At 70.5% G+C, this 57,671-nt stretch carries 48 protein-coding genes; 33 read left to right on the top strand and 15 right to left on the bottom strand.

Going from position 1 to position 57,671, the window contains the following annotated elements; all coding sequences use genetic code 11:
- Positions 1-71: 71 nt before the first annotated feature.
- From ispG to ACIQE0_RS17450, 4 genes are all read left to right on the top strand, one after another.
- The gene (gene ispG, locus ACIQE0_RS17465; RefSeq protein WP_366337497.1) at positions 72-1,229 is read left to right on the top strand and encodes a flavodoxin-dependent (E)-4-hydroxy-3-methylbut-2-enyl-diphosphate synthase; all 1,158 of its coding nucleotides are present in this window, start codon (positions 72-74) and stop codon (positions 1,227-1,229) included.
- 380 nt (positions 1,230-1,609) lie between these two features.
- Positions 1,610-2,455 (top strand): GNAT family N-acetyltransferase, encoded by an 846-nt coding sequence (locus tag ACIQE0_RS17460; RefSeq protein ID WP_366337495.1) that lies wholly within the window; start codon positions 1,610-1,612, stop codon positions 2,453-2,455.
- 24 nt (positions 2,456-2,479) lie between these two features.
- Positions 2,480-3,016, top strand: coding sequence for a GNAT family N-acetyltransferase (locus tag ACIQE0_RS17455; protein WP_402332894.1), 537 nt, complete (start codon positions 2,480-2,482; stop codon positions 3,014-3,016).
- A 287-nt stretch (positions 3,017-3,303) separates the two neighbouring features.
- Positions 3,304-5,007, top strand: coding sequence for a proline--tRNA ligase (locus ACIQE0_RS17450; RefSeq protein WP_402332891.1), 1,704 nt, complete (start codon positions 3,304-3,306; stop codon positions 5,005-5,007).
- A gap of 74 nt (positions 5,008-5,081) precedes the next feature.
- Here the strand turns inward: ACIQE0_RS17450 and ACIQE0_RS17445 are convergent, their stop codons facing one another.
- From ACIQE0_RS17445 to ACIQE0_RS17435, 3 genes are all read right to left on the bottom strand, one after another.
- Positions 5,082-5,990 (bottom strand): aminoglycoside phosphotransferase family protein, encoded by a 909-nt coding sequence (locus ACIQE0_RS17445; RefSeq protein WP_402332888.1) that lies wholly within the window; start codon positions 5,988-5,990, stop codon positions 5,082-5,084.
- Between the two features lie 50 nt (positions 5,991-6,040).
- Positions 6,041-6,550, bottom strand: a complete 510-nt coding sequence (locus ACIQE0_RS17440) for a DUF4439 domain-containing protein (RefSeq protein WP_366339232.1) — start codon at positions 6,548-6,550, stop codon at positions 6,041-6,043.
- Between the two features lie 260 nt (positions 6,551-6,810).
- Positions 6,811-7,329, bottom strand: coding sequence for a hypothetical protein (locus tag ACIQE0_RS17435; protein WP_366339276.1), 519 nt, complete (start codon positions 7,327-7,329; stop codon positions 6,811-6,813).
- Positions 7,330-7,489: 160 nt separating this feature from the next.
- On the opposite strand from ACIQE0_RS17435, the gene rimP reads away from it, so the two are divergent.
- The 8 genes from rimP to ACIQE0_RS17395 all read left to right on the top strand — a co-directional run bounded on the left by rimP (position 7,490) and on the right by ACIQE0_RS17395 (position 16,275).
- The gene (gene rimP / locus ACIQE0_RS17430; protein ID WP_366339234.1) at positions 7,490-8,053 is read left to right on the top strand and encodes a ribosome maturation factor RimP; all 564 of its coding nucleotides are present in this window, start codon (positions 7,490-7,492) and stop codon (positions 8,051-8,053) included.
- A gap of 2 nt (positions 8,054-8,055) precedes the next feature.
- Complete coding sequence (gene nusA / locus ACIQE0_RS17425) at positions 8,056-9,048, top strand: transcription termination factor NusA (RefSeq protein ID WP_366339236.1); 993 nt, start codon at positions 8,056-8,058, stop codon at positions 9,046-9,048.
- A 133-nt stretch (positions 9,049-9,181) separates the two neighbouring features.
- On the top strand, positions 9,182-9,460 hold the full coding sequence (locus ACIQE0_RS17420) for a YlxR family protein (protein ID WP_100599520.1): 279 nt from the start codon (positions 9,182-9,184) through the stop codon (positions 9,458-9,460).
- 179 nt (positions 9,461-9,639) lie between these two features.
- Positions 9,640-12,732: a translation initiation factor IF-2 gene (gene infB / locus ACIQE0_RS17415; RefSeq protein WP_402332882.1), complete on the top strand. Its 3,093-nt coding sequence runs from the start codon at positions 9,640-9,642 to the stop codon at positions 12,730-12,732.
- Between the two features lie 246 nt (positions 12,733-12,978).
- A complete protein-coding gene (locus tag ACIQE0_RS17410) occupies positions 12,979-13,272 on the top strand; it encodes a DUF503 domain-containing protein (RefSeq protein WP_384098639.1) in 294 nt (97 codons plus the stop codon).
- Positions 13,273-13,338: 66 nt separating this feature from the next.
- Complete coding sequence (gene rbfA / locus ACIQE0_RS17405) at positions 13,339-13,794, top strand: 30S ribosome-binding factor RbfA (RefSeq protein ID WP_366339242.1); 456 nt, start codon at positions 13,339-13,341, stop codon at positions 13,792-13,794.
- The gene (gene truB / locus ACIQE0_RS17400) at positions 13,791-14,717 is read left to right on the top strand and encodes a tRNA pseudouridine(55) synthase TruB (protein WP_402332878.1); all 927 of its coding nucleotides are present in this window, start codon (positions 13,791-13,793) and stop codon (positions 14,715-14,717) included. Before rbfA ends, truB begins: the two co-directional genes overlap by 4 nt.
- Before the next feature lie 604 nt (positions 14,718-15,321).
- Entirely contained in the window at positions 15,322-16,275 is a 954-nt protein-coding gene (locus ACIQE0_RS17395) for a bifunctional riboflavin kinase/FAD synthetase (protein WP_366339246.1), read from the top strand.
- 138 nt (positions 16,276-16,413) lie between these two features.
- Here the strand turns inward: ACIQE0_RS17395 and ACIQE0_RS17390 are convergent, their stop codons facing one another.
- From ACIQE0_RS17390 to eccE, 3 genes are all read right to left on the bottom strand, one after another.
- On the bottom strand, positions 16,414-19,077 hold the full coding sequence (locus ACIQE0_RS17390; protein WP_402332875.1) for an SCO5717 family growth-regulating ATPase: 2,664 nt from the start codon (positions 19,075-19,077) through the stop codon (positions 16,414-16,416).
- Positions 19,078-19,417: 340 nt separating this feature from the next.
- Positions 19,418-20,260 carry a hypothetical protein gene (locus ACIQE0_RS17385; protein WP_366339250.1) on the bottom strand — a complete coding sequence of 281 codons (843 nt, stop codon included), beginning with the start codon at positions 20,258-20,260 and terminating at the stop codon, positions 19,418-19,420.
- The gene (gene eccE / locus ACIQE0_RS17380) at positions 20,260-21,486 is read right to left on the bottom strand and encodes a type VII secretion protein EccE (RefSeq protein WP_402332871.1); all 1,227 of its coding nucleotides are present in this window, start codon (positions 21,484-21,486) and stop codon (positions 20,260-20,262) included. Before eccE ends, ACIQE0_RS17385 begins: the two co-directional genes overlap by 1 nt.
- Positions 21,487-21,817: 331 nt before the next feature.
- On the opposite strand from eccE, the gene ACIQE0_RS17375 reads away from it, so the two are divergent.
- From ACIQE0_RS17375 to mycP (ACIQE0_RS17345), 7 genes are all read left to right on the top strand, one after another.
- Positions 21,818-23,476, top strand: a complete 1,659-nt coding sequence (locus ACIQE0_RS17375; protein WP_402332868.1) for a type VII secretion protein EccB — start codon at positions 21,818-21,820, stop codon at positions 23,474-23,476.
- 410 nt (positions 23,477-23,886) lie between these two features.
- A complete protein-coding gene (locus ACIQE0_RS17370; protein WP_384098627.1) occupies positions 23,887-24,207 on the top strand; it encodes a WXG100 family type VII secretion target in 321 nt (106 codons plus the stop codon).
- A 128-nt stretch (positions 24,208-24,335) separates the two neighbouring features.
- Positions 24,336-24,626: a WXG100 family type VII secretion target gene (locus ACIQE0_RS17365; protein ID WP_016572249.1), complete on the top strand. Its 291-nt coding sequence runs from the start codon at positions 24,336-24,338 to the stop codon at positions 24,624-24,626.
- Between the two features lie 195 nt (positions 24,627-24,821).
- Positions 24,822-26,099, top strand: a complete 1,278-nt coding sequence (gene mycP / locus ACIQE0_RS17360) for a type VII secretion-associated serine protease mycosin (protein ID WP_402332863.1) — start codon at positions 24,822-24,824, stop codon at positions 26,097-26,099.
- Positions 26,092-26,424, top strand: coding sequence for a hypothetical protein (locus tag ACIQE0_RS17355; RefSeq protein WP_402332860.1), 333 nt, complete (start codon positions 26,092-26,094; stop codon positions 26,422-26,424). The genes mycP (ACIQE0_RS17360) and ACIQE0_RS17355 overlap by 8 nt, the downstream gene beginning before the upstream one ends.
- A 63-nt stretch (positions 26,425-26,487) precedes the next feature.
- The gene (locus ACIQE0_RS17350; protein ID WP_402332858.1) at positions 26,488-28,035 is read left to right on the top strand and encodes a hypothetical protein; all 1,548 of its coding nucleotides are present in this window, start codon (positions 26,488-26,490) and stop codon (positions 28,033-28,035) included.
- Between the two features lie 87 nt (positions 28,036-28,122).
- The gene (gene mycP, locus ACIQE0_RS17345) at positions 28,123-29,439 is read left to right on the top strand and encodes a type VII secretion-associated serine protease mycosin (RefSeq protein ID WP_402332855.1); all 1,317 of its coding nucleotides are present in this window, start codon (positions 28,123-28,125) and stop codon (positions 29,437-29,439) included.
- Positions 29,440-29,577: 138 nt separating this feature from the next.
- Here the strand turns inward: mycP (ACIQE0_RS17345) and ACIQE0_RS17340 are convergent, their stop codons facing one another.
- Together ACIQE0_RS17340 and ACIQE0_RS17335 are read right to left on the bottom strand one after the other, a co-directional pair.
- Entirely contained in the window at positions 29,578-29,790 is a 213-nt protein-coding gene (locus tag ACIQE0_RS17340) for a DUF397 domain-containing protein (RefSeq protein ID WP_402332852.1), read from the bottom strand.
- Positions 29,787-30,632 (bottom strand): helix-turn-helix domain-containing protein, encoded by an 846-nt coding sequence (locus ACIQE0_RS17335; protein ID WP_402333256.1) that lies wholly within the window; start codon positions 30,630-30,632, stop codon positions 29,787-29,789. The genes ACIQE0_RS17340 and ACIQE0_RS17335 overlap by 4 nt, the downstream gene beginning before the upstream one ends.
- A 129-nt stretch (positions 30,633-30,761) precedes the next feature.
- On the opposite strand from ACIQE0_RS17335, the gene ACIQE0_RS17330 reads away from it, so the two are divergent.
- Together ACIQE0_RS17330 and ACIQE0_RS17325 are read left to right on the top strand one after the other, a co-directional pair.
- Positions 30,762-31,298, top strand: coding sequence for an ATP-binding protein (locus ACIQE0_RS17330; protein WP_402332849.1), 537 nt, complete (start codon positions 30,762-30,764; stop codon positions 31,296-31,298).
- A gap of 660 nt (positions 31,299-31,958) precedes the next feature.
- Positions 31,959-32,216 carry a hypothetical protein gene (locus ACIQE0_RS17325; RefSeq protein ID WP_402333253.1) on the top strand — a complete coding sequence of 86 codons (258 nt, stop codon included), beginning with the start codon at positions 31,959-31,961 and terminating at the stop codon, positions 32,214-32,216.
- Between the two features lie 784 nt (positions 32,217-33,000).
- Here ACIQE0_RS17325 and ACIQE0_RS17320 read toward each other — a convergent pair.
- Both ACIQE0_RS17320 and ACIQE0_RS17315 read right to left on the bottom strand, forming a co-directional pair.
- A complete protein-coding gene (locus tag ACIQE0_RS17320; protein ID WP_402332846.1) occupies positions 33,001-34,815 on the bottom strand; it encodes a WXG100 family type VII secretion target in 1,815 nt (604 codons plus the stop codon).
- The gene (locus tag ACIQE0_RS17315) at positions 34,815-35,126 is read right to left on the bottom strand and encodes a WXG100 family type VII secretion target (protein ID WP_402332843.1); all 312 of its coding nucleotides are present in this window, start codon (positions 35,124-35,126) and stop codon (positions 34,815-34,817) included. The genes ACIQE0_RS17320 and ACIQE0_RS17315 overlap by 1 nt, the downstream gene beginning before the upstream one ends.
- A gap of 143 nt (positions 35,127-35,269) precedes the next feature.
- On the opposite strand from ACIQE0_RS17315, the gene ACIQE0_RS17310 reads away from it, so the two are divergent.
- Positions 35,270-36,565: a C2 family cysteine protease gene (locus tag ACIQE0_RS17310; protein WP_402332841.1), complete on the top strand. Its 1,296-nt coding sequence runs from the start codon at positions 35,270-35,272 to the stop codon at positions 36,563-36,565.
- Between the two features lie 33 nt (positions 36,566-36,598).
- On the opposite strand, the gene ACIQE0_RS17305 is transcribed toward ACIQE0_RS17310, so the two are convergent.
- Together ACIQE0_RS17305 and ACIQE0_RS17300 are read right to left on the bottom strand one after the other, a co-directional pair.
- Positions 36,599-38,632, bottom strand: coding sequence for an ATP-binding protein (locus tag ACIQE0_RS17305; RefSeq protein WP_402332838.1), 2,034 nt, complete (start codon positions 38,630-38,632; stop codon positions 36,599-36,601).
- 488 nt (positions 38,633-39,120) lie between these two features.
- Entirely contained in the window at positions 39,121-39,522 is a 402-nt protein-coding gene (locus tag ACIQE0_RS17300) for a hypothetical protein (RefSeq protein ID WP_402332835.1), read from the bottom strand.
- Between the two features lie 239 nt (positions 39,523-39,761).
- On the opposite strand from ACIQE0_RS17300, the gene ACIQE0_RS17295 reads away from it, so the two are divergent.
- Complete coding sequence (locus ACIQE0_RS17295; RefSeq protein ID WP_402332832.1) at positions 39,762-40,070, top strand: hypothetical protein; 309 nt, start codon at positions 39,762-39,764, stop codon at positions 40,068-40,070.
- Positions 40,067-40,834, top strand: a complete 768-nt coding sequence (locus tag ACIQE0_RS17290; protein ID WP_402332829.1) for a WXG100 family type VII secretion target — start codon at positions 40,067-40,069, stop codon at positions 40,832-40,834. The genes ACIQE0_RS17295 and ACIQE0_RS17290 overlap by 4 nt, the downstream gene beginning before the upstream one ends.
- Positions 40,835-40,927: 93 nt before the next feature.
- On the opposite strand, the gene eccCa is transcribed toward ACIQE0_RS17290, so the two are convergent.
- Complete coding sequence (gene eccCa / locus ACIQE0_RS17285; protein WP_402332826.1) at positions 40,928-44,887, bottom strand: type VII secretion protein EccCa; 3,960 nt, start codon at positions 44,885-44,887, stop codon at positions 40,928-40,930.
- A 254-nt stretch (positions 44,888-45,141) separates the two neighbouring features.
- Between eccCa and eccD the strand changes: the two genes are divergently transcribed.
- From eccD to ACIQE0_RS17255, 6 genes are all read left to right on the top strand, one after another.
- Complete coding sequence (gene eccD / locus ACIQE0_RS17280; protein WP_402332823.1) at positions 45,142-46,605, top strand: type VII secretion integral membrane protein EccD; 1,464 nt, start codon at positions 45,142-45,144, stop codon at positions 46,603-46,605.
- A gap of 154 nt (positions 46,606-46,759) precedes the next feature.
- The gene (gene rpsO, locus ACIQE0_RS17275) at positions 46,760-47,047 is read left to right on the top strand and encodes a 30S ribosomal protein S15 (RefSeq protein ID WP_366339950.1); all 288 of its coding nucleotides are present in this window, start codon (positions 46,760-46,762) and stop codon (positions 47,045-47,047) included.
- Positions 47,048-47,341: 294 nt separating this feature from the next.
- Positions 47,342-49,564, top strand: a complete 2,223-nt coding sequence (locus ACIQE0_RS17270) for a polyribonucleotide nucleotidyltransferase (protein WP_402332820.1) — start codon at positions 47,342-47,344, stop codon at positions 49,562-49,564.
- Positions 49,561-50,940, top strand: coding sequence for a pitrilysin family protein (locus ACIQE0_RS17265; protein ID WP_366339954.1), 1,380 nt, complete (start codon positions 49,561-49,563; stop codon positions 50,938-50,940). Before ACIQE0_RS17270 ends, ACIQE0_RS17265 begins: the two co-directional genes overlap by 4 nt.
- 46 nt (positions 50,941-50,986) lie before the next feature.
- Positions 50,987-51,739, top strand: coding sequence for a 4-hydroxy-tetrahydrodipicolinate reductase (dapB, locus tag ACIQE0_RS17260; protein ID WP_366339956.1), 753 nt, complete (start codon positions 50,987-50,989; stop codon positions 51,737-51,739).
- Between the two features lie 5 nt (positions 51,740-51,744).
- Positions 51,745-52,221 carry a hypothetical protein gene (locus ACIQE0_RS17255; protein ID WP_366339958.1) on the top strand — a complete coding sequence of 159 codons (477 nt, stop codon included), beginning with the start codon at positions 51,745-51,747 and terminating at the stop codon, positions 52,219-52,221.
- A gap of 73 nt (positions 52,222-52,294) precedes the next feature.
- On the opposite strand, the gene ACIQE0_RS17250 is transcribed toward ACIQE0_RS17255, so the two are convergent.
- Positions 52,295-52,849 carry a hypothetical protein gene (locus ACIQE0_RS17250; protein WP_402332816.1) on the bottom strand — a complete coding sequence of 185 codons (555 nt, stop codon included), beginning with the start codon at positions 52,847-52,849 and terminating at the stop codon, positions 52,295-52,297.
- 117 nt (positions 52,850-52,966) lie between these two features.
- The gene (locus tag ACIQE0_RS17245; RefSeq protein ID WP_366339961.1) at positions 52,967-53,206 is read right to left on the bottom strand and encodes a hypothetical protein; all 240 of its coding nucleotides are present in this window, start codon (positions 53,204-53,206) and stop codon (positions 52,967-52,969) included.
- Positions 53,207-53,446: 240 nt separating this feature from the next.
- Here ACIQE0_RS17245 and thyX point away from each other — a divergent pair, with 240 nt between their 5' ends.
- The 3 genes from thyX to ACIQE0_RS17230 all read left to right on the top strand — a co-directional run bounded on the left by thyX (position 53,447) and on the right by ACIQE0_RS17230 (position 57,116).
- A complete protein-coding gene (gene thyX, locus ACIQE0_RS17240; RefSeq protein ID WP_366339963.1) occupies positions 53,447-54,193 on the top strand; it encodes an FAD-dependent thymidylate synthase in 747 nt (248 codons plus the stop codon).
- Between the two features lie 224 nt (positions 54,194-54,417).
- A complete protein-coding gene (dapA, locus tag ACIQE0_RS17235) occupies positions 54,418-55,317 on the top strand; it encodes a 4-hydroxy-tetrahydrodipicolinate synthase (protein ID WP_402332811.1) in 900 nt (299 codons plus the stop codon).
- 113 nt (positions 55,318-55,430) lie between these two features.
- Positions 55,431-57,116: a ribonuclease J gene (locus ACIQE0_RS17230; RefSeq protein WP_366339967.1), complete on the top strand. Its 1,686-nt coding sequence runs from the start codon at positions 55,431-55,433 to the stop codon at positions 57,114-57,116.
- Positions 57,117-57,671: the final 555 nt, after the last annotated feature.

Below are 57,671 nucleotides of genomic sequence, written 5' to 3'. Positions count from 1 at the left end.
GGTGCCGTAGGCTCGATGACCGGAGCCCGCCGAATCCGGGCCTTGATCCATACCTTGGGGTTGCTCGCCAGATGACTGCCATCGCACTGGGAATGCCGAACGTACCGACCAAGCTCGCCGACCGCCGGGTCAGCCGCAAGATCCAGGTCGGTTCGGTCGCCGTGGGCGGAGACGCACCGGTCTCGGTGCAGTCGATGACGACCACCCGGACGTCCGACATCGGCGCCACGCTCCAGCAGATCGCCGAGCTGACCGCGTCCGGCTGCCAGATCGTCCGGGTCGCCTGCCCGACCCAGGACGACGCCGACGCGCTGTCGGTGATCGCCAAGAAGTCGCAGATTCCGGTCATCGCCGACATCCACTTCCAGCCGAAGTACGTCTTCGCCGCGATCGACGCCGGCTGCGCCGCGGTCCGGGTCAACCCCGGCAACATCAAGCAGTTCGACGACAAGGTCAAGGAGATCGCCAAGGCGGCCTCCGACGCCGGCACCCCGATCCGGATCGGCGTCAACGCCGGCTCCCTCGACAGGCGCCTGCTCCAGAAGTACGGCAAGGCCACCCCCGAGGCCCTCGTCGAGTCCGCCCTGTGGGAGGCCTCCCTCTTCGAGGAGCACGGTTTCCGTGACATCAAGATCTCGGTCAAGCACAACGACCCGGTCGTGATGGTCAACGCCTACCGCCAGCTCGCCGCCCAGTCCGACTACCCCCTCCACCTCGGCGTCACCGAGGCCGGTCCGGCGTTCCAGGGCACCATCAAGTCCGCGGTGGCCTTCGGCGCGCTGCTCAGCGAGGGCATCGGCGACACCATCCGGGTCTCGCTCTCCGCCCCGCCCGTGGAGGAGGTCAAGGTCGGCATCCAGATCCTGGAGTCGCTCAACCTCCGCCCCCGCCGCCTGGAGATCGTCTCCTGCCCGTCCTGCGGCCGCGCCCAGGTCGACGTCTACAAGCTCGCCGACGAGGTCACCGCCGGTCTGGAGGGCATGGAGGTGCCGCTTCGCGTCGCCGTCATGGGCTGCGTCGTGAACGGCCCCGGCGAGGCCCGTGAGGCCGACCTCGGCGTCGCCTCCGGCAACGGCAAGGGCCAGATCTTCGTCAAGGGCGAGGTCATCAAGACCGTCCCCGAGTCCAAGATCGTCGAGACCCTCATCGAAGAGGCCATGAAGATCGCCGCGCAGATGGAGGCCGACGGCATCGCCTCCGGCGAGCCGATCGTCACGGCCGCCGGCTGATCCCCACGGCACAGGGGGCTGTCCCTTACGGGACGGGGGAACAGATCCCGTAGGGGGCACGAACGCCCCCTGCGGGGCCCCAACGCGGCGGAGCCGAGCCGGTATTCCCGTTCCGCCCCCGCGCGCGGACGTGCGGTCCCGCGCACCGGCCACCGGTCCCGCGCACCGGCTTCAGGTCCCGCGCATCGACGCGTGTGAGCGGCGCGTGTGCAGGAGCGATGCGCACGAGCGACACCCATGAGCCCCGCCGCCCCACTCGGGCCGCGGGCTCGCGCATGCCCGTCCCAGGGAGCCCGAGTGCTCCCGCCAGGGTGGAGGTACAGTGCCAGGACCCGCTCCGCCTGGCCTCCCAGGCCCCTTACGGTGAGGCTTTCCGACACGTGCTGACGACCACCTCCATCAAGGTCCTCGAACCGGGAGAGCTCGACGAGGCCCTCGCGGTCCTGGACCGCGAACCGGTCGCCAACGCCTTCGTCGCCGCCCGCGTCCAGGTCGCCGGCCTCGACCCCTGGCGGCTCGGCGGCGAGATGTGGGGCTGGTACGTCGGCGGACGCCTGGAGTCCCTCTGCTACGCCGGCGCCAACCTCGTCCCCGTCTGCGCCACCGCCGAAGCCGTCCGCGGCTTCGCCGAACGCGCCCGCCGCCAGGGCCGCCGCTGCTCCTCCATCGTCGGCCCCGCCGACCCCACCGCCGAACTGTGGTCACTGCTCGAACCTCACTGGGGCCCGGCCCGCGAGATCCGCGCCCACCAGCCGCTGATGGTCACCCGCACCCCGTCCGCCGAGGTCGCCCCCGACCCCCGCGTCCGCCGGATCCGCAAGGACGAACTCGACCTGGTCATGCCCGCCTGCGTGGCGATGTTCACCGAGGAGGTCGGCATCTCCCCGCTCGCCGGCGACGGGGGGCTCCTCTACCAGGCACGGGTCGCCGAACTCGTCGGCGCCGGCCGCTCGTTCGCCCGTATCGAGGACGGCAAGGTCGTCTTCAAGGCCGAGATCGGCGCCGCCACCCCGCTCGCCTGTCAGATCCAGGGTGTCTGGGTCGACCCCGCGCACCGCGGCAAGGGCCTGTCCGAGACCGGTATGGCCGCCGTGCTCCGCTACGCCCTCAGCGACGTCGCCCCCGTCGTCAGCCTCTATGTCAACGACTACAACACCGCTGCCCGCGCCGCCTATCGCCGGGTCGGCTTCGAGGAAGTCGGCGCGTTCATGAGCGTACTTTTCTGAGCCGCCGCCTTGTACGCTCCGAGCATGGATGACGTCGCGGTGGGCCCCCTCGATCTCGCTGCCCGCGTGGACGACGCGCTCGCCGTCCAGGCCCTCGCCTTCGGCCTCACCGACGAAGAGATCGCCGTCCGCCGCCACATCGTGCTGCGCCACCTGGGCTGCACCGGCGCCCGCGCCCTCGGCGCCATCACCCCCGCCGGCCGCCTCGTCGGCTTCGTCTACGGCATGCCCAACGACCGCACCCACTGGTGGTCCACCGTCGTCGAGCCCTATCTGCGCAGCCAGGGCCTGGACCACTGGCTCGACGACTCCTTCGTGATCACCGAGCTGCACGTCCACCCGGCGTACCAGAACCGCGGCATCGGCCGCACCTTGATCACCCGGATCACCGACGAGGCCACCCAGCCCCGCAGCATCCTCTCGGCCATCGACACCGAAAGCCCGGCCCGCGGCCTGTACCGCTCCCTGGGCTACCACGACATCGCCCGCCGGGTCCTCTTCCCCAGCGCCCCCACCCCCTACGCGGTCATGGGCGCCCACCTCCCCCTGAAACGCCCCTGAGCACACCCCACACACAAGCCGCAGACAACATCGAGCGCCCGCCCCCACCGCCCTTCAACCACCCACGCACGGGAGGGCCGACAGCGCCCCGCGCAGCGGATAGGCACCGCGGCCGACCCACCCCGCGCAGCGGCCCCGCAGGTGCCGCAGGCGCAAGACAGCAACCCCCACGGCGGGAAAGCCGACAACGCGCGAAGCAAACCCACCGCACGCGCACCGGTTTCCATGGGACACACCCCGCCAGCTAACCTCCATGGAGTCACCTTTCTTACGCAGGAGAAACTCCCATGGCCAACGCCGCACAGGTCCAGCGCATGTCCCGGTTGATGTTCAAGACCCTGCGCGACGACCCGGCCGACGCCGAGGTGCTCAGCCACAAGCTCCTGGTGCGCGCCGGTTTCGTGCGCCGCACCGCCGCCGGTGTCTGGTCCTGGCTGCCGCTGGGCAAGAAGGTCCTCGCCAACGTCGAGCGGATCGTGCGCGAGGAGATGGACGCCATCGGCGGCCAGGAGGTCCTGCTGCCCGCCCTGCTGCCCCGGGAGCCCTACGAGGCCACCGGCCGCTGGGAGGAGTACGGCGCCGAGCTGTTCCGCCTGAAGGACCGCAGGGGCGGCGACTACCTCCTCGGCCCCACCCACGAGGAGATCTTCACCCAGCTGGTGAAGGACCAGTGCACGTCCTACAAGGACCTGCCGGTGATCCTCTACCAGATCCAGACCAAGTACCGCGACGAGGCCCGCCCGCGCGCCGGCATCCTGCGCGGCCGCGAGTTCCAGATGAAGGACTCGTACTCCTTCGACACCGCCGACGAGGGCCTGGCCGAGTCCTACGGGCTGCACCGCGCCGCCTACCAGCGGATCTTCGAGCGCCTGGGCCTGGACTACCGCATCTGCGCGGCCACCGCCGGCGCCATGGGCGGCTCCAAGTCCGAGGAGTTCCTGGCCCCCGCCGCGGCCGGCGAGGACACCTTCGCCGACTGCCCGAACTGCGACTACGCCGCCAACACCGAGGCGATCACCTACGCCCTGAAGCCGGTGGACGCGGCCGGCGTGCCCGCGGCGGAGGAGATCCCCACCCCGGACACCCCGACCATCGAGACGCTCGCCGCGCACCTCGGTGTGCCGGCCTCCGCCACCCTCAAGAACCTCCTGGTGAAGGTCGACGGCGAGATCGTCGCCATCGGCGTCCCCGGTGACCGCGAGGTCGACATGGACAAGGTCGAGGCGCACTTCGCCCCGGCCGCCGTCGAGCTGGTGACCGCCGAGGACTTCGTCGGCCGCGACGACCTCGTCCGCGGTTACGTCGGCCCGCAGGGCCTGGAGAAGGTCAGCTACCTCGCCGACCCCCGCATCGCCCCCGGCACCGCCTGGATCACCGGCGCCAACAAGGAAGGCGTGCACGCCAAGAACGTCGTCGCCGGCCGCGACTTCGAGGTCGACACGTACCTCGACGTCGTCGTGGTCCAGGAGGGCGACCCCTGCCCGAACTGCGGCACCGGCCTCAAGCTGGACCGCGCCATCGAGATCGGCCACATCTTCCAGCTGGGCCGCAAGTACGCCGACGCCTTCCAGCTCGACGTGCTCGGCCAGAACGGCAAGCCGGTCCGGGTGACCATGGGCTCGTACGGCATCGGCGTCTCCCGCGCCGTCGCCGCCCTCGCCGAGCAGCACGCCGACGACAAGGGCCTGTGCTGGCCCCGCGAGGTGGCCCCCGCCGACATCCACGTCGTCGCCGCCGGCAAGGCCAAGCAGACCGAACTCGCCCTGGAGATCGGCGAGCGGCTCGGCGCCGCCGGCCTGCGGGTCCTGGTCGACGACCGGCCCGGTGTCTCGCCCGGCGTGAAGTTCACCGACGCCGAGCTGATCGGCGTGCCGACCATCGTGGTCGCCGGCCGCCGCGCCGGTGAGGGCGTCGTCGAGGTCAAGGACCGCCGTACCGGCGAGCGCGAGGAGCTGACGGTCGCCGAGGCCGTCGCCCGCCTCAGCGCGTAGGCACACACGGCGAACGGGCCGGCCGGGGCACCCGCCCGCCGGCCCGTTCGCCGTGCTCGCCCACCGCCGGGCCGTTACAGACAGGCCGCGAACTCCAGCAGCGACTCGCCGCGCCGGCGGTCCCCGGACGCCGACTCCCGCAGCCCCGCGCGCACCGCCCGGTACAGCGTCCAGTCGCGCAGCCGCGCCCGGTCCACGTCCAGCGAGTCCGCCAGCTTCGCCACCCGCCGCCGCGCCACCGCGGCCGCCCCCGAACCGGCCAGCGCGTCCTCGAACCGGTCCAGCACCAGCCGCGCCAGGTCGTACGCCCGCTCACCGACCAGCGGCGACGGGCCCACCGCCAGCCACGGCGCACGCTCGCCGGCCAGCACTTTCCCCTGCCGGAACGCGCCGTGCAGCAGGAACTCCTCGGCCGCCCCGGCCGGCAGCGACCGCCCCAGCTCGCAGGCCTCGTCCACCAACGGCCCGGCCTCCGAGGAAGCCCCGGCCGCCCGCAGCCGCTCCGCGTCCTGCGCGGTCCGCTCCGCCACCGTCGCAAACGGATGCCCCTCAGGGGGCGCCACCCACAGCCGCCGGACCGTGCCGGCCGCCTCCAGCTGCGCCTTGGCCTCCGGCAACGACCGCAGCGACACCGCGCCCTGCAACCGCTCCAGCAGCAGCGCGCCGCTTGCCTCGTCGGCCCGCAGCAGTCGCACCGCGCCCCAGCCGTTCCACACCCGCAGCGCCGCCGCCTCCTGCGCCGCGGCCCGCCCCGGCACCGGGAACTTGAGCGCCGCCGGCGTCCCGTCCTCCTGCCGCACGAGCGCCACGAGGCTGCTGCGTCCCCCCGGGGCGTGCACCCGCTCCAAGGTCAGCCCCCAGGCCGCCAGCCGCTCCTGAACCAGCGCCGGGAGCGCCGCCAGCCAGGCCCCGACGGGACCCTCCTGAGCGCCGCCGAGCGCAGCGAGCAGTCTCTGCGGCGGTTCGATGGGTGCCGTTGCCATGCCTGAGCTGTCCTTTGCGTGGGGGAGTGGCCGCGGGTGCGGCCGGTGGTTCACAGGGCGTCGGAGGTGCTGCTCGCCGAACCCGACGGGGTGGGCGCCGCGGCCCGCTCCACGAGCCCAGGGAAGGCTACGCCGCCGCCCCGCCACCGCACCGCGCGCACCGCCGCTTCGCGGAGCGCGGCCGCCGCCTCCTTGCGGTGCGCGCCGTCGGAGGCCCGCACGAGGTCGGCGTAGACGGCCGCCACCCGGTCCTCCAACTCCGCCGCCAGCCGCGTCGCGGCGGCCGCGTCCGGCACCGGGAACGGCAGCTCGTAGGCGGCGGCCGCGGCCTGCGGCGTCCCGCCGAGGTCCCGTACGGTCCGGCGCAGTGCGTCCCGGCGCGCGCGGTGGGTGTCGTACGAGCTCTGTGCCTCCGCCCGCCGGTCGGCCCCGACCCGGCCGCCGACCACGCCGTACCCGTACACCGCGGCGTGCTCGGCCGCCAGCGCGGCCTGCGTCGCGCTCAACTCCGCGCGCCCGGCCCCGCCGCCGCGCCGGGTGTCTGTGCTCGTGCTCGCCATAGCGGTTCTCTCTCGTCGTGGTGCGTGGGGGGTGAGGTGGGCGGGCTGCTCGTGGCGGCCCCGGAGTCCGTCCTCGGGGCGGGCGCCTTCGGTCGGTCGGTGGAGGCGTGCCCGGCGTTCGCTCCGGATGCTGCGGGCGGGCTCAGGGACCCTCCGGCCCGGCCCGGCCCGGCCCGGTGCGCGGAGCACGCACTGCCCCGGTACCGGTCGGCTGCACGGCTGCGCCCGCCGGCGGGGGGCCGGGTGGACGCGTCCCGCGGTCACGGTGAGGCGGGACGTTCCGCCGCCGTGAGGAGGTAGGCGTGCGCGGCGCCCGCTGCCGCGACCGAGGCGAGGAGGCGGGCGAGTTCGGGGGGTGCGGAGAGCAGTGCCGCGGTGCGGGCGTCCGCGAGCGTGCGTTCCGCGTCGGCGAGCGCCGTACGGGCGTCGCGTTCGTCGGGCGGCACGGGGGGTGTGGCGGCACGGCGCGGTGCGCCGGATGCGGATGCGGAGGCAGAAGGGGAGGGGGCGGCGGAGGTGAACGCCTCGGTGTGGCGGGCGACTTCGGCGCGCAGCGGGCGAAGTCGCCCGGCCAGGGCGGGATGTGCGGCCAGGGTCGCGTCGTAGCGTGCCAGGAGGGCCGTGCTGTCGTGGGCGGCCCCGTTCCGCAGCCGCTCGGCGGCGGCGGAGCGTTCGGCGGCCCGAGGGTCGGGGCCGGCGTCGTCTGCACACCCGGCGAGCAGGGCCGCACCCCCGAGGGCGGCGCCGGCCAACAGGGTCGTTCTGCGTGTGAGCGCCACATTCGGCACGTTGCACTTCCCGGGGTCTTCCGTCGTGATCACCGCAGGCGAGCGTATCCGTGACCACCCACCGAATCGTCAGTACCCCGCCGGAACCGATAGGCTTTGAGCCGACACGCGACCTACCCACAACAGCACACGCGGCCGAGGAGTCACCCGGATGAGCACCACCCAGAGCGAGAGGCTGCGCGGACTGCTTGAACCGCTCGTCGCCGCGCGAGACCTGGATCTGGAAGAGATCGAGGTGACACCGGCCGGCAAGAGCCGGGTGCTGAGGATCGTGGTCGATTCCGACGAGGGCGTCCAGCTGGACGAGTGCGCCGAGCTGAGCCGCGAGGCCTCCACGGTCCTGGACGACACCGATGCCATGGGCGGCGCCCCGTACACCCTTGAGGTGTCCTCGCCGGGCGCCGACCGGCCGCTGACCGAGCCGCGGCACTACCGCCGCGCCGTCGGCCGCCTGATCAAGGTCCGTCTCCACGAGGGCGGCGACCTGGTGGCGCGGATCATCGCCCTCGACGAGACCGGCCTCGACCTTGAGGTGCCGGGTGTCAAGGGGCGCAAGCCGACCGCGCGCCGGGTGGCGTTCGAGGAGATCGCCAAGGCGCGGGTCGAGTTGGAGTTCAACCCCAAGTCCGCGCGGCCCGCCCAGCACGAGGCGCCGCAGGACGAGAAGAACGCACAGCAGGACGAGAAGATCGACGAGAACAAGGAGGAGGCGTAGCCGTGGACATCGACATGAGTGCCCTGCGGGGTCTGGTGCGGGAGAAGGAGATCTCGTTCGACCTGCTGGTCGAGGCGATCGAGTCGGCCCTCCTCATCGCGTACCACCGCACCGAGGGCAGCCGCCGCCGGGCGCGGGTGGAGTTGGACCGCAACACCGGGCACGTGACGGTGTGGGCGAAGGAGGACCCGGAGGACCTGGAGGAGGGTGCCGAGCCGCGCGAGTTCGACGACACCCCGTCGGGCTTCGGGCGGATCGCGGCGACCACCGCCAAGCAGGTCATCCTCCAGCGGCTGCGGGACGCCGAGGAGGAGATCACGTTCGGCGAGTACGCCGGGCGGGAGGGCGATGTCGTCACCGGCGTCGTCCAGCAGGGCAAGGACCCCAAGAACGTCCTGGTAGACATCGGCAAGCTGGAGGCCATCCTGCCGGTGCAGGAGCAGGTCCCGGGCGAGGAGTACACGCACGGCACGCGGCTGCGGTCGTACGTCGTCCGCGTGGTCAAGGGCGTCCGCGGTCCCTCGGTCACCCTGTCGCGCACGCACCCCAATCTGGTGAAGAAGCTGTTCGCCATGGAGGTGCCGGAGATCGCGGACGGGTCCGTGGAGATCGCCGCCATCGCGCGGGAGGCCGGGCACCGGACGAAGATCGCGGTGCGGTCGACCCGTTCGGGGCTGAACGCCAAGGGCGCGTGCATCGGCCCGATGGGCGGCCGGGTGCGGGCCGTGATGGCCGAGCTCAACGGCGAGAAGATCGACATCGTGGACTGGTCGGACGACCCGGCCGAGCTGGTGGCGAACGCGCTGTCGCCGGCCCGGGTCAGCAAGGTCGAGGTCGTGGACCTCAACGCGCGCTCCGCGCGGGTGACGGTGCCCGACTACCAGCTCTCGCTGGCCATCGGCAAGGAAGGGCAGAACGCCCGGCTCGCGGCGCGGCTCACCGGCTGGCGGATCGACATCCGGCCGGACACCGAGCACGCGCCGGTGCAGGATTGAGCCCACGCGGCAGAGCGCGGGGCGGCGGCGGACGAAAAGAAGTGGTGCCGCGCCGTCCCGCGGGGAATTGTTGAGCATGGATCGGGCTTTACCCCATCGGGGTGGAGCGGCCATGGGGAGGTAGACTTAATCAGTGTCTGGCCGGACGCATGCCCGCGCATGCCCTGAGCGCACATGTCTGGGGTGCCGGGAGCGAGCGGCCAAGGGCGATCTGCTGCGCATCGTGGCGATCGAGGGCGAGTGCGTCCCCGATCCTCGCGGTACGCTGCCCGGCCGGGGTGCTTATGTGCACCGGACACTGGTCTGCCTCGATCTGGCGGTTCGCCGCCGGGCGTTCCCCCGGGCCTACCGGGGCCGCGGCCCGTTCGAGACGGCGGAGTTGCGCCGGTTCATCGAAGGGGGCGCGCGTTGAGCAGCCGCGATGGCGACAAGGCACAGCAAGAAATGCACAGCGCACGGAAAACCGTGCGGTCAGGTACCTCGCGAGTCGGAAGTAGGTCGAGATTGCGATGAGCACTCGATGAGTACGCGATGAGTACGCCCATGAAGTAGCGACGGTCCGGTGGACACCCCGGACCTAGAAGGAGCGAAGTGGCTAAGGTCCGGGTTTACGAACTCGCCAAGGAGTTCGGCGTTGAGAGCAAGGTCGTCATGGCCAAGCTCCAAGAACTTGGTGAATTCGTCCGTTCGGCGTCCTCGACGATCGAGGCGCCGGTTGTTCGCAAGTTGACCGACGCGTTCCAGGCGGGCAGCGGCGGCGGCCGTTCCGCCGGCAAGCCCGCGGCGCCGCGCAAGTCGGCCCCCGCGAAGCCGTCCGCGCCCACTCCGGCGCAGGCGGCGCGTCCGGCTGCCCCGAAGCCGGGCGCCCCCAAGCCGGGCCCCGTGGCCCCGGCTGCCCCTGAGACCCCCGCGGCCCCTGTGGCCCCGGCTGCTCCTGAGGCCCCTGTGGCCCCCGCGGCAGCCAAGCCTTCCGCCGGCCCCACCCCGGGCCCGCGGCCGACCCCGGCCCGCCCCGCGGCGCCCAAGCCCGGCCCGGCCGCCCCCGCGCAGCCGGAGTTCCAGGCCCCGCCGTCGCCGGCGCCCGCCGCGCAGCAGGGTCCCCGTCCGGGTGGCACCCCGGGCCCGCGTCCCGGCGGCCGTCCGGCGCCCGGCCAGGGCCAGCAGCGCGGTGGCAACGCGCCGCGTTCCGGTGGTCAGGGCGCGCGTCCGGGCGGTCCCCGTCCGGCCGGTCCGCGTCCGGGCAACAACCCCTTCACCTCCGGTGGCTCGACGGGCATGGCCCGTCCGCAGGCCCCGCGGCCCGGTGGCGCCCCGCGTCCCGGCCAGCCCGGCCCGCGTCCGCAGGGCGGCGGCCAGGGTGGTCCCCGTCCGCAGGGCCAGGGCGGCCAGCGGCCGTCCCCCGGTTCCATGCCCCGCCCGCAGGGTGCGGCGCCCGGTGGCGCCGGTCCGCGTCCCGGCGGCGGTAACCGTCCGAACCCGGGCATGATGCCGCAGCGTCCGGCTGCCGGCCCGCGTCCGGGCCCCGGCGGCGGTGGCGGTCGTCCGGGCGGCGCCGGTCGTCCCGGTGGCGGCGCCGGTCGTCCCGGTGGCGGCGGCTTCGCCGGTCGTCCCGGTGGCGGTGGCGGTGGCGGTCGTCCGGGTGGCGGCGGCGGTTTCGCCGGTCGTCCCGGTGGCGGCGGTCCCGGTGGCGGTGGCGGCGGCTTCGGCGGTCGTCCCGGCTTCGGCGGTCGTCCGGGTGGTCCCGGCGGCCGTGGTGGCACGCAGGGTGCGTTCGGCCGTCCCGGCGGTCCGGCGCGTCGTGGTCGCAAGTCGAAGCGGCAGCGCCGCCAGGAGTACGAGGCCATGCAGGCCCCGTCGGTGGGCGGCGTCATGCTGCCGCGAGGCAACGGCCAGACCGTTCGCCTCTCGCGCGGTGCCTCGCTGACGGACTTCGCGGAGAAGATCAACGCCAACCCGGCGTCGCTGGTCCAGGTCATGCTGAACCTGGGCGAGATGGTCACCGCGACGCAGTCCGTCTCCGACGAGACGCTGCAGCTCCTCGCGGACGAGATGAACTACGTCGTCGAGATCGTCAGCCCGGAGGAGGAGGACCGCGAGCTGCTCGAGTCCTTCGACATCGAGTTCGGCGAGAACGAGGGCGGCGAGGAGATGCTCGCCTCGCGTCCGCCGGTGGTGACCGTCATGGGTCACGTCGACCACGGTAAGACCCGCCTGCTGGACGCGATCCGCAAGACCAACGTGGTCGCGGGCGAGGCCGGTGGCATCACCCAGCACATCGGTGCCTACCAGGTCACGACCGAGGTCAACGACGAAGAGCGTCGCATCACCTTCATCGACACCCCGGGTCACGAGGCGTTCACCGCCATGCGTGCCCGCGGTGCGAAGTCGACCGACATCGCGATCCTCGTGGTGGCGGCCAACGACGGTGTCATGCCGCAGACGATCGAGGCCCTGAACCACGCCAAGGCGGCCGACGTGCCGATCGTGGTCGCGGTCAACAAGATCGACGTCGAGGGTGCCGACCCGACCAAGGTGCGCGGTCAGCTGACCGAGTACGGCCTGGTGGCCGAGGAGTACGGCGGCGACACCATGTTCGTCGACATCTCCGCCCGCCAGGGCACCAACATCGAGCAGCTGCTCGAGGCCGTCGTCCTCACCGCGGACGCCGCCCTCGACCTGCGGGCCAACCCCGACCAGGACGCCCAGGGCATCGCGATCGAGGCTCACCTCGACCGTGGCCGTGGTGCCGTGGCCACCGTCCTCGTCCAGCGCGGTACCCTCCGCGTCGGCGAGACGATGGTCGTCGGCGACGCCTACGGCCGGGTCCGGGCGATGCTCGACGACAAGGGCAACACCGTCGAGGAAGCGGGTCCGTCGACCCCCGTCCTGGTCCTGGGTCTGACCAACGTCCCGGGCGCCGGCGACAACTTCCTGGTCGTCGACGAGGACCGCACGGCCCGTCAGATCGCCGAGAAGCGCGCGGCGCGCGAGCGCAACGCGGCCTTCGCCAAGCGCACCCGCCGGGTGTCGCTGGAGGACCTGGACAAGGTGCTCAAGGCCGGCGAGGTCCAGCAGCTCAACCTCATCATCAAGGGCGACGCGTCCGGTTCGGTCGAGGCCCTGGAGTCCTCGCTGCTCCAGCTCGACGTCGGCGAAGAGGTCGACATCCGGGTGCTGCACCGCGGCGTCGGTGCGGTCACCGAGTCCGACATCAACCTGGCGTCCGGCTCCGACGCGATCGTCATCGGCTTCAACGTGCGGGCCGAGGGCCGCGCCACGCAGATGGCCGAGCGCGAGGGCGTCGACGTCCGGTACTACTCGGTCATCTACCAGGCGATCGAGGAGATCGAGGCGGCCCTCAAGGGCATGCTCAAGCCGGAGTACGAGGAGGTCGAGCTCGGTACGGCGGAGATCCGCGAGGTCTTCAAGTCGTCCAAGCTGGGCAACATCGCGGGTGTGCTCATCCGCTCCGGCGAGGTCAAGCGGAACACCAAGGCCCGCCTCATCCGCGACGGCAAGGTGGTCGCGGAGAACCTCAACATCGACGGTCTGCGCCGCTTCAAGGACGACGTCACCGAGATCCGCGAAGGCTTCGAGGGCGGTATCAACCTCGGCAACTTCAACGACATCAAGGTCGACGACGTCATTGCGACCTACGAGATGCGGGAGAAGCCGCGCGTCTGACGGACGTGACAGCCCGCGCGTAGCGCGGACCGCCCGGGGAGGTGGTCGGGCGACGGGTGGGCGGCTGTCCGCCCGCCGCACGACCCACCAGTGAGGGTGGCCGGGCGGCGGGCGGACCGGGGCCGGTCGGCGGGAATATCCCGTCGATCGGCCCCGGCCGTTGCGTGTACGGTTTCGAAATGACACGTACGCCCCCGGTGCGGGGCGTGCCCTCCAAGGCCCCACGGGTGGCTTTACCCGTCATGCATGTACGTAGGGACACTGTCCTTCGACCTGCTTCTCGGCGACGTACGGTCGTTGAAGGAGAAGCGCTCCGTCGTCCGCCCGATCATCGCCGAGCTGCACCGCAAATTCGCGGTGAGCGTCGCCGAGGTCGGGGACCAGGACCTGTACCGCAGGGCCCGTATCGGCCTGGCGGTGGTGTCCGGGGACACGGGGCATCTGACCGACGTCATGGACCGCTGCGAGCGCCTGGTCGCCGCACGGCCCGAGGTGGAGCTGCTGTCCGTACGCCGGCAGCTGCACGGCGACGACGACTGACCGCGCGACCGGGCAGGCCGTCGTCGGTGGAAGCACAATTGTGGAAGACAAGAAGGAGACGGACCAGTGGCCGACAATGCGCGGGCGAAGAAGCTGGCGGACCTCATCCGGGAGGTGGTCGCCCAGAAGCTGCAGCGCGGCGTCAAGGACCCGCGGCTCGGTACGCACGTGACCATCACCGACACCCGGGTCACCGGCGACCTGCGGGAGGCGACGGTCTTCTACACGGTCTACGGCGATGACGAGGACCGGGCGAGCGCGGCCGCCGGGCTGGAGAGCGCCAAGGGCATCCTCCGCTCCGCGGTCGGTGCGGCGGCCGGCACCAAGTTCACGCCGACGCTGACGTTCGTGGCGGACGCGCTGCCGGAGAACGCCCAGACGATCGAGGACCTGCTCGACCGGGCCCGGGCCTCGGACGCCAAGGTGCGCGAGACCTCCTCGGGCGCCAAGTACGCCGGTGAAGCGGACCCGTACCGCAAGCCGGGCGGCAACGAGGACGACGAGGACGCAGCGGCAGAATGAAGCGGCAGAGCAACAAGCCGGGCGGTCTTGTCATCGTCGACAAGCCGTCCGGTTTCACTTCGCACGACGTCGTGGCGAAGATGCGCGGGATGGCCCGCACCCGCCGGGTCGGGCACGCCGGCACGCTGGACCCGATGGCGACCGGGGTGCTGGTCCTCGGTCTGGAGCGGGCCACCAAGCTGCTGGGCCACCTCGCGCTGACGGAGAAGGAGTACGTCGGCACGATCCGGCTGGGCCAGACCACCGTCACCGACGACGCCGAGGGCGAGATCACCGCGTCCAAGGCGGCGCACGGCCTGGCCCGCGAGGACATCGACGCCGGGGTCGCCCGGCTCTCCGGTGCGATCATGCAGGTGCCGTCCAAGGTCAGCGCCATCAAGATCGACGGCAAGCGCTCCTACAAGCGGGTCCTGGACGGCGAGGACGTGGAGATCCCGGCCCGGCCGGTCACCGTCTCCTCGTTCCTGGTGCACTCCGTGCACGAGGGCGAGGCCGAGGACGGCACCCCGGTGACCGACCTGCTGGTCTCCGTCGTCTGCTCCTCGGGCACCTACATCCGCGCCCTCGCCCGTGACCTGGGCGCCGGGCTCGGGGTCGGCGGCCATCTGACGGCGCTGCGCCGCACCCGCGTCGGCCCGTACAAGCTCGACCGGGCGCAGACGCTGGAGCAGCTCCAGGCGGCCGTCGACGCCCCGGAGGGCGACGGGCTGCCGGTCATGCCGATCGCGGAGGCCGCGGACGCCGCGTTCACCCGCTGGGACGTGACCGAGGCGCAGGGCCGGCTGCTGCTCAACGGCGTGCGGGTCCCGATACCGCGGTTCGAGGGCGACGGTCCGGTGGCGGCCTTCGGGCCGGACGGGACGTTTCTGGCGCTGGTGGAGAACCAGGGCGGGCGGGCCAAGAGCCTGGCGGTCTTCGCCTAGGCACTCTCCCGGGGAGGGGTGGTGGAACGCGGGCCGCGCGGACGGGCGCGAAGCCTTCGGCTCGCGCTCCACCATCCCCCTCGTTGACTCTCTGTCCCGCACCGTGTGGCGTTTCACCCCACCGAGCGGGCGCCCGGAGTGCATCACGGCGCGGACGGGGGCGCGTGTGCCGATCACCCTGGTGCGACGATCACGGTCTGTCTGCCGTCATCGCTGATGAGCACGGATCGTGACGGCGGGGAGGTGCGCGGAGGGTGATGCCGGATGCCGGCAGCCCGGTGCGCGGGGACGGGCACGGGATCGCGTACGGGGTGGGCCGCCGCGCTGCCGGACGCGCTCGCCGAGGGCGAGTCGGCGGCGGTGCGGCGGGTCGGGGGCCGGTGGGGGAGCGGTCCCCGGTGGCGGGGCCGGGTGCCGCTGAGGGGCCCGGCGGGTGCCGGTGTGCGCGGCGGCCGGTGGCCCGACGGGGGCGCGAGCTGGCCTGTGCAACAGCGGCCAGGCCACCCTTCGCGCGAAGCCGTAAGCCGGGCATGGCAGTCTTAGACCTGCGCCATGCTGAAATGGCGCAGTGGACGGACAAGAGTTCGGGCGAGGAGCGGGCACAGTGCAGCGCTGGCGTGGCTTGGAGGACATCCCCGAGGGTTGGGGACGCAGCGTCGTCACCATCGGCTCGTACGACGGGGTGCACCGCGGCCACCAATTGATCATCGGGCGGGCCGTGGCCCGCGCCCGCGAGCTGGGCATCCCGGCCGTGGTCGTCACCTTCGACCCGCACCCGAGCGAGGTGGTCCGCCCCGGCACCCACCCGCCGCTGCTGGCACCGCACCACCGGCGGGCCGAGCTGATGGCCGAGCTGGGCGTGGACGCGGTGCTGGTGCTCCCGTTCACCAAGGAGTTCTCCCAGCTGGCGCCCGCCGACTTCGTGGTGAAGGTGCTGGTCGACAAACTGCACGCGCAGGTCGTCGTCGAGGGGCCGAACTTCCGCTTCGGGCACAAGGCCAAGGGCACCGTCGAGACCCTCGCCGAGCTGGGCCGGACCTACGACTACACGGTCCAGGTCATCGACCTCTTCGAGCGCGGCACCGTGGGCGACGGCGTGCCGTTCTCGTCCACGCTCGTGCGCCGGCTGGTCGCCGAGGGCGACGTGGTGGGCGCCCGGGAGGTCCTGGGGCGGCCGCACCGGGTCGAGGGCGTGGTCGTCCGCGGCGCGCAGCGCGGCCGCGAAATGGGCTTCCCGACGGCCAATCTGGAGACCCTGCCGCACACCGCGATCCCGGCCGACGGGGTCTACGCGGGGCTGCTGCACGTCGAGGGCGAGGCGATGCCGGCGGCCGTCTCGGTCGGCACCAACCCGCAGTTCGACGGCACGGCGCGGACGGTGGAGGCGTACGCCATCGACCGGATCGGGCTCGACCTGTACGGGCTGCACGTCGCGGTGGACTTCCTCGCCTACATCCGGGGCCAGGAGAAGTTCGAGACGCTGGACGCGCTGCTGGAGCGGATGGCGGTGGACGTGAAGCAGGCCCGCGGGCTGATCGCCGAGTCGGGGCCGGCGTAGCGCACACCGCGTCCCAGGGACGGCGAAGGGGCGGGGCCCGGCAGTCAACTGCCGGGCCCCGCCCGTTCGTTCACACCCCGCTCGTGCCGGGGCGCCCTCACTTCCGTGAGGCGCGCACCCCTTGGGCGGGCTGCCCGCTCACTGCGGTGGCGGCTGCTGTGTCCAGCCGCCCTGCTCCGGCAACGGCGCGTCCGGGGCGGGCTGTTGCTGCCAGCCGGCCGGCGGCTGGCCCTGCTGCTGCGGCTGCTGCCAGCCGCCCTGCTGCGGCGGGTAGCCGGCCGGGGGCTGGCCCTGCTGCGGGACCTGCTGGCCGTACTGCTGCGCGTACGGATCGCCGGCCATCGGCTGCTGCTGGGCGTACGGGTCGCCGGCCGTCGGCTGCTGCTGGGCGTACGGGTCGCCGGCCATCGGCTGCTGGCCCATCTGTGCCTGCTGTGCGTACATCCCCTGTGCCTGCTGCTGGCGCGCGAAGTCCTCGGCGACCAGGGCGGAGAGGTTGAAGTACGCCTCGCGGGTCTTGGGCCGCATCATGTCGAGGTCGACCTCGGCGCCGGCGGCGAGGTGCTCGTCGAAGGGCACCACGACGACACCGCGGCAGCGGGTCTCGAAGTGCGACACGATGTCCTCGATCTTGATCATCTTGCCGGTCTCGCGGACCCCGGAGATGACGGTGATGCCGCGCTGCACCAGATCGGCGTAGCCGTGCGCGGAGAGCCAGTCCAAGGTGGTGCTGGCGCTGCTCGCACCGTCCACGGACGGGGTGGAGATGATGATCAACTGGTCGGCGAGGTCGAGGACTCCGCGCATCGCGCTGTAGAGCAGACCGGTGCCCGAGTCGGTGAGGATGACCGGGTACTGCTTGCCGAGGATGTCGATCGCGCGCCGGTAGTCCTCGTCGTTGAACGTCGTGGAGACGGCCGGGTCGACGTCGTTGGCGAGGATCTCCAGGCCGGAGGGGGCCTGCGAGGTGAACCGGCGGATGTCCATGTAGCTGTGCAGATGCGGGATGGCCTGGACCAGGTCACGGATGGTGGCACCGGTCTCGCGGCGGACCCGTCGGCCGAGCGTGCCGGCGTCCGGGTTGGCGTCGATCGCCAGGATCTTGTCCTGCCGCTCGGAGGCCAGGGTGGCGCCCAGCGCGGTGGTCGTCGTGGTCTTGCCGACGCCGCCCTTGAGGCTGATCACCGCGATCCGGTAGCAGGAGAGCACCGGCGTGCGGATCAGCTCCAGCTTGCGCTGGCGCTCCTCCATCTCCTTCTTCGCGCCCAGCTTGAACTTGGACGGCTGGGCGTTGGCGCCCGGCTTGCGCTTCTTGGGTTGGTTGCGCAGCAGCCGGTCGGAGGTCAGCTCGACCGCTGCGCTGTAGCCCAGCGGCGCACCCGGGGTGGCGCGCTGCGGCTGCTGCTGGCCCGGCTGGGAGTACTGGGCGTAGTTGGCCGCCGCGTTGGGGTCGCCGAACTGCTGGCCGGGGAGCTGCTGTTGCTGGGCCTGCTGCGGCTGTTGGGCCTGTTGCTGCTGCTGGGCATGCTGCGGCTGCTGGGGGTAGCCCTGCTGCTGTGCCTGCTGTGCCTGCTGTGCCTGCTGTGCCTGTTGGGCGTAGCCCTGCTGCTGGGGCTGCTGCTGCGGGTAGCCCTGCTGCGGATAGCCGTAAGCGGGCTGCTGCGCCTGAGCGTTGGGCTGCTGGTACTGCTGCGGCTGCTGGGGATAGCCGTAGGCGGGCTGGGGGTAGCCGTAACCGCCCTGCTGCTGCGGCTGCTGCGGAGCCTGCTGGGGGTAGCCGCCCTGCTGGTGCTGCTGGTGCTGCTGGTGCTGCTGCGCCTGCTGGGGGTACCCCTGCTGCGGGGCCGGCTGCTGGGGCTGGGCCTGCTGCGGCTGAGGCTGGGCCTGCTGCTGCGCCATCCGCGGGTCGGCGGGCTGGAACTCCGGTGGGAGCGGCGGCAGTCCGCCCTGCGCCGGGGCACCCTGCGCGGGCATGCCCTGCTGCTGACCGTCCGCGCCGGCCCAGGGCGCGCCCTGCTGCGGCATGCCCTGCGGTGCCCCCTGCTGCGGCGGCATCCCCTGGGGGACGACGCCCTGCTGCGGCAGCCCCTGGGCGGGCGTGCCGTGAGCGGGAGTGCCCTGCTGTGCCTGCGAGTTGGGCTGCTGCGGGGCCTGCTGCTGGTCCTGGGCGGACTGCGCGACGGGCTGAGCGGGCGCAGCGGCGTCCGCGGTGGCCGCGGCGGCGGTCTCCGGTCCGGGAGCCGGCGCGGGCTGCTCCGCGGGGCCTGTGGCGCCGTCCTCGGACGCGGTGGGCGCGGCCTCCGGCTGCGGTGCCGCGGCGGCCTGCGGCTCGGCCGCCGGCTCCGCGTCATCGTCGTCGTCCCAGAGGGAGGCGGAGGGGTCCGGGCCGGTGCCGGAGCGGACGTTGTCGCCGCTGCCGGACGGGGCGGGGGCCGACGGGCCGTCAGCCGCGGCGGGCGGGCCGTCGGCGCCGGCCGCGCCGGCGTCCTGCGGACGCAGCGTCGGGAAGCCGGGAGGCGCGGCCGGACCGGGCGCACCCTGCTGCGGGACACCGGGGACGCCGGGGACGCCGGGCGCGCCCTGCGCGGGCCCGGACAGCGGCTGGCCGGTCGGCGGCGGCGGACCGGCGGTCTGGGCACCGGCGGCGGGCGTCCCGGAGGAGCCCGCGCCGCCGCTGGTGTCGTTGCTGCCGTACCAGGCCGGAGCCGCGAAATCGATCTTGAACTCGCCGGTCAGGTCGAACTCGGACTGGTCGTCGTCAGGATCGTTCCCGTCCGGACGGAAAGCCTCCTGGTCCTTCACTGTGCCTCCTGGTCTACTGCAACGCACCTGAACGGCAGGACCGGATACAGGCGGATCGATCGGATGGAGCGGAATTCGGAGCACGCCACCCGGGGTTGTGCCACCACTGCTTTAAGTCTCCGTCCCCCGTATCGACTGCCGTTGTGCACTGCCGACGTGATGTGCTCCTGCGGCTCTCCCCACAGCCTAATCAACAGTCGGCCCATAACGGCAGTCGATGCCCTGTCGTCTTCAAGCCCGGTCGGGACGAGCGACGGGCGCACCCCCGTGGATGCGCCCGTCGCTCGTCTCCGGCGGCCGGCGCACGGGACGCCCGCGGACAACCGGCCGGTGTGCACGGTCAGTCCATGCGGCGCGGCCCGCCCAGGAGGTTGGTCTCCGCCTCCGTCGGCTGGGTCATGACGAACTGGTGGTCGCCGTCCCGGCGGCACCACAGCATGGCGTTGTCACTCAGCGTCGGCAGCACCGCGCCGACGTTCTCCGGCAGGCGCATGATCCGCGTCACCACCTCCGCCTCCTCGGGCGAGAGGCGTTGCAGGCCGACCAGGTCCATCCGGCCGAGCATCTGCGGCGCGCGCGGGCCGAGGAACGGAAGCACCGTCAGCACGGTCTGCCAGGGGCTCGGCGCGAGCTGGTTGCGCGGCGGGCGTGCGCCCATGTCGCGGACGACCAGGACGGGGCTGGAAACCGACGGCCCCTGCGGTGCGATCTGCCGCACGTCGAAGACCGAGACGCACTGCTGTCCGCCGCCGGCGGCCTGCGCCATCTGGCCCCAGGCCGGCGGCCGGGCGGTCTCCACCGCGACCCGGGCGCCGGTGGCGACCGTGCGCAGCGCCAGCACCTGCGCCATCCACATGCTGCCGACCAGGGCGATCTCCATCGGCGCGGGGCGCAGCAGGCTCAGCACGGCGGGCTGGTTCTGCGGGTCGATGCCGATGATGACGCCGTCGTCGCCGACCGGCAGGGTCAGCGAGGCCAGCGACTCCGCCGTCAGGACGTGCGGGCTGCGGCGCGGGCCGCGCAGCCCGAAACCGGCGCGCGGCTTCGGACCCGTCGGCTCGGACTGCTCCTCGTCCGGGCGCGGCTGGTGCGAGACCCGGCCACCGGAGACACCCTGGTTCGTCGGGGTGCGCCAGCCGTCGCTGCTGACGTTGACACGGGGCTGATACGTGGGAGTGCCCATCAGCGGGTACCTCCGAGGGGAAGCGTGGCCAGCAGGCCGGGCAGCTGCTCGCGGTCGAGCCGGACCAGCCCGACCTTGACCGAGCCGGAGCGGCGCTCCAACTCGTCCTGCGCGGCGGTGAGTTCGTTGTCACTGCGGGTCGACAGCCGGATGTAGCCGGAGATGGCCGGCAGGCGGCCGCCGCCGTGCGTCGCGGTCAGCGCGAAGGTGCTGGCCATCGCGCGGGTGCTGGTCAGCAGCTGGGTGATGGCGGCCAACGGGGCGCCACCGGGGCCCAGTTGGGGCCACCGGCCGATCCAGTACGTGGAGTGCCAGCGGTCGTCGCAGCGCATGGCGCGAGTGGTCTCCTGGGTGCGGCGGGCGGCCCGGCCGTCCCGGCCCATCGCGCCGTTCGCGGCCCGCGGGCTGACGCACACCGCGGTGCCGACCGCGGCCACCACCTCGCGCTCGTCGAGCACCCTGGCGCGCACGCCGCGCGCGGTGAGCCGGCTGACGAGCTGGTCGGCGGCGCGCAGCAGGGAGCGCTGGGTGCCGCCCATGCCGCCGCCGCGGGCCTCGATCGCCTCGGCGCACAGCTCGGGGTCCAACTTCAGCGCGATCCAGGTCAGTTGGACCGCGGGGGGCTGCGACTGGGCCTGGAGCGGTGCGTAGGAGCGCGCGGCGACGGCCTGCTCGGGCAGGTGCGGCGCGGGCGCGGGCTGGGTGTACTGGACGAACTGCACCGACTCCAGGTGGATGTCCTCGACGTCCAGCGCGGTGTGCAGCAGCTCCAGCGGGACCATGTGGCTGCCGCGCTGCGGACGCAGCGGTTCGTCGCGGGCGTCGACCTGGACGATCGCGGTCAGGAACGTGCCGTCGCCGACGAAGCCGACGGAGCGCTGCTCGTTGTCGGTGTACTCGTAGGTGCGCAGCGCCGGGTCGCACTCCACCACGGGGGCGAAGGCGGGGTCGACGCCCTGGGTGGCGGAGGTGTTCTCGCCCGCCTGCTTGCCGCGGCGGTTCATCGCGCGCACGGTGGTGATCCACTCGGGCAGCGGGACCTTGCGGCGCCGGCCGAGCGCGAAGACGACCAGGACGGCGGCCACCACCACGGCCACCGTCACCGCCACCGCGTTGTGCATCGACAGGCCCACCAGCACCAGCGCCGCAGCGAGTTCGATGATGGCCAGCTGTTGGACGCGGACGCCGCCGATGGTTCCGGCCTGTTGGCGCAGCCGGGGCGACACCGGGCCGGCCGCGCCCCGGCCGTCACCTTCTCTGCCGCCCGCAGCCGTACCGTTCTGGCCCCCGTTTCCCGCGTGTTGCGGTGCCGCGGAAGGCTGTTGCTGCTGTTGCCGCCCGTTGCGGCGTCGAGCCCTGGTGGCGCTGGACATCCCCCGGCCTGCTCCTCTACTGGTGGTGGTGCCTTAGGCGTTAAGGCCGCCGCTCGGACTGGTGCGGTGGAACGTGGCACCCGTACCGTACGGCTCGATCGATACACGGCATAGTAGAGGGCGCTACGGCGTGAGTGCCGGGGGCGGTCGATGTGGATCCAACAGGCGGGGAGAGAAAGCGACAATGGCATCACGTCGGGACGAGCTGAATGCGTATTCGTTCGCTCGAAAGCGCACGAATGCGGCATTCCTGAAGCCACTGCCGAACGGCTCGATCGAGAGCGCGCCGAGGCCCCTGAAGGCGGTGTTGCCCAGCGTGGTGATGGGGGTCGTGGTCACCGTGGGGTTCGGGGCCTGGGGCATTTTCAAGCCGGTTGCACCGCAGGGGTGGGACAAGGTGGGGGCGAATGTCCTCGTCGGGGATGAATCCACCACCCGTTATGTCGTTCTGCCGAGCAAGGACGCAAACGGCAAAACGCAGAATCTGCTGCATCCCGTTTTGAATCTCGCCTCGGCCAAGCTCCTTCTCGACCCGAAGAAGTTCCAGGTCGTCAAGGTCAAGGAATCGGAGCTGGACGGAAAGCTGGCGCACGGCCCGGCCGTCGGCATCCCCTACGCCCCGGACCGGCTGCCCGCCGCGAACAAGGTCGACAAGCCGAAGACCTGGGCGGTGTGCAACCGCCCCGGCAGCGGCGAGAACAGCGAGAGCCAGCAGGCCACCTTCGTCCTGGACGGCAAGGACACGCTGGACATCGGCAACACCAAGAAGGGCAAGCTCGACCTCCACCAGGCCCTTTACGTCGAGGACCCCGACGGGGTGCCGTGGCTGGTGGACAGCAACGGCTTCGCCTTCCAGATGATCGCCGACGTGACCCAGGCGCTGAAGGAGGCGAAGGCCGGCCTGAAGCATGCCGACGTCGAGGACGACCGGACCCTGCGGCGGATCGTCTTCGGCTCCCAGGCGCAACCGCAGAAGGTCACCGCCGAGTTCATGGACACGCTGGTCAAGAGCCCGTTCCCGATCAGCATGCCGACCGTGGACAGTGCGGGCGCGAAGTACCCCTTCGATGACGTCCCGGTCGAGGCACGCAAGGTCGGCTCGATCCTCCAGGACAGCAACGGCCAGAAGTACGTGGTCGAGATCAACGGCGTCGCGCAGGTCAGCAACTTCGTGGCCAACCTCCTGGAGCAGGGCCCCAACGCGGCAGCCGTGAACCACAACGGCAAGGCGCTGCAACCGTTCATCGTCGCCACCGGAAGCATCCGCCACCCCAAGCTGGACACCGACAACCGCCCGTTCGTCTTCGCCGGCAAGATCCTGGGCGTGGACAACCCGTGGCCCAAGGAGACCGTCACCGCGGCCAACGACTTCGCGCACGGCTCCCAGACCAGCGGCCTCGGTTCGCCCACGCCGAACGGCGTCTCGTGCAGCGTCTACAAGGGCACCGCCACCAAGTTCCCGGGCGTCGAGAAGCTCGGCTACCCCAACGGGCTTCCGGACATGGGCACTTGGGTCGGCAAGGACTACCCGGCCAAGATCGCCCCGGGCGCCAGCACCTACGTCACCCCCGGCAGCGGCCTGCTGTACAAGCAGGTCTCCAACCCGAGGTCGACCTCCGGCCCCCTCTTCCTGGTCACGGACACCGGTCTGCGCTACGCGGTCCCGGCGAACAACGACTCCGCCACCAAGGCCGGCAGCGACAAGCAGGAGCAGGACCAGGCGCAGGTCCACCTCGGCTACGGCGACGCCCGTCCGCCGTACATGCTGGAGGCGTGGTCCAAGCTGCTCTCCGCGGGCCCGACCCTGGACACCACCAGCGCCAAGCAGCCGCAGACCTCCTGACCGGATCGAAGGGTCACCGGCGGCCATTCTCGCGCCGTTCGAGGTCGCGCCCGGCGCCCGCTCGCGGGGCCGGGCACGGCCTTGCTCGTTGCGATGCTCAAATCCCTTGCCCCACACGGGAATCGAGCTCTCGCGCCCCTTGCGGGACCCTTCCAACAAGGCGCCACTTCTCCCCGGAACCTTCACTACCGCTCGACCGAAACCGCCCCATCTGCCCGTTTCTGTCGAACAGCGCTTTCTCGACGCCCAGTTGACATTGTTGTGATCGCGTCACAACGACCGTCCCCCTGTTGGGTACAGGCGTGTGGAGTAGGTAATGTGGCAGGGGGCGTCAGTAGGAGATGCCACCCGCGCACTGCCCTCGTCGGCGCCGCGCGGCAGACGTACGAGTCTCATGGGGGACGTTGACCATGGCTGGTCAGTTCACACTCACGCACGAGGAGATGGTCGCGTTCAGCGGCAAAATCGACTCGGTCAACCAGGCAATCCAGGGCGAACTCCAGCGTCTGAACACGGTTGTCGACACCATCACCTCGGGGTGGAAGGGCCAGGCGGCCTCGTCGTACCACCAGCTCCAGTCGCAGGTGAACGAGGACGGCAACCGGATCAACCAGCTGCTGGCTGAGATCAAGGAAGCGGTCGACCAGACCACTGGGAACTACCAGGCCTCCGAAGAGGAGCAGGCCCAGTCGATCTCGCACGTCACCGCCCAGGCTTCCCCGTTCGGATGATGGGGCCGCGCCGCTGACCCCGGCGCACTCGCCCACCCGCCGTGGTCAGGGCGGCCGGTCAGTGCCGGTGCCGGCCCTCGCCACGGCATGTGATTCGACTAGCCAGCATCAACTCCCGAGGAGACCCCATGTCCGGCCAGATCCTGGTCAATTTCCACACGATCAGCCAGGCAAGTTCCGACGTGCGTCAGACGGCCAACAACATCCGCCAGCAGCTCGACGACCTCGAGGCCGGCGTCAAGAAGGTCGCCGCCAGCTGGGAAGGCGCCGCGCAGGAGGGCTACCAGGCCCGCCAGCGTGAGTGGGACCAGCGCGCCGCGCACCTCCAGCAGACGCTGGAGGCCATTGCCAAGGCGCTCGACACCGCCGCGCAGAACTACCAGAGCACCGAGAGCAAGAACGCCAGCATCTGGCAGTAACCGCGTCTCGCGTGAGAGCGCAAGATACAGACGGCACACGGCTGAGCAGCCCCTGACGGCTCGCACAGTGGTCAATGAGGGCGAGCGCGCTGCACCAGTGCGCTCGCCCTTCTGCCGTCCGTACCTGCCCCCCGCTCCATTCCCCCACGTCATCCCTCGCCCCATCCGAACCCACCTATGGAGAGCAGACAACCCGTGGGATCTCGCGCCATTGGTCCACGAGCCGGGCACCGCCGCCGCGCGACGGGCGCACTGGTCACGGCGGCCTGCCTCGTCGGCCTGTCGAGCGTCGCCGCCGCGCCGGCGGTCGCGGACGAGAACGTGCCGTTGCAGAGCGGTGAGTGCAAGTTCGGCACCGACGACATCAAAGAGACCCCTTGGTCCCTCCAACGCCTGCTCACCAACCAGCTGTGGGCGTACGGCAAGGGAGAGGGCATCAAGGTCGCCGTCATCGACACCGGCATCGACGCGGGCAACAAGCAGCTCCAGAGCGCCATCCAGGGCCCCGGCAGGGAGTACGTCGGCGGCAAGCCGACCCAGGACAAGGTCGGCCACGGCACCAAGGTCGCCGGCATCATCGCCGCCCGCTCCGTCGCGTCGTCCGGCTTCTACGGTCTCGCCCCCGCGGCCAAGGTGATTCCGTATCAGCAGACGAGCGATGAGAAGGCGGGAACCGCCGTCAGCCTCGCCCAGGCCATCAAGGACGCGGTGTCGGACGGAGCCGACGTCATCAACGTCTCCCAGGGCACGCCCGCCAGCAAGAGCCAGCTCGGCCCCCTGGAAGGCGCCGTCCGGATCGCTGAGCAGAAGAACGTCCTGATCGTCGCCGCGGCCGGCAACAGCGGCGCGAGCGGCAAGGAGCAGAACGTCTACCCGGCCGCGTTCAGCAAGGACTACGGCAACGTCCTCGCCGTTGCGGCCTCCGACCGCAACAACGAGCGCGCCCCCTTCTCCCAGGCCGGGCCCTTCGTCAACATCGCAGCACCCGGTGTCGACATGGTCTCCACCGTCCCCCTCGGCGGCAACTGCGTCGACCAGGGCACCAGCTTCGCCGCCCCGTACGCAGCCGGCGCCGCCGCCCTCCTGATCGCCAAGCACAAGGACGACAAGGAGAAGTGGGGACCGCAGCAGGTCATCTGGCACCTGGAGCAGACCGCCGAGCGGGTCCGCCGGGGGCGTGACGACAACATCGGTTGGGGCGTGGTCGATCCGGTCGCCGCCCTCAAGGACGACACCCGGCCGACCGCCGAACCCACGCCGGACAAATCCTCCAGCGTGGCAGGCGGCGTCAACATCCTGCCGGCCGTCGCCACCCTCGGCGAAACCACCGAGGAACGACGCGCCCGCATCGCCATCTACATCGTCGGCGGCGGACTTCTGGCCGTCGCCATGGTCGTGGGCTCCTCGGTCGCTCTGCGCGACTGGCGCCGCAAGACCGGATTGACATCACACGGGGAGGCCAAGCATGGCTGATCAATATCATGTGGATCTGAGCGCCCTTGAGGACACGATCAGGAAGCTGAACGGGATCCTGAAGGATCTCGGCGGCACTCAGTCCGACGCCCGGTACAAGACCACGCTGTCGCCGAACGCTCTGGGGGCGGGTTCCACGGGCGTCAATTTCATTGAGGCCCAGAAGCTGCACGAGGCCCACACGGACATGAAGAACGCCATCGAGTCCATCGTTGACCATCTCCATGAGGTCACGAACGAGTTCGGCACCAAGACGAAGAAGGTGCACGGCAACTACCAGAACCAGGAAGCCGAAACTGCCGCGAATATGTCCGGCAGCAACTGACGTGGGGCCTGGTATGGGAGAGCTTGAGGTCAGCATGGAGAGCAGCAGAGGGGGAAGCGGATCATGAGCGATGGCGCGGACTACGAGTACGTTCCGGCGACCATGTGCTACGCCGCCAAGCACGAGACGAACTTCGCCGAGCTGGACATGGACACCATGAAGGCGATGGTGAGGGCGTCCAGTCCGGCCGAGGTTCACAACGTGTCGCGGGGGTGGTCGGACGTCCATACCCAACTGGTCGGCGGTAGCGGGGGAGGCATCAAGGGCGCCTTCGACGCCGCGGTGAACGAAGTTCTTGAGAGCTGGCACGGCGCCGCTGCGGACAAGTTCAAGGCCCAAGCGCAGAAGATCAGCAAGAAGATCGGCGACAGTGCGATGTACGCCGACTACACCTCGCGAGCGATGAAGAACGCCGCGACCGTCCTCGAACAGCTCAAGCCTGATATCGAGTCGATGGAGAAGCCGAGCACGGCCAACAAGATCGTCAACTACGTCGAGGACGGCGGCAGCCGCGACGACTCCGGCTTGAAGGAAGACCTGAAAAACCCCAACTTGACCACGGAGGAGGCGCTCGACAGGAACTCGGGCAACCTTTCTGCTGGCAAAGAGCAACAGCTGCGCATGGCGGTGAAGATGGAGCAGCTGGGGGCTGCTTACGTGTCGCAGGCTAAGGCTATGGGGACGTGGAAGGCGGTGAGCAAAGGCCGAGACGGGCATGACGACTACCCCGGTCCGCCCGGAGGCGACCCGCCGCCCCCGATCCCGATGCCGATCTCGTCTGGATCACCAGCACCCCGCCAGGTAGGTAGGCCGTCGATCTCAGGGATGGGCCAGGGGCCTGGTGGCTCTTCCGGAGGACTCAAGGCGCCTAAATTGCCGGCGACACCTAACACGCCTGGCATCAGTGGTGGCGTCGGCGCTCCTGCGCCCGGCAAGGGTTCGCTCGGGCCCAAGGTGAACACGGGGCTTGAGAGCTTCACTCCTCCGAGCGGTGGTGCCGGTGGTACAGGCATCGGCGGTGGCGCTGGCGGGCTCGGCGGTGGCGCGCACGCTGGAGGCGGCATCGGCGGTGGCGCCGGTGGTGGATCTCTGGGGGGTGGCTCCGGCATTGGCGGTGGGGCCGGCGGTTTGATCGCTGGTTCCGGCAGCAAGGGCATCGGTGGCGGCAGCGGTAAGGCCGGTGCTGGCATCAAGGGTGGTGGCGCCGGCGCCGGTGCTGGCGGTGCGGGTGCGGCCAATCGCGGTGCCGGGCGTCCCGGTATGCCGGGAATGGGCGGTGCTGCGGGGGCTAAGGGCGGTGGCGCAAAGGGCGCTGGCGGCGGACGCGGTGGCCCTCTGGCCCGTCAGAAGGGCGGCATCATCGGTGGCGGCAGCGGTAAGGCCGGTGCCGCTGGGCAGGGCGGTTCAGGCCTGCACCGTAGCCGTGGTGGCGCACAAGCCGGTGCTGGCACCGGAGGCCGTCGTCCTGCCGGTATGACGGGAGCGCCCGGCGTGCACGGTGCCAAGGGCAAGGACAAGAAGGGCGAGAACGGCGAGCGCCCTGACTACCTGGTGGAGGACGAGGAGACCTGGACGCCGGAGCGGAACATTGCTCCGAAGGTCATTGAGTAGCAAGCTGTCGTTGGCAATTCGGCAGTGAACAAGAGGGGGCCCGAGGCGTAGCTGAGGGCCCCCATCCTGTTGAGAGAGGTGTACAGCATGAGCTTCACGCGGACGCTGCGTGCGGTCGGCGGCGCGGTTGTGGCGGGAGCGTTGCTCTTCGGCACCGCGCCGGTTGCCTCGGCAGACCAGATCAGAAACGCGCAGTGGCCTCTAAAGGCGTTCAAGGCTGACGAAATCTGGAAGGTCTCCACGGGAAAGGGAGTGACCGTTGCAGTTATCGACAGCGGAGTTCAGTCCCAACACCCGGACTTGAAGGGCAACGTACTTCCGGGCAAGGACTTTATTGACGGAGGCGACTCCGCGGAGCCGAAGGACGGCGACACTCACGGCACGCAGATGGCCTCAGAGATCGCCGGTCATGGACACGGCCCAGGAGGTGAGTCGGGCGTCAAAGGCCTAGCGCCAGACGCCAAGATCTTGCCGCTACGCGAAAACAACGTGAAGTCCGGAGGCTTTGGGCCATCCATCCGCTATGCGGTCGATCACGGTGCCTCGGTCATCAACGTCTCTATGGGTAACCCCACTAGGTCGGCGGAGGATGAAAAGGCCATTGCCTATGCCCTCAAGCACGATGTGCTGATCGTTGCGGCATCAGGGAACAACGGAAAGGGTGCCGAAGATATCGCGTACCCTGGTAGCTACCCAGGTGTTTTGACGGTTGGCGGAGTCCAGAACACTGGTGAAATCTGGTCGGGATCCAATTACGGCCCTCCGGTATTGCTGACGGCGCCTGCCGTTGACATCGTCTCTGCTGGAGATAGCGGTACCTCCAAGTACCAAAAGGGAACCGGCACTTCAGATTCAGCGGCATATGTTTCGGCTTCCGCGGCTCTTCTCCGAGCTAAGTTTCCGGACCTGACTGTAGGTCAGATCGTCAACCGTCTGACAAAGACTGCCGGTCTTCCCTCCTCCGCCAAGGGCACCGCGCTTCCCGATGCACACTATGGCTACGGCTACATTCAGCCGCTCGCCGCGCTGACGCGTGACATCCCCGCCGGCCCGAAGAACGGGCCGTTGAAGATGCCGGAGGGGCAGGCGTCTTCCGCAGGAGCGGGGGATCAGGCGGCTTCTGCGGGAAGCAACGGAAGTGACAGCGCGGTGCCGGCCCCGAAGCAAGGGAGTTGGAGCCCGCTCTTCATCGCGATGCTGGTTGGCGCCGGGCTGGTCGTCGTCGTTGTCATCGTCGTCATTGTGATGCTGGTGCGAAAGAAGGGCCGGCGTAACGGCCCGCCGCCCGGTGGTCCCGGTGGCTTCGGCGGTCCGGGTGGCCCCGGGGGCTATGCGCCCTATCCGCAGGGGATGCCCCAGCAGCCCGGTGCTCCCGGTTCTTACCCGCCGCCGCCCGGCCGGTAAGGCTCTGCCGTAGGGCGAGCGAGCCAAAAAGACTTAGCGGAAAATGATTGGGGTCCGCGGCCTTCGGGCTGCGGACCCCAATGTGTTTGCGGCGCTTCGCTCTGCACTCTCATGGGGCCAGAGCATCCGCCCGGTTCGTCAGGATGCGTGCGATATGGCGAAGTCGACGAATGCGGTCCAGGCGCCGGGGGATGCAGTCAGCGCGCGCCGTGTGATGTCCTTCGAGTCGCGAATGCGCACGGTGGGGCCGCTAGTTGCGACCTCGACGCATTCTCCGCCTTCTTCGCTGCTGTAGCTGCTTTTGACCCATGCCAGCTGACATGGGGCGTGCGCGGTCGTATCGGCGTTCATGTCGCTTCCAGCACCTTCTCGATATAGGCCAGTGATTCCCTGGGCGTGAGGGCCTGAGCGCGAAGGACCCCGTACTTGTTCTCAAGAGCCCGGACCGAATCTCGGTCTGTGCGGAGGCGGCTCACGTTCTGCACTTCCACGTACGCGATCCTGCGCCCTTCCTTGGTCTCAATCAAGGTGAAGGGGCCAGCTAGCCCTGAGTTCTCTTCTCGGCTTAGCGGCATGACCTGGATCTCGACAGTGCTCTTCTGGCCGATGAGCAGAATCTGCTCCAACTGGCCACGAAGTACGTCCTGTCCCCCGATGGGACGCAGCAGTACAGACTCGTCGATCACAAAGCTGAACAGCGGCGTCGGACGGCGATTGAAGATCTCCTGCCGTGCAAGGCGTCCTGCCACACGCCGTTCGAGGATCTCCTCATCCAGGGGTGGCCTCATCATCCTGAACACCGCACGCGCATACTCCTCCGTCTGCAACAGCCCGGGTACGACCTGAGTCGCGTACACGTGGAGTCCGACCGCCTTGGCCTCCAACCTGGCCGCATCGCGGAAGAATGCCGGGTACTGGGCCCGGGCGACCTCCTCCTTCATCTCCATGAGGACGCCGTGGGCCCCGAGGACACCGTCCGCCAGGTCGATGAACTCGGGGGGCGGGATGCGCCGCCCCTGCTCGTATGAGGCGATGGTGGAGGGCGAGTAGCCCGTCCTCGCGCCGAACTCGGTGCGTTCCATGCCCGCCCACTCGCGTAGGCGCTTGAGTTGGCGTCCGAACACCTTCAGGATGCCCGGATCGGGATCGTGCTCCGCGTGCTCGTCGTCCGCCCTCTGGCTGCCGTCGTCCATGTCCTTCAAGCCCTTGCCTCCCGGGGCTGACACTCGCTGCGTACCGGCGCTTTCCGCGTACGTACAACGCACCGTGGTCAGTGCGTCACTCCTCGCCAAAGGTATGTCGACGGCAGGAGGGTTGGGGCCATGGACAGCACAGTGCGCTCTTCCGGGGTACTTCCCGGGATCGACGAAACCCTGGATGGAATCGGTGAGTTCGCGATGCGTTTCACCTCCACGCCGCGCGGTGCCCGGCTGGCCCGCCGGCTGACGTCGCACCGTCTCGACGAGTGGGGGTATCCCTACGACACCGAGCTCAACGAGTCCGTCTCCGTCATCGTCGGTGAACTCGCGGCCAACGCCGTGCGGCACGGGCACGTGCCGGGGCGGGATTTCGCGCTCCGTCTGACGGTATCCGCGGCGGCCGTGGCCGAAGCCGAAGGCGGAACTCTCCGTTTCCGCGTAGAGGTGTCCGATACGCGGAGCGAGAGGATGCCCGCGGTCACCTCGGACGGTGGGGCCGGTGCGGGAGCGGAAGGGGGCGGCCGGCTCGCGGAGGACGGTCGCGGGCTGCTGATCGTTGCGTGTCTTGCGGACAGTTGGGGCGTCGCGCACCGGCCGGGTGGTCCGGGCAAGACCGTATGGGCCGAGTTGGCCGTGGTGGCCGGCACGGCTGGGTGTTGAGGGAACCGGCCTTGCGGACGGCGGTTCGTCCCGCGGCGACGACCCATTCCTTGATGTGCCCTTGGCTATTTCTTTGATACTGCTTGGCGTCGTCCGTGGCGGCCTTGCGGGCTTCCTTGGGGAAACGGCCTTTCGTCGATTCTTGGTGGCGTCCTTGCGCGCTTCGATGGTGGTGTGCGCGAGTTCGGGCGTATCGAAAGCGAAGGGGGTGGCGGGGTGGCGGGTCTGGGGCGCGCCGATCTCGGCGGCCGACGCCAACGATGCTGAGATTCCGTGAAATTGGTCCGCTGGAGGTGGGGGAAAGTTGGTGGAATTTGGGTGGGGATTTGGTGTGTGCGGGGTGCGGTTGGTGTGTGAAGTGGGTTCGTGGGGCGTCCCGTAGCATTTCCGTTCATGGATGCAGCTGAAGACGATCAGGGGAATGACCACTCTGATCACCTTGATCGGTCCAGTGGCGATCGCCCCGGTCGACCTGATCGGATCGATCGGGCCGATCAGACCGATCGACCTGATCGGTCTGGTGAGTTCGGTGGGACCGGTGAGGCCGTTCTCGACGTTGGCCCCGGCCCCGGCCCCGGCCCCGGCCCCGGCCCCGGCCCCGGCCCCGGCTCCGACGTCGGCTCCGACGTCGACGACGAAGTCCAGGGCGAGGCAACGCGCATGGGGTTGACGCCTCGGCAGGCGCGTCGGGTCCGGGTCGCGTTGGCCTCGGTGATGATGGCCCTGATGGCGGTGCTGCTCGTGGTGCGGCTGGCGTCCCGTGGGTCGGTGCTGGTGGTCGGGGTGTACGGGGCTGCGCTCATACTCTGCGGAATAGTCATCGAACTCAGTCGGCACGGACGCACCCGACTGGGCACCTGGCTGCTGGCTCTGGGGCTGGCGGCCGCAATCGCCTCGGACTGGCTGTTGCTGCCCTGAGGGCCCGGTTTGCGAGGGGATGGTTCTGGAGGGGCGGTCTCCGGAAGGGGCGGTGTTCAAGGGGGGCTTGTGCCTTGTGCCAGCGGCCCGGAGCGGGCGGCTGCACTGGCTTGCACGCCTTTCAACTGGACTGGTGCGAAGGGGACTTCAGGATGGAGGTCTCCTCTCGGCGACCTCCGGGCGGGAAATCCGCCGCCTCGTAGGTGGGGCACCCGGGCGGCGTGGTGCTCCCGTGTCTGTCGGGCGTCCGGCGCTCCAGTAGACCGCTGTCCCGCATCGACGCCCCGGCGGGAACGGTACGGCCCGGCGGGTCCGGAAGGCCGTACGCACCACCTCGGGTGAGTGGCGGAAGCCCGACCGCGATCTGTTCACGCTGGTGCTGGCCGACGAGCGGATGACGTTGCCGAGCCGGCATGAGCCGTACCGGCGCGCGGAGCCATATCGGGCGCTCGCCACGCTCGAACTGCCGGACATCACATGCGAGTTGTGCCACGCGGCGCCCAACTCCTCGTCCCGGAACGGCTCGACCAGGCCTTCGGCGACGGCTCGCGGTTCGCGGATCGCGCTCAACACGTACGACGTCCGACGAGGAGGACGCCCGGCCGCGCGCGGCCCTGTCGGGCCGATTGCGGCTGAGGTGCGGTCGATTGCCTGGGGAAGCCCGCGGCTCGGCCTGCCGGGCTGACGGCGCCCGAAAGTCTCCGCAACGCACCGAGGGGGCACCGTGGATGCCACGGTGCCCCCTGCGCCGTTCCGTTGACCGCCGAGCGGCGGTCGGCATGCCCTATCCGAAGGGTGTGTCGATCTTGGACCGGTCGACGCGGTAGGGCTCGGGATCCTCCGAGAGGCCCGTGTCGTGCAGGATCTCCTGCTTGATGGCGTCCTTGTTGGTGTCGCTCATCAGCCCCTCCTTCGCCGCTCCCCAAGCCGACTGGCCCGCAGCCTTGCCGAGGCCCTTGCCGCTGCGGTCGCCGGCGAACTGCACGGGGTCGTCATCATCGATACCGAGGCCGGACTTGACCCCCGACTCGACGCCGTCCCTGACCTTGCCCGTGATGAACTCGTCGGCCTTCTTGACGCCCTTCGCCAGCGCGCCGTCGCCCTCGCCGAACTCCCGGACGCCCTCGACGGCCTTCTCGACCTTCTTGATGCCGCCGAGAGCGTTCTTGGCGGTTCTGATGTTCCTGACGGCCTTGACCGCGGAGCCCAGTTCCTTGAGGGCCTTCAGCAGCTCCTCCAGCTTCGTGGCGAGCTGCTCGGACACCCTGGCGACACGGGCGACAAAGACCGCGATCTCCGCCTCGGTGATCAGCGCGTCCGCGATCAGGCCGATGCCGGCGGTGAGGATGGCGATCACGGCCTCGGCGGCGAGCGAGGCGATCAGTGCCTCGATGGCCTCGCTGATGATCTCGATGATCATGCCCTCGGCCTGCGCGCATTCCTGCGCGGCCGAGTTGATGATCTTCGCCGTCTGGGCCATGCCCTCGGCGGTCGAGTCGACGGCCTCGACGAGGTCGCCCATGTGGCCGCTGAAGGCGCCCGACGCCTGCCCCTCCCACTGACGGGACAGGGGGTTGGCGCTGGTCCTCAGCTCCTCGGCCACCAGTTGCAGGGCCTTGGCCTGGCTCTGCCATGCGTCGGCCGCGGCGTTCAGTTGGGCGAGGTCACCGGTGACCTTCTCCAGCACGTCCAGCAGGCCGGACTTCTCCAGCGCGAACTCGACGGCCTCGTCCAGCATGCCGCCCAGGCCGCCCCGGGAGGGGTGGGTCGCCTCGGGGAGCGACGCCATGGGTGCCGGGTTGGCCTTCCGGATCCATCCGTACGCGTCCCCGGCCGGTACCAGGCCCGTGGTCGCACCCGGGTACCCGCCTGCGGAAGCGCCGCCCGGCGTTCCGTACATGCCGCCGGGGCCGCCCGGCGGGACAGGGTAGGGGAGCGTGGTGGGCTGGCCGGGCAGGGGTGCTCCGGTGTTCCGGTCGTCGAGGCCGTAACCGCCGTTCCCCTCGCCGCCGTAGCCACCGTTGCCTCTGCCAAAACCGGGGTCGCCTCCGCCTTCACCGCCGGGACCTTGGTCGTCGGCGCCGGTGCCTTCACCGCCGGTGCCGTCTTCGCCGCCCGAGCCTTCGCCCTCGGAGCCCTCTTCGTCGCCACCGAAGATCTTCTTTCCGGCCCAGTCGCCGGCGTGCTCGCCGATCTTCTGGCCCCCGGACTTGGCCCCTTCCTTCAGGCTGTCCAACCAGGTGGTGGGGGCCTGTTGGTCTCCGTCGGCCCCAGCGTCGTCGCCACCGCCACCGCCGCCACCGTTGTGCGAGTCGTCGCGGCCGCCCGATCCGTCAGGGCGGTGCTGGCCCTGTTGGTTGGGGTCCTGCTGGCCGTTGTGGTTCTGCTGCTGGTTCTGCTGATGCTGCTGGCTCTGCTGTTGCTGTTGGTGCTGCTGGTTCGGGTTCTGCTGCTGCGGCGGGTAATGAGGTTGCTGCGGGGGCGGGTTGTGGGATTGCTGCGGGGGCGGGCTGGGGTGGTTGCTGCCCGACCCGTGGCTGGGGCCCGGGTTGTGCGGTGTGGGCGAGTGGTGCGGGGTCGAGTGCGAGCGGCGGCTCATCACGCACCCCCGAAGGAGGAACTGACGGCCTGGTCGTGCTCGGAGTAGTTCTGTGCCGTGAAGTGAAGCCCTTCCGACGTGTTGGTCAGCGCGTCGATGAGGTCGGAAAGGTTTTGCCGGCTTGCGTCGGCGTGCGCTTTGTACGCTTCCGCGAGATTCTGCGCATTCGGAAGGTGGCCGAAGGCGCTGGACGAGATGGTGATCGCAGAAACCGCGGATTGGATCGTTCCGAGCTGGTTCACCTGCTCACTGACCGTTGACCCATAACTTCCGATTGCTTCGGGCTCAACCCGAAACCCGGACTCCCCCATGTCAGGTACCCTTCATAAGTGAACGTGAGCCTCTTATCGTAGCGTTGGCTCGCCGAGTTGAGCCGCCAGGGTGCGACGCCGACCACATGAATTGCATAACCTTGTCTTTCTCGGGTGGTTGAGCAGCAGTACGGGGAGGACCGGTGGGGTACGGCCGTAACAACTGGCGTCAAGTAGCGGGCTTCGCGGCGGAGTTCATTCCCGGTGGCGAGGCGGTGATCGACGCGGTCGACCTGGCGCGCGGTGTCAGCGAGGGCGTCGGGCTGAGCCGGCTGAACTACACCAAGGGCGGCCACCCGTTGGTCGAACTCCCCTGGCAGCCGCCCGGCCCGCCGCCGGACCCGCAGCGGGCCGAGGCCGTCGGACAGCAGGCGTGGAACGTGCTGTTCGCCGACGAGACCCGCTACAGCGCGCGTTCGCTGCTGGACCAGGTGGGCAACCTTCTGGTCCCGCTGCCGCCGGCCGAGCTGGACATGGTGGTCCGCCGATGGGGCCAGCAGGGCCTGGAGCGCTGGGACTCCCTCACCCACGTCGAGGACGAGAACGGCGAACCGGCCTACGACTGGCGGCGGCAGGCCGAGTTGTTCGGCTGGCTGCTGCGTACGGTCAGCCCGTACGGGGCGATGCTGATCGGCACGTGGATGCCCTGCAGCCAGCCCGAGTACGACCCCGAGTGCCAGTGCGGGGACCACGGCTGGGTGCTGCCCGAAGGGCCGTTCGCACAGGTCGACGGCGCCTACTTCACCCAGAACTGGCAGCGGGTCTCCGGCTCGACGGAGGCGATGTCCTGGCAGGACATGGACCAGGGGCGATTCGGTACCTGCTGGTTTCTGACCAGTATCCAGGCGGTGATCCAGGCGAACCCCCAGCACGCCCCCGGTCATCTCCGACTCGAAGCCAACGGCACGGTCACCTGCACGCTCTACGACCACGGGCGGGCGGTCGACATCACGATGGTGCCCGATCTTCCGTACGGCCATGGCAGGTTGTGGAGTGCCGCGGGCCACACGGAGGACGCCCGCTACGCCGAGACCTGGCCCGGTTACTACGAGAAGGCCGCCGCGATCATCCGCGGTGGCTACGACGAGATCGTCGGCGGCTGGGCGTACGACGCGTTCTGCCTCCTCACCGGCAAGGTGCCGCAGGAACTCGACCTCAACTCGCCCTGGCTGTGCCACGAGGCCGCCGACCGGCGAGGCCGCGGCCAGGCCCTCGCGGTCGGGACCGTGGGCAGGGGCGACGACCGCGAAAAGCTGGCAGGTGGACGGCTGGCGGCCAGCCACGCCTACTTCGTGAAGGACGTCGATGTGGCCGGCGGTCGGATCTGCCTCGGCAACCCCTGGGGTGACGGCGCCACGCGCCAGATGTGGGAATGCTGGCTGACCCTCGACGAAGCCCGGACCTATCTCTGCAAGGTCGATGCGGTGGAGACGTGGTGAGGGAACGTCGCATGGTTCCGGGCGTACCAGGTCCTAGTGCGACGCAACGCGCACCGTGGCCCCCTTGACCTGAAGCGCCGTCACCCGCGCCCCACTTGCGACGAGGAGGACGCCCTCCGGGGAGAGGTCGGCGTCGCGGAGTGAGGGATCGCAGACCACGGTGGTCAGGGTGGTCGCCCGGTCCCCGCTCTCGCGGGACCACACCCGCAGGGAGTCGGCGTCCCGACTCAACCCGTAGGGGAGCGCCTCCCGTTCGGCCTCCGAGGGGTGCTGTACCCGCGCGGGGTCGGCGTCGACGTATCCGGGGCGGAGCAGGTCGTGGACGAGGGCGGAAGGGGCGCCGGGGACGGTCAGCACGGCGACCGGGCGGGCGGCACCGGACGCCGTCGGCTCGCCCGGTCCGGCGTGCGCCGGGAGGGTCCCGGCCGCAACGGAGACCACGCCGGGCAGTGGCACGCTCCACAGCGTGCGCCAGGGCAGGTCCAGGCCCAGCTCGTACAGCGCCTGCGCGTACGGCAGCAGGCCGTCCTCGACGAACGCGGTCTCCAGCAGCGCGGCCCGCATCGCGGGCGGGATCCCGGGGCGGCCGAGCAGGGGCGCGGTGCGCAGGTAGGTGCGGGCCGGGGCGCCCAGCTGGTCGAGCGGTACGGCCGCCACGGCGGTGTGCAGGGCGATCGGGTCGGCGTACGTGAACAGGGCCGGGTCGGTGAGGAGTTGGGGGAGCAGCCCGGCATCGAGGGTGTGGCCGGCGAGGTGGTCGCGGACGTAGGGGTCGGCCAGGGACCAGTCCTGCTGGGGCACCTCGGCCAGCAGCGCCATCGCGATCCTGGTCTGGGCGTCCCGGGGGTCGGGGATGCCGGAGCGGATCTCGGCGGCGAGGGCCGGGTGCGTCAGCCGGAGTAGCGTACGGCCGCCGACGGTCGCGTCCCCGTCTGTGTTCGTGAGTGCGCTCCCGTCTCCCTCTACGTCCGTTCCCCCGGGGAGCGTCACGCGCTCCACGAACGGGGCGGTGAGCAGCGTGCCGTCTGCGATTTCCCGGCTCATGTCGCGTCCCGCCACGGCGTTGGCCAGCGGGCCCCACAACTGGGCCGGGAGCCCGTCGCCCTCCGCGAACGCCAGCGGCGCCAGCAGCTGCCGGAGCGCCTGCGGCGCGGCGCCCAGGCGGCGGGCGTGCAGCTCGAGGGCGTCGCCGACGGTGGCGGGCAGGTGCGACTCGTCGACGGGACCGAGTCCACCGGCATCGAGACCACCGGCATCGAGTCCGTCGGCACCGAACCCCTCCGGGTGGGCGAAGAGTGACCGTACTGCCAGGTGGACCGTCAGCCGGCTGCCGTTCGCGCGCCTGGCCAGCGCCTGTGCGAGCGTCCGCCGGGCGGCCGGATCGGTGGTGAACGGGAGGGCGGGGGCGCCGGCCTCCGGGGTGAGCGCGGTCTCGGCGTGCCGTATCAGGCCCTCGGGGTCGGCCCATTCGGGCTCGTCGAGGTCGATCACCTGCAGCTGGCTCTGCGGCACCGCACCGGCCACCTCGGCGGCGAGTTCGCGGGGCACGTCGGCGAGCAGGTACACCGACGGCGTCGCGGCGAGCGGTATGAGGACCTCCCGCACCAGGCGCGCCGGCTCGTCGGCGGCGCGTACCGGGCCGGCGAGGTCCACGTCGGGTACGACGACCGTCACCGGCTCCTCGCGGGCGGCGAGTTCGGCGACCACGTCCGCCGTGCGGTCCGCGGCCAGGCCGAGCTGGTCGGCGAGGAGCCGCAGCACCTGCGCGGCCGTCCGGCCCCGGGGGGCCGGCACGGTCGGTGCCGGCAGGTCCGGGGGGACCGTCGCCGGGTCCAGGTCGTCCAGCGGGAGCCGCCTGCGGTAGTCGGGGTCGCAGAGCATCAGGAATCCGGTGACCAGGCGGGAACGGCCGCTGCCCGGGCTGCCGGTGAGGACGATGACGCGCGGGGCGCCGGGCCAGCGCATGCGCCAGGCGGCGAGGGCACGGAGGGCGGCGGTGCGGCCCCCGAGGTACGGGTGCGGCGCGTATCGGGCCGCGGTGCCGGCTGCTTCGGCTGAGGCGCTCATGACTTCCTCGTCCCCCATCGATTCCGCCCTCCACTTCCGTGGATCCGTGCATGTACCGGCTAGATCCTAAGGTCCGGGCCGGCGGTGCGGGACGGCCGAGGGGAGGTCGATTCGGAACGGGAAGGCAGGTGTGCGGGCGAGGGATGTGACGTGTGGGATTTCGTGAATTCCGTGCGGGATCGTGGCTTTCACGATCCTTTCGAGATCTTTGGCGGCCGGCTCCCGCGTTGATTTCGCGCGGCTCTTGCTGATTCTCGGAACGTTGTGTCCGGCATGTGTCCGTCCACGGCGAACCCCGCGGAAAACTCCGCGGGACGCCGTGAACGAAGGTCGTGCCGCGAACGGTGGCCATGCCGCGAACGGAGGCGATGCCGTGAACGAGGTCACGTCGCGAACGGCGCCCGAAAACACGGAAGATCCGCTTTTGCGGGCCGCCATGGCCGAGGAAAGCGGATCTTCCGGACGGGAGTCGAGCGTCGGCGGCACCCTCAGCGGTGACCGCGGCCACCGCGGCGCGGGCCGGTGACGAGGTCGAGGCTCGGGCCGTCGCGCTCGGCGCGCTCGCGGTCCTCCTCCTCTTCCTGCTTCTTCTGCCACTCGGCGAACTTGGCACGGGACTCCTCCCGTTCGGCCGTCGTCTGGTTCTCGGCCGCCTGCCGGATCTGGGTCAGCCGGTCGCCCAGCGCGTCCATGTAGCCGGGCGTCTGGATGGCCTCCTTCATGCCCAGCCGGCCGGAGAGCACCTCCTTGGCCATCTCCTGGAGCGGACCGCCCACGTTCGGGTTGTCCGCGAGCACCTTCAGTGCCTTCCGCAACCGGTGTGCCTGCTCGTGGTCGTGGGCGACGTCCATCAGGTCCTCGTCCTGGATCTGTCGCTCGTCGTTGCGCATCTCTGCCCCCTCGGACGTGATGGCACAGCAACCGTGCGTGCTGCACCGGCGTCCTGAGTCTAATGACGGGTGTGAACGGGGTGCCATGACGGGGGTTGTCGGTATTGCCGGACATTCCCCGCGTGGTTTTCCCGCTCCGTACCGAAGCCGCTCCGCCAGGGGACTTCCGGCCAATTGTGGGTGTGCTAGACCTGAGGCGATGTACAGCAGGTCGCTGTCATTCAATTCGGGGAGAAATGATGTCCGATGAAGTCCGGCTCAGTACCGAGGCGTTGCACGCGCTCGGTACGAACTTTGAGACGCGTGCGGAAGAACTGAGCCGGCAGTTGGACGCATTCAGACGGCGCTCCGATGCCGATGCGCTCCGGGACGGTTTCGGCAGCGACGAGGAGGCCCGGCCGCATCGCGAGCTGTTCGAGGAGGCCGAGCGTGCCCTGGCGCAGTTGCGGGAGCGACTGGCCGAGGTCGGCGGCGACATCAAGGAGACCGTCGCCAACGCGCAGGCGGCGGAGGACGAACTGGTCGATGTGATGAGGAGCGTCAAGTGACCGAACCACGACGCAATCCCCACGTGCTGCACGAGGCGGCGGCCGGCTGGCGGGACATGGGCAAGCACCTGGACGGGCTCGTCCGCGACCTCGACCGGCACGTCGGCAATGCCGCGTCGGCCGACTGGCACGGGCCGGCGGGCGAGGCGTTCGCCGCCGAATGGCATCGGCTGAAGCAGTCCGTCGACGAGACCCTGCCGGTCTTCGAACTGGCCGCGGCCGATCTGGAGAGCGCGGCCGACACCCACCGGACCGGCGGTGCCGACGGGGACCACGACAGCGCCTCGGGGGACGGTTCGCAGAACGCCCCGCAGAACGCCACGCAGTCGTCCGGCCCGCAGATGGCCTACGGCTTCATGGCGCTCGGCCAGCTCGCCAACGGCCTCGGCGGCGCGTTCGGCAAGCGCGGCCGGGGCGGCGGGGGCGGTCAGAGCCAGGCCCCGCAGGTGCGGCACCAGTGGGAGTCGTCCACGGCCGCGCACGGGCCCGACCCGTTCGCCACGCCCCGGGACGGCGAGGCCGCGACGTCCGGCGGCGAGGGCCTGGCCAAGGGGGTTCGGACGAACCCGGCGGAGGAGCAGCGCGCGGCGGAGGAGCGGGCGGCGAAGGCCGCCGCGCAGCAGAAGGCGGCACAGGAGAAGGCGCCGTCGGACAAGGCGCAGGAGAAGGCGCCGGAGAAGGGTCCGGGCAAGGCCGACGAGGCGTCCGCCCCCTCGTCCGCCCCTTCGGCCCCGAACGTCTCCCGACACGGCGCCTTCGGCTGACCATCGGGCAGCGGCCGCACGGCCTACGCACAAACGGCGGTGGGGCGTCCCTCTTCAAGAGGGACGCCCCACCGCCGTCGTACGGGGTACCGGCTACTGGCCCCCACCCATGGGCAGGAAGCCCGTCTGGACCAGCTGCGCACCGCGCTTGCGCGTGATGAACGTGGCACGTCCCGGCGTCAGTTGCTGACCCTTGACGTTGCCCATCAGCGGGCCCTCGCCCGGGTCGGCCGAGAGGATGAGCCCCTGCGCGCCGAGCTCCTTGGCGCGCTGCATGACCGGCTCGAAGGAGGACCGGCCGGCGCCCGAGGAGCTGCGCGCCAGGATCAGGCGCAGACCCAGGTCACGGGCGAACGGCAGGTACTCCAGCAGCGGTTGCAGCGGGTTGCCGCTGCTGGTCGCCACCAGGTCGTAGTCGTCGACGATCACGAACGCGTCCGGCAGGTCGTACCAGCTTCGGTTGCGCAGCTGCTCCGGCGTGACGTCCGGACCCGGCATACGGCGGCCCAGCGAACCGGCCAGTCCGCTGATGACCTCCTGGAGCTGCGGTCCCGCCGCGCAGTACTTGTACACGTGCGACTCGGGGACCTCGCCGAGCAGTGCGCGCCGGTAGTCGGAGACCACCATGAGCGCCTTGTCCTGCGGGTACCGCTCCGCGATCTGCTTGGTGATCAGGCGCAGCAGCGACGACTTGCCGGACTCCGACTCGCCGTAGATGACCAGCAGCGGGTCGGTCTCGAAGTCGATGAACGCCGGGGACAGCGTGGTCTCGTCGACGCCGATCGCGATGCCGTGTTCCGGGTAGTCGCCGCCCCGGGGCAGGTCGCCGGCGTGCAGCATGGTCGGCAGCATCCGCACCTTGGGGGCGGGCTCGCCCTGCCAGTGCTCGCTGACCGTCTGCACCAGGTTGGCGATGCCGTCGCTGGCCGTCTCCGGGTCCTGCATGCCGTCCAGGCGCGGCAGCGCCGCCAGGAAGTCGAGCTTCTCCGGGGAGAGACCGCGGCCCGGCTTGCCCATCGGGACGTTCTCCGCGCGCTTGCGGTCGAACTCCGACTCCATCGGGTCGCCCAGGCGCAGCTCCACGCGGTTGAGGAGCTGGTCGCGCAGGGCGGGACGCACCTCGGTGTAGCGGGAGGCGGCGATGATCAGGTGGACACCGAAGCCGAGACCCCGGCCGGCGATGTCCAGGATCACCGGGTCGAGCTGCTCGTAGTCGGTCTTGAAGGTGCCCCAACCGTCGATGACCATGAAGACGTCGCCCCACTTCTGGTCGGGGAAGGCGCCCGCTGCCCGCCGCTGGCGGTACGTGGAGATCGAGTCGATGTTGTTGGAGCGGAAGAACTCCTCGCGCTCGTTGAGGATGCCGGTGACCTCGGCGACCGTACGGCGGACCTTCTCCGCGTCCAGCCGCGAGGCGACACCGCCGACGTGCGGCAGGCCTTCCATGGTCAGCATGCCGCCGCCGCCGAAGTCGAGGCAGTAGAACTGCACTTCGGCCGGGGTGTGGGTGAGCGCGAACGCGGCCATCGCGGACCGGATCAGGGTGGACTTGCCGGACTGCGGACCACCGACGACCAGGCCGTGACCGGCACCGGCGGAGAAGTCCAGGTACATCACGTCACGCCGCTGCTCGAACGGCTTGTCCACCAGCGCGACCGGCACCGTGAGCTTGCCCAGCGCGGTGTACTCCGGTGCGTGCACGCCCCGTTCGGGGGTGACCGCCAGGGCCGGCAGCAGCTGGTTGACCGTGGGCGGCTCCTCCAGCGGGGGCAGCCACACCTGGTGGGCCGGCGGGCCCTGGCCCTGCATCCGCTGGACCATGACGTCCAGGACGGTGTCGGCCAGCGCGTCGTCGATCTCCGGCTCGGCCGCCTCGACGACCGGCTCCTCGATGATCTGCTCGATGACCGGGGCCGCGGTGAACGGCACCGGCATGCGCATCGCCCGGCCACCGCCGCCGCTGCGCCCGCCGCCGCCCGGACCGCGGTAGGTACCGGAGACGTACGCGGCCTTGAACTGGACCATCGTCTCGGTGTCGTACTTCAGGATGCCGGAACCGGGGACGTTGGGCAGGTGGTAGGCGTCCGGCACACCGATCGCGGTCCGCGACTCGGCGGCGGAGAACGTCCGCAGGCCCAGCCGGTAGGAGAGGAAGGTGTCCAGACCGCGCAGCTTGCCCTCTTCCAGACGCTGCGAGGCGAGCAGCATGTGCACACCCATCGAACGGCCGATGCGGCCGATCTGGATGAACATCTCGATGAAGTCGGGCTTGGCGGCGAGCAGCTCGGAGAACTCGTCGATGATCATCACCAGCGAGGGCAGCGGGTCCAGCGGGGCGCCGGCGGCACGTGCCTTCTCGTAGTCGGTGATGTTGGCGTAGTTGCCCGCCGAGCGCAGCAGCTCCTGGCGGCGCTGGAGTTCACCGGTGATCGAGTCGCGCATGCGGTCGATCAGGGTGACGTCCTCACCGAGGTTGGTGATGACCGCCGCGACGTGCGGCATCTCCGACATGCCGGTGAAGGTGGCGCCACCCTTGAAGTCGGCGAGGATGAAGTTGAGGGTCTCCGAGGAGTGCGTGACCGCGAGCGCGAGCACCAGGGTGCGCAGCACCTCGGACTTGCCGGAACCGGTCGCACCGACACACAGGCCGTGCGGGCCCATGCCCTGCTGCGAGGCTTCCTTGATGTCCAGCATGACCGGCTGGCCGTCGCGGTCGACACCGATCGGCACCCGCAGCCGCTCGGACAGCGTCCGGGGCCGCCAGGTGCGCGAGACGTCCAGCGAGCCGGCGTCGCCGATGTTGAGCAGGTCGGTGAAGTCCAGTGCGGACAGCAGCGGTTCCTCGCCGTCCGCGCCCGAACCGGCGCGCAGCGGGGCCAACTGGCGGGCCAGCGCCTCCGCCTCGGGGATCGACAGGGTGTCGCACACACCGTGGTAGACCGCGCCGCTCGCCGACTCCAGCACCAGCTTGCCCGGCCGCACCTGGACGGCCAGACCGCCGCGGATCTCGTCCAGGTCGCCCGGCACGATCTCCAGGATGGTCACGCCCTGGAGGCCCTCGGCCCCGGCGATCACCGAGTCCATCGGGACGTCGCCGCCGTCCAGCACGACGACGACGTGCGGGGTGTCGGACACCGGCGGGCCCTGCGGGTTGAACCGCCCGCGGCCGTCCAGCTCGTCCGCCAGCAGCTCCTCGATCTCACCGAGGTCGCCGACGACCAGACGGCGGGTACCGGCGCCGTCGGTGGTCTTGTCCTGGACCTGCGGCAGCCACTTCGTCCACTCCCACTCGGCCTGCGCACCGGGCGCGGCGACCACGGCCACGACCAGGTCCTCGGGGGAGTGCAGGGTGCACAGTTGAGAGAGGACGGCGCGCGAGGCGCCGTAGACGGTGTCGGGGTCACCTGAGATGGTCAGGTGGTAGAAGGCGCGCAGCGACACCGCCAACGGGAGGCTCTCCAGATGGCCGTGCTTGTCGAGGAACTCCTTCATCGCGTGCGCGGTCAGCGGCTCCAGCTCGTCGACCGGAGCGGTCTCCGGCGCGCGCAGCGGAGTGGCCAGCTGCTGGGGCCCCAGCCCCAGGCGTACCTGGGCGAAGTCCGGGTCGCTCCCGCGGCGTTCCCACACCCTCTTGCCCTCGGCCACGACGGACCACAACTGGCTCGGGTCGGGGTGGGTGAACAGCTGCGCGTCCCGCTGGCGCCGTGCGGTGCGCCGCACCTCTTTCCGCTTCTGCGCAAGGTACTTGAGGTAGTCCTGGCGCTCCTGCACCATCTGTCCGGAAGGCCCCTGGCGGGACTTGACGATCTGCATGATCGCCATCGCCAGCGTGGAGGCCACCATGAAGCCGCCCATGATCTTCATGAACGGCTGGTTCCCCATGAACAAGAAGCCCGCGGAGGACGCCATGCCCATCATGGGCATGAAGGTCATCAGCAAGCTTTCCGGTTCTCCCTCCCGGGGGAGTTCCGGAGGGGCCTCAAGTACCACCTCCTCCGAGGGGACTTCAGGTGGAAGCGCGCGGGGCGGGCGCTTGACGATGACAACGCTCACCGAGGCATCAGTCCTTCATGCATCTCGCAGTCTCGGACCGCCCCCGTTGGATTCGACGGTCCCCCGAGCCAAGTCCTTGGCCCGACGCAGGCGTTGATCCTACTGTTACGCGTCAAGTCAAGGGGTGGGTGGGGCAGGGCCCCTGTCGGACGGTACGCTGACGCCCCGCGAGCGCGCCACAGCCCCGTACGGATGGCCTTATATATAGGGCGCGCGACGCGACAAAACACCCAACGGATAGGGGGAACCGCCAGGTGAGTACGAGTACGGGTACCGGCTTTTGCCGGGTCACGGTCGCCGCGCCGGACGCACGGATCGACGTGGCGCTGCCGGAGGACGTGGCACTCGTCGACATCTACCCGGAGATCCTGCGCCTCTCCGGGCAGTCCCAGGCCGAGGGCGCCCCGACCGGATATCACCTCGTACGCCGCGACGGCACGGTCCTCGACGCCGGGCAGTCGCTGGCCCAGCAGCAGATCCTCGACGGCGACCTGCTGTTGCTGAAGCCGTTCGCCGAGTCGCTGCCGCTGCCGGTCTTCGACGACGTCTCCGACGCCATCGCCTCCGCGGTCAAGCAGAACCGCAGCCGCTGGAGCGACGACCTGATGCGCTTCGTCGGCCTCAGCGCCGGTGTGCTGCTGCTGGTGATGATGGCGTTCGCGCTGTGGTTCTCGAATCCGATCGACCGCGACATGCACCGCCTGCCCGGCATCATCGCCGGTGTGGTCGGCGTCGTCCTGGTCGCCCTGTCCGGCGTCCGCGCCCGCGTCTACGACGACCACGCCTCCTCGATCGCGCTCGGCCTGGCCTCGCTGCCGCACCTGCTCATCGCCGGTTCCGGCATCTTCCCCGTCGACGCCGGTGCCGGCCCCGGCCGGCTCCACCTGCTCGTCGGCTGCGTGACCGTACTGATCGCCTCCGTACTCCTGGTGGTCCTGCTGCCCCGCGGCGACGCCCCCTTCGTCGCGGCTGCCTTCCTCTCCGCCATCGGCACCCTCGCGGTCTTCGCCGCGATCCTCACCGACGCCGCCCCGAGCGAGGTCGCCGCGGTCACCGCCGTGGTCTCCATCGCGATGGTGGCCTGGCTCCCCAGCCTCTCCGCCCGCTTCGCCGGTCTGCCGATCGGCTACCGGTCGCCCGACCAGATCGCCAAGGGCGCCCTGGAGTCCGGCTCTGAGACCGAGTCCGTGGACTTCGTGAAGATCGGCAACCAGGCCAAGCGCGGCCACGAGCTGCTGCTGGGCCTGGTCGCCGGCTGCTCCGCCCTGGTCGTCGGCTCCGCCGGCATCGTCCTCGGCTTCTCCGACAACGTCTGGGCCCAGGTGCTGGCGCTCGCCGCCGGCATCACGATCATGCTGCGCGCCCGGCTCTTCGACTACACCGCGCAGGTCGCCTGCCTGACCGTCGCCGGCATCCTCACCATCGTGCTGCTCGTCCTGGGCATCGCGCTGCACCCGCCGACCGACATCTTCGTCAACCTGGAGCGCTTCCAGGACTCCGGTCCGCTGAACATCCGCACCGTCTGGTTCTCCAGCAGCATCGCGGTGGGCGCGGCGGTCCTCGTCGGCGTCGGCCTGATCGTCCCGAAGAAGGGCGTCACCCCCTTCTGGGGCCGGATCTTCGACCTCTTCGACGGCCTGGTCCTGCTCTCCCTGGTGCCGCTGTGCCTGGCGGTCCTGGACGTCTACAACGCCGTCCGCGGCCTGACCGGCAACTAGCGCCACCTCCGACCGCCCGCAGCGGCCCCTCGACCACCCGGTCGGGGGGCCGCTGCCAGCTGGTACGCTGTGTGACGGTCCATCCGAGTAATCAAAGATTCCCTGTGTCGCAAATCCAGGGGCGCTCATGGACCGAGACCCCTAAGGAGTGCGCGTGTCGCTCGACGTCGCCACGAAGAAGCAGATCATTGCCGAGTTCGCCACCAAGGAGGGTGACACCGGCTCCCCCGAGGTCCAGGTTGCGCTGCTCACCCGCCGCATCTCGGACCTGACCGGGCACCTCAAGACCCACAAGCACGACCACCACTCCCGCCGTGGTCTGCTGCTGCTGGTCGGCCAGCGCCGCCGCCTGCTGCAGTACCTGGCGAAGAAGGACATCACGCGCTTCCGCGCGCTGGTCGAGCGCCTGGGCATCCGCCGCGGCGCGGCGGGCGCCAAGTAAGACGCCGTAGAGGGAGCGGTTCCCACCGGGAGCCGCTCCCTTTGCCGTACGCACCGGACGGCCGGACCACCGCGCGGTGGACGGAACCTTTGTACTCTGGTGCCATATCGCAAAAGCGAACACGGTAGAGCGCCTCCTGGCCGCCGGTCCTCGGTAGTGGCCCCCGGACAGCCCGTGGTCACCCCATGCGGCAGCACTCCGGGTGCTTCGATCGAAGACCGGCCCGCACCGGCGCTCCACCGACGAGGGTCCCCTGCCACACGGGCAGCGGACGCAGACGAGGAGATATTCCTGGTGGAGAACGAGACCCACTACGCCGAGGCCGTGATCGACAACGGCACGTTCGGCACCCGCACCATTCGCTTCGAGACGGGCCGCCTGGCCAAGCAGGCCGCCGGCTCCGCCGTTGCGTACCTGGACGACGACACCATGGTGCTGTCGGCCACCACCGCCTCCAAGCAGCCGAAGGACCAGCTGGACTTCTTCCCGCTGACCGTCGACGTCGAGGAGCGGATGTACGCGGCCGGGAAGATCCCCGGCTCCTTCTTCCGTCGTGAGGGCCGGCCCAGCGAGGACGCCATCCTCACCTGCCGTCTCATCGACCGGCCGCTGCGCCCCTCCTTCAAGAAGGGCCTGCGCAACGAGATCCAGATCGTCGAGACGATCATGGCGCTCAACCCCGACCACCTCTACGACGTGGTCGCCATCAACGCCGCCTCCTGCTCCACGCAGCTGGCCGGCCTGCCCTTCTCCGGCCCGGTCGGCGGCACCCGTGTCGCCCTGATCAACGGCCAGTGGGTGGCGTTCCCGACCCACAGCGAGCTGGAGGACGCGGCCTTCGACATGGTCGTGGCCGGCCGGGTGCTGCCCGACGGCGACGTCGCGATCATGATGGTCGAGGCCGAGGCCACCGAGAAGACCATCGAGCTGGTCAAGGGCGGTGCCGAGGCGCCGACCGAGGAGGTCGTCGCGGCCGGCCTGGAGGCCGCCAAGCCCTTCATCAAGGTGCTGTGCAAGGCCCAGTCGGACCTGGCCGCCAAGGCTGCCAAGCCGGTCGGCGAGTTCCCGATCTTCCTCGACTTCCAGGACGACGTCCTGGAGGCGCTGACCAAGGCCGTCAAGGACGAGCTCGGCCAGGCGCTCACCATCGCCGGCAAGCAGGAGCGCGAGTCCGAGCTGGACCGCGTCAAGGCGCTGGCCGCCGAGAAGCTCCTCCCGGAGTTCGAGGGCCGCGAGAAGGAGATCTCCGCCGCGTACCGCGCGCTGACCAAGACCCTGGTCCGCGAGCGCGTTATCAAGGAGAAGAAGCGCATCGACGGCCGCGGCGTGACGGACATCCGTACGCTGGCCGCCGAGGTCGAGGCGATCCCGCGGGTCCACGGCTCGGCGCTCTTCGAGCGTGGCGAGACCCAGATCCTGGGCGTCACCACGCTGAACATGCTGCGCATGGAGCAGCAGCTGGACACCCTCTCCCCGGTGACCCGCAAGCGCTACATGCACAACTACAACTTCCCGCCGTTCTCCGTCGGTGAGACCGGCCGCGTGGGCTCCCCCAAGCGCCGCGAGATCGGCCACGGCGCGCTCGCCGAGCGCGCCATCGCGCCGGTGCTGCCGACCCGCGAGGAGTTCCCCTACGCGATCCGCCAGGTCTCCGAGGCGCTGGGCTCCAACGGCTCGACGTCCATGGGCTCGGTCTGCGCCTCCACGATGTCGCTGATGAACGCCGGTGTGCCGCTCAAGGCCCCGGTCGCCGGCATCGCGATGGGCCTGATCTCCCAGGAGATCGACGGCAAGACGCACTACGTCACCCTCACCGACATCCTCGGTGCGGAGGACGCCTTCGGCGACATGGACTTCAAGGTCGCCGGCACCAAGGAGTTCGTCACCGCGCTCCAGCTCGACACCAAGCTCGACGGCATCCCCGCCTCGGTCCTGGCTGCCGCGCTGAAGCAGGCCCGCGACGCCCGCCTGCACATCCTCGACGTGATGAACGAGGCCATCGACGTCCCGGACGAGATGTCGCCGAACGCGCCGCGGATCATCACCGTCAAGATCCCGGTGGACAAGATCGGTGAGGTCATCGGCCCCAAGGGCAAGATGATCAACCAGATCCAGGAGGACACCGGCGCCGACATCACGATCGAGGACGACGGCACCATCTACATCGGTGCCGCCGACGGCCCGGCCGCCGAGGCCGCCCGCGCCACGATCAACGGCATCGCCAACCCGACCATGCCGGAGGTCGGCGAGCGCTACCTGGGCACCGTCGTCAAGACGACCACCTTCGGTGCGTTCGTGTCCCTGCTCCCGGGCAAGGACGGCCTGCTGCACATCTCGCAGATCCGCAAGCTCGCCGGTGGCAAGCGCGTGGAGAACGTCGAGGACGTGCTCGGCGTCGGCGCCAAGGTCCAGGTCGAGATCGCTGAGATCGACCAGCGCGGCAAGCTCTCCCTGATCCCCGTGATCGAGGACGAGGACGCCGCCAAGGACGACACGAAGGACGACGCCGCCAAGTGACGTCCCGCACGCACGCGACGACGGCCCGCACCTCTTCGGAGGGGCGGGCCGTCGCCCGTACCCAAACGCTTCTGCAGGGCGCCGCGGGGGCCGGTACGGTCCGCCGCACCACCCTGCCCGGCGGCCTGCGCGTGGTCACCGAGACGCTGCCCACCGTCCGCTCCGTCACCTTCGGGATCTGGGCGCACGTCGGTTCCCGTGACGAGACCCCCTCGCTCAACGGCGCCACCCACTACCTGGAGCACCTCCTCTTCAAGGGCACCGAGCGCCGCTCCGCCCTGGACATCTCCGCCGCGGTCGACGCGGTCGGCGGCGAGATGAACGCCTTCACGGCGAAGGAGTACACCTGCTACTACGCGCGGGTCCTCGACACCGACCTGCCGCTCGCCATCGACGTGGTGTGCGACATGCTCACCGGCTCGCTGATCGAGTCCGAGGACGTGGACGCCGAGCGCGGGGTGATCCTCGAAGAGATCGCGATGACCGAGGACGACCCGGGCGACTGCGTGCACGACCTGTTCGCGCACACCATGCTCGGCGACACCCCGCTGGGCCGCCCGGTCCTGGGCACCGTCGACACCGTCAACGCGCTCACCGCGGCCCGCATCCGCCGCTTCTACAAGAAGCACTACGACCCGACCCACCTGGTCGTCACGGCCGCCGGCAACGTCGACCACGCCAAGGTCGTCCGGCTGGTGCGCCGTGCCTTCGAGCGGGCCGGGGCGCTGGACCGCGCGGACGTCGCTCCGCTCGCGCCGCGCGGCGGCAACCGCGCCATCCGCACCGCCGGCCGGGTCGAACTGCTTGGCCGCAAGACCGAGCAGGCCCACGTCGTCCTCGGCATGCCCGGCATGTCCCGCAACGACGACCGGCGTTGGGCGATGGGCGTGCTGAACACCGCCCTGGGCGGCGGGATGAGCTCCCGCCTCTTCCAGGAGGTCCGCGAGAAGCGCGGCCTGGCCTACAGCGTGTACTCCTTCACCTCGGGCTTCGCGGACTGCGGGCTGTTCGGCGTCTACGCCGGCTGCCGGCCCAACCAGGTGCACGACGTGCTCAAGATCTGCCGCGACGAGCTCGACACGGTGGCGGCCGAGGGCCTCACCGACGACGAGATCCGCCGCGCGATCGGCCAGCTGCGCGGCTCCACGGTCCTCGGCCTGGAGGACACCGGCGCGCTGATGCACCGGCTCGGCAAGAGCGAACTGTGCTGGGGCGAGCACATGTCGGTCGACGAGGTGCTGGCGCGGATATCGGCGGTGACCCCGGACGAGGTCCGCGCGGCGGCCCGTGATGTCCTGGGCGCACGCCCCTCGCTGTCCGTCATCGGCCCCCTGAAGGACCGGCAGGCGGCCCGCCTGGACGACGCCGTCGCCTAGGCGGCGTCCAACGGGCTGTCCCACCACCGAGAGAGAGCGGAAAACGATGAGCAAGCTGCGCGTGGCCGTCCTGGGAGCCAAGGGGCGCATCGGCTCCGAGGCCGTCCGGGCCGTCGAGGCCGCCGACGACATGGAGCTGGTCGCGGCCCTCGGCCGCGGCGACGAGCTGTCGACGCTGGTCGAGGCCGGCGCCCAGGTCGCGGTGGAACTCACCACCCCCGACGCGGTGATGGACAACCTCGACTTCTGCCTGCGGCACGGCATCCACGGTGTGGTCGGCACGACCGGCTGGACCGACGAGCGCCTCGCGCAGCTGCGCACCTGGCTCGACGCCGCCCCCGGCGCGGGTGTGCTGATCGCTCCGAACTTCTCCCTCGGCGCGGTGCTGACCATGCGGTTCGCCCAGCAGGCGGCCCGTTTCTTCGAGTCCGCCGAGATCGTCGAGCTGCACCACCCGGGCAAGGCGGACGCCCCGTCCGGCACCGCCGCCCGCACCGCCCGGCTGATCGCCAAGGCCCGTGCGGAGGCCGGCTGCCCGCCCCAGCCGGACGCCACCCAGACCGGGCTGGAGGGTGCCCGCGGCGCGGACGTGGACGGCGTCCCGGTGCACTCGGTGCGGCTGCGCGGTCTGCTGGCGCACCAGGAGGTGCTGCTCGGCGGGGTGGGGGAGACCCTCACCATCCGTCACGACTCGCTGCACCACAGCAGCTTCATGCCGGGCATCCTGCTCGGTGTGCGCCGCGTGGTGACGACTCCGGGCCTGACGGTGGGCCTGGAGAACTTCCTCGATCTGGACTGACGACCATGGGCGGAAAGATCACCTACTTCTTCCTCTCCACCGTGCTGGTGCTGGTCTTCGGCGTGGTGGCGATGGAGGGCGTGCTGCTCCTGCTGACCGGGGAGCCGGTGGCGATGGGCATGGGCGCGGTGGCGTTCGTCCTGCCGTTCATCGGCGGCTGGTTCCTGTGGGCCAACACCCGCTTCGCCCGCGAAGCGGGCCGGCTGGCCCGCGAGCTGGAGGCGGAGGGCGGCCTGCCCTCCGACGACCTGGCGCGCACCCCCGGCGGCCGGATCGACCGGGACGCGGCGGACGCGGAGTTCGCCCGCCGGCAGGCCGAGACCGAGGAGGCGCCCGGCGACTGGCGCACGTGGTTCCGGCTCGCGGTCGCCTACCGGGACGCCCGGGACACCCCGCGCGCCCGCAAGGCCATGCAGCGCGCCATCGCCCTGCACGCCGGCCGGCCGGTCCCCGGGGAGCACCGGCCCGCACGGACCGGCTGAGTCCTCGCGTCCGCAAACACCGACCGCCCGGGTCCGTACGGAACTTCCGTACGGACCCGGGCGGTCGCGGTCTTCAGCGGCGGTGCTGCGCCGCCCATGCCTCCAGCACGTCGGCGGCCTGCTCGAACATCTCCGGGCGGCCCAGGAAGTCCCCGTTGCGGTCGGTCACCAGGGTGCGCAGCCGCCGGCCCGAGACCTGCTCCACGCGCAGCGCCTGGCCCTGCACCGTCCGCGGCAGCCCCAGCCAGCGCACCGGCTGCTGGATCGTGCGGACCGCGGTGACCGCCGACCACGGCAGGGTGGCGGTGCGCAGCAGGTTCACCTGCCGCAGTCCCCGGGCGCTCACCCAGATCCCGACCCGCACCAGCCGCAGGGCCAGCGCGATCACCGTCACCGCCACCACCACGCAGACCGCCGCCCCACCCGGGGCCCCGGCCAGCGCGATGATCAGCGCGGAGAGCAGTACGAACGAGGCGAGCAGCAGAAACACCGCCGCCGCCCCCACGCGCCACGGTCCGGGGCGGTAGGGACGGCGCCAGTCGTCGGGGTCGTGGGACGGCGGGGAGACGGGGTCCGCGCGGCCGTCGGCCTGAAGGGCGCGGTCGGCCGTCAGGAAGGGCAGGGGCACGGCTGGTCCTCACTCGGGGCTGGTCGGCGCGGAATGGCACCGACGGTAGCTGTGAGCGTGAGGCTATCGGGATCGGGCGGAGCGGAACCACCGGGTGGTTCCGCTCCGCCCGCCCGGTCAGCGGTGCGCGGCCTCGGACTGGTGCACCCCGGTCGCACTGGAGGTGTCCTGCTGGAGGGCGGGCAGCCCGAACAGCAGGGAACCCGTCAGGCCGCCCACCACGGTGAGGGTGATCAGGAACTGGCCGACGAGCTGCGTACGCGAGGCACGCTGGCGCGGCGGGGGAGTGATATTGCTGCGGAACCGGTCTGCCTCGGCGACGAAGGCGAACGGGACGGGCTCTCGCCGGCGGAACATGAGGGGCTCTCCTAGGAACCTCGAAGTGGGAACTGTCACAAGCAAGGACGTGTGAGGCGTCCGTTTGGTGCCCGTTTTCCGTTGCTTCTGTGAAAAATATCAACCGCAGCCCGCCGACACGCAGGCAGGGGCGGCCTTATTCCGTTTTGTCACTAACGCGGCATCAGTTGGTATTTCCCGGACTGTCAGTGGCGGGCCGTAGGCTGGTCGCGCACGAGGATCGAACGGAAGGAACCGCCGGTGTCCCCCACCCCCGAGAGCGCCGAGAGCGCACCCGTCAGTTTCCGCAGCGAGGTGACGGTCGAGCTGGTCAAGCACAGCGCAGCGGACAGTGACGTGCTGTGGGCGGCCCGGGTCTCGACGGCCGGCGAGCAGTCCCTCGACGAGCTGACCAAGGACCCGGAGCGCTCCAAGGGCCTGATCAACTACCTGATGCGGGACCGGCACGGCAGCCCCTTCGAGCACAACTCGATGACGTTCTTCATCAGCGCGCCGATCTTTGTCTTCCGCGAGTTCATGCGCCACCGCGTCGGCTGGTCGTACAACGAGGAGTCCGGCCGCTACCGCCAGCTGGAGCCGGTCTTCTACGTCCCCGGTGAGTCCCGCAAGCTCGTCCAGCAGGGCCGCCCCGGCAAGTACGAGTTCGTCGAGGGCACGCCCGCGCAGTTCGAGCTCACCGGCCGCGCCATGGAGGACTCCTACCGCCAGGCGTACGCCGCGTACGAGGAGATGCTCGCCGCCGGCGTGGCCCGCGAGGTGGCCCGCGCGGTGCTCCCGGTCGGCCTCTACTCCTCGATGTACGCCACCTGCAACGCCCGTTCCCTGATGCACTTCCTCGGTCTGCGCACCCAGCACGAGCAGGCGAAGGTGCCCTCCTTCCCGCAGCGCGAGATCGAGATGGTCGGCGAGCAGATGGAGGCCCACTGGGCCAAGCTGATGCCGCTCACCTACGCCGCCTTCAACGCGAACGGCCGCGTCGCCCCGTAGGCGCTCCATCCTCGCGCGGCGGGCGCCGGCGTCCGCTCGCCGGAGGGGATGCCGACCACCGGAATACCCATCCGAAGTGTCCGGATTGCGGCGGTTTGAGAAGTTCATTTACGCTGAACAAACGGACCCGGCACTGCTTGAACCCCCGAGCAGGCAGTGCCGGAGTCCACCTCCTTCCTCCCCAGAGGCTCACCCTGCGGCGCCCTACGAGTAGCGTGGGACCCATGGCTCCGACTTCCACACCGCAGACCCCCTTCGGGCGGGTGCTGACCGCCATGGTCACGCCGTTCACGGCGGATGGCGCTCTCGATCTCGACGGCGCGCAGCGGCTCGCCTCCCACCTGGTGGACGCCGGCAACGACGGCATCGTCCTCAACGGCACGACCGGAGAGTCCCCGACCACCAGTGATGCGGAGAAAGCGCAGCTGGTCCGCGTCGTGGTCGAAGCCGTCGGCGACCGTGCCTTCGTCGTCGCCGGAGCCGGCACCAACGACACCCGGCACAGCCTGGAGCTGGCCCGCGCCGCCCAGGACGCCGGCGCGCACGGCCTGCTCGCGGTGACGCCGTACTACAGCAAGCCCCCGCAGGAGGGCCTGCTGCGGCACTTCACCGCCATCGCGGACGCCACCGACCTGCCCGTGATGCTCTACGACATCCCCGGCCGCAGCGGTGTCCCGATCAACACCGAGACCATCGTGCGGCTCGCCGAGCACCCGCGGATCGTCGCCAACAAGGACGCCAAGGGCGACCTCGGCCGTGCCAGCTGGGCTATCGCCCGCTCCGGCCTCGCCTGGTACAGCGGCGACGACATGCTCAACCTCCCGCTGCTCTCGGTCGGCGCGGTCGGCTTCGTCTCCGTGGTGGGCCACGTCGTCACCCCGGAGCTGCGCGTCCTCCTCGACGCCCACCTCGCCGGTGACGTCGCCAAGGCGACAGAGATCCACCAGAAGCTGCTGCCCGTCTTCACCGGCATGTTCCGGACGCAGGGCGTGATCACGACCAAGGCGGCGCTCGGCCTCCAGGGCCTGCCCGGCGGCCCGCTGCGGCTGCCCCTGGTCGACCTCTCGCCCGAGGAGACCGACCAGCTCAAGCGCGATCTCGCCGCCGGCGGGGTACAGCTCTGAACAGAGACTTCACAACTGAATACGGACCAACAACCGCCACATAGCAAGTGCACGAATGTCATGCGCGCCACGTGCCTCGACGGCAACGTGGCGCGCATGGTGAGGAGAGTCTTTTGAGTCATCCGCACCCCGAGCTCGGCGCCCCGCCGAAGCTTCCCGAGGGTGGCCTGCGCGTCACCCCGCTCGGCGGCCTGGGCGAGATCGGCCGCAACATGACGGTCTTCGAATACGGCGGCCGGTTGCTGATCGTCGACTGCGGAGTGCTCTTCCCCGAGGAGGAGCAGCCCGGAATCGACCTGATCCTGCCGGACTTCACGTCCATCAGGGACCGCCTCGACGACATCGACGGCATCGTGCTCACCCACGGCCACGAGGACCACATCGGCGGTGTCCCCTTCCTCCTCCGGGAGAAGCCGGACATCCCGCTGATCGGCTCCAAGCTGACCCTCGCCCTGATCGAGGCCAAGCTCCAGGAGCACCGGATCCGCCCCTACACGCTGGAGGTCGCCGAGGGCGACCGCGAGCGCCTGGGCCCCTTCGAGTGCCAGTTCATCGCCGTCAACCACTCCATCCCGGACGCGCTGGCGGTCGCCATCCGCACCCCCGCGGGCATGGTGGTCCACACCGGCGACTTCAAGATGGACCAGCTCCCGCTGGACCGCCGGCTGACCGACCTCCCGGCCTTCGCCAAGCTCGGCGAGGAGGGCATCGACCTCCTCCTCACCGACTCCACCAACGCCGAGGTCCCGGGCTTCGTCCCGCCGGAGCGCGACATCTCCAACGTGCTGCGCCAGGTGTTCGCCAACGCCAGCAAGCGCATCATCGTCGCCAGCTTCGCCAGCCATGTGCACCGCATCCAGCAGATCCTCGACGCGGCGCACGAGTACGGCCGCCGGGTCGCCTTCGTCGGCCGCTCGATGGTCCGCAACATGGGCATCGCCCGCGAACTGGGCTATCTGAACGTCCCCGCCGGCCTGGTCGTCGACGTCAAGACGCTCGACGACCTCCCGGACGACGAGGTCGTGCTGGTCTGCACGGGCTCCCAGGGCGAGCCGATGGCCGCCCTCTCCCGGATGGCCAACCGCGACCACCAGATCCGCATCGTCCAGGGCGACACGGTCATCCTGGCGTCCTCGCTCATCCCCGGTAACGAGAACGCGGTCTACCGCGTGATCAACGGCCTCAGCCGCTGGGGCGCGAACGTGGTCCACAAGGGCAACGCCAAGGTCCACGTCTCGGGCCACGCCTCGGCCGGCGAGCTGCTGTACTTCTACAACATCTGCAAGCCGAAGAACCTCATGCCGGTGCACGGCGAATGGCGCCACCTGCGGGCCAACGCCGAACTGGGTGCCCTCACGGGCATCCCCAAGGACCGCATCGTGATCGCCGAGGACGGCGTGGTCGTCGACCTGATCGACGGCATCGCCAGGATCAGCGGCAAGATCCAGGCCGGCTACGTCTACGTCGACGGCCTCTCGGTCGGCGATGTCACCGAGACCCACCTCAAGGACCGCCGCATCCTGGGCGACGAGGGCATCATCTCGGTCTTCGTCGTCGTGGATAGCAGCACCGGCAAGACCGTCGGCGGACCCAACATCCACGCCCGCGGCTCGGGGATCGACGACAAGGCCTTCGACGCCGTCGCCCCCAAGATCGACGAGGCGCTGGCCAAGGCGGCCCAGGACGGCATCGCCGAGCCCCACCAGCTCCAGCAGCTGATCCGCCGCGCCGTCGGCAAGTGGGTGTCGGACAACTACCGTCGCCGCCCGATGATCCTTCCCGTGGTCGTCGAGGTCTGACGGACCGACCTGCCCGCAGGTCCCAAGTGGGAGCGGGGCGCCCGGATTTGCATCCGGGCGCCCCGCTCCAGTAGGTTTACGGCTCCGCCAGAACGGGAAGCCCCCCACGCTTGCGCGTGCGGGCCGCTCCCCGCAGAGCGCGGAATTCCGGCCCAGAGCAATCTGATAAAGTCGGAAAAGCCGAAAGGCAAACCCCTCCGACGAAAACTCGGAACCGAATTCGAACCGGCGGCGCCTCGCTAAGAGACGGGTCGGAAGCGAAAAAGGATCTGATAAAGTCGGAAAGGTCGAAAAGCGAAAGCGAAGCGGCCGAACCCCGCTCCAACAGGGGGCCGGAGACGGAAACGGATCTGGTACGGTTGGAACCGCGAGAAAGCCGAAAGGCTGGATCGCACCGGCGAAAATCGGAGCCGAAAGGGTCTGATAGGGTCGGAGACGCAAGACCGAAGGGAAGCGCCCGGAGGAAGCCCGAGAGGGTGGCCGAAGGAAGCGTCCGTTCCTTGAGAACTCAACAGCGTGCCAAAAGTCAACGCCAGATATGTTGATACCCCGTCT

Source organism: Streptomyces sp. NPDC093097 (assembly GCF_044754325.1).
GTDB lineage: Bacteria > Actinomycetota > Actinomycetes > Streptomycetales > Streptomycetaceae > Streptomyces.
The sequence above is the reverse complement of the archived record's forward strand: the minus strand, read 5'-3'. Positions and strand labels throughout refer to the sequence as shown.

Coding starts and splice junctions, on each gene's coding strand:
- ACIQE0_RS17350 (WP_402332858.1), top strand. CDS start 26,488: ATGAGCGATGGCGCGGACTACGAGTACGTTCCGGCGACCATGTGCTAC.
- ACIQE0_RS17365 (WP_016572249.1), top strand. CDS start 24,336: ATGTCCGGCCAGATCCTGGTCAATTTCCACACGATCAGCCAGGCAAGT.
- ispG (WP_366337497.1), top strand. CDS start 72: ATGACTGCCATCGCACTGGGAATGCCGAACGTACCGACCAAGCTCGCC.
- dapA (WP_402332811.1), top strand. CDS start 54,418: ATGGCTCCGACTTCCACACCGCAGACCCCCTTCGGGCGGGTGCTGACC.
- ACIQE0_RS17315 (WP_402332843.1), bottom strand. CDS start 35,126: ATGGGGGAGTCCGGGTTTCGGGTTGAGCCCGAAGCAATCGGAAGTTAT.
- ACIQE0_RS17370 (WP_384098627.1), top strand. CDS start 23,887: ATGGCTGGTCAGTTCACACTCACGCACGAGGAGATGGTCGCGTTCAGC.
- ACIQE0_RS17375 (WP_402332868.1), top strand. CDS start 21,818: ATGGCATCACGTCGGGACGAGCTGAATGCGTATTCGTTCGCTCGAAAG.
- ACIQE0_RS17335 (WP_402333256.1), bottom strand. CDS start 30,632: ATGGACGACGGCAGCCAGAGGGCGGACGACGAGCACGCGGAGCACGAT.
- ACIQE0_RS17445 (WP_402332888.1), bottom strand. CDS start 5,990: ATGGCAACGGCACCCATCGAACCGCCGCAGAGACTGCTCGCTGCGCTC.
- ACIQE0_RS17450 (WP_402332891.1), top strand. CDS start 3,304: ATGGCCAACGCCGCACAGGTCCAGCGCATGTCCCGGTTGATGTTCAAG.
- ACIQE0_RS17295 (WP_402332832.1), top strand. CDS start 39,762: ATGTCCGATGAAGTCCGGCTCAGTACCGAGGCGTTGCACGCGCTCGGT.
- ACIQE0_RS17385 (WP_366339250.1), bottom strand. CDS start 20,260: ATGGGCACTCCCACGTATCAGCCCCGTGTCAACGTCAGCAGCGACGGC.
- truB (WP_402332878.1), top strand. CDS start 13,791: ATGAAGCGGCAGAGCAACAAGCCGGGCGGTCTTGTCATCGTCGACAAG.
- rimP (WP_366339234.1), top strand. CDS start 7,490: ATGAGCACCACCCAGAGCGAGAGGCTGCGCGGACTGCTTGAACCGCTC.
- ACIQE0_RS17440 (WP_366339232.1), bottom strand. CDS start 6,550: ATGGCGAGCACGAGCACAGACACCCGGCGCGGCGGCGGGGCCGGGCGC.
- ACIQE0_RS17340 (WP_402332852.1), bottom strand. CDS start 29,790: ATGAACGCCGATACGACCGCGCACGCCCCATGTCAGCTGGCATGGGTC.
- ACIQE0_RS17305 (WP_402332838.1), bottom strand. CDS start 38,632: ATGAGCGCCTCAGCCGAAGCAGCCGGCACCGCGGCCCGATACGCGCCG.
- ACIQE0_RS17410 (WP_384098639.1), top strand. CDS start 12,979: ATGTACGTAGGGACACTGTCCTTCGACCTGCTTCTCGGCGACGTACGG.
- ACIQE0_RS17330 (WP_402332849.1), top strand. CDS start 30,762: ATGGACAGCACAGTGCGCTCTTCCGGGGTACTTCCCGGGATCGACGAA.
- ACIQE0_RS17300 (WP_402332835.1), bottom strand. CDS start 39,522: ATGCGCAACGACGAGCGACAGATCCAGGACGAGGACCTGATGGACGTC.
- ACIQE0_RS17455 (WP_402332894.1), top strand. CDS start 2,480: ATGGATGACGTCGCGGTGGGCCCCCTCGATCTCGCTGCCCGCGTGGAC.
- ACIQE0_RS17320 (WP_402332846.1), bottom strand. CDS start 34,815: ATGAGCCGCCGCTCGCACTCGACCCCGCACCACTCGCCCACACCGCAC.
- mycP (WP_402332855.1), top strand. CDS start 28,123: ATGAGCTTCACGCGGACGCTGCGTGCGGTCGGCGGCGCGGTTGTGGCG.
- ACIQE0_RS17325 (WP_402333253.1), top strand. CDS start 31,959: ATGGGGTTGACGCCTCGGCAGGCGCGTCGGGTCCGGGTCGCGTTGGCC.
- ACIQE0_RS17245 (WP_366339961.1), bottom strand. CDS start 53,206: ATGTTCCGCCGGCGAGAGCCCGTCCCGTTCGCCTTCGTCGCCGAGGCA.
- dapB (WP_366339956.1), top strand. CDS start 50,987: ATGAGCAAGCTGCGCGTGGCCGTCCTGGGAGCCAAGGGGCGCATCGGC.
- ACIQE0_RS17255 (WP_366339958.1), top strand. CDS start 51,745: ATGGGCGGAAAGATCACCTACTTCTTCCTCTCCACCGTGCTGGTGCTG.
- ACIQE0_RS17355 (WP_402332860.1), top strand. CDS start 26,092: ATGGCTGATCAATATCATGTGGATCTGAGCGCCCTTGAGGACACGATC.